Here is a 55983-nt window from a genome sequence, read left to right as displayed (position 1 = left end):
GCCCACAGGGAAACCGGCATATTCCTGGGCTTCAGGGATGCCCGACTTCTGCAGCAGGTGCAGGGCACCGCCGCCCGCGCCGATGAACACGAACTTGGCGTCGGTCTGGGTTTCAGTACCGTCTTTCAGGTTCTTGTACACCACGCGCCAGGAGCCATCTTCGTTACGCTTGATGTCTTCCACTTCGCTCGACAGCTTGAGCGAGAAGTTCGGCTGGGCTTTCAGGTGGCCGACGAACTGGCGGGTGATCTCGCCGAAGTTCATGTCGGTGCCGAGCGGCGACCAGGTGGCGGCGATCTTCTGCTTCGGATCGCGCCCTTCCATCATCAGCGGGACCCACTTCTTGATCTGCTCCGGGTCTTCGGAGTACTGCATGCCGGCGAACAGCGGGCTCGCCTGAAGCGCTTCGTAGCGTTTCTTCAGGAACTTGATGTTGTCATCGCCCCACACGAAGCTCATGTGCGGAGTGGAGTTGATGAACGAACGCGGGTTCTTCAGGACATTGTTCTTGACTTGCCACGACCAGAACTGGCGGGAAATCTGGAACGCTTCGTTGATCTCGATGGCCTTGGCGATCTCGACCTTGCCGTCCTTGTTTTCCGGGGTGTAGTTCAGTTCCGCCAGGGCAGAGTGACCGGTACCGGCGTTGTTCCAGCCGTTCGAGCTTTCTTCGGCAACGCCGTCGAGGCGCTCGACCATTTCCATCGACCAGCCCGGCTCCAGCTCATTGAGCCAGACACCCAGGGTCGAACTCATGATGCCGCCACCGATGAGCAGCACATCCACTTTCTTGGTCTCGGCGGCGTACGCGGAGCTGAGCCCCATCGTCATCGCCAAGCCCAGCAGGGCCGTGTTCACTTTTTTCAACATACAGTAGTTCCTACGATAGAACGCCATCCGCCCCCCCATTCTCGATCATCAGTCGCCCCGGCACCGCCATGGGTTCCCGCACTCAGAAGAACTGAAGGGTGGGCACACAAGGCCGACATGACACTATCGACCTCAGTTTATATGTCGCTCCTGCGCTGACTTCTTATTCGCTATTGGCTTCAGCTACTTGAGTGACACTCTTTTGTTGGGACGCCTTCGGACAGCATCGATCGACGGTCCGAAACGCCCGCTAAAACCACATTCCCACAGAGAGACTAGTCGGGTGTAACCAAAGGAGTGAGTCAACAACACCCGGTATCACGATCGGCCTGCTGCCAATGCCCCGATCACCGCCTGACAGCGGCAAGGCCACGGGTATCGCAACAGGGATCGCCCCCAAACCCTGGCAGCCCTCCTGCTGAAAACGAAATGGCCATCATGGGTGGTGGCTAACGCGCCATTGTCTACTGGACGGATAAAGCCGTCAAAAAAACTGTCAGATTTATCCTGTTTTTATGCAGAAAAGCACCTTGATGATTCAAGAACTTGCCCTGATGCGAGCAAAGTGAGCCCTCCGGACAAGGCCCGGCGAATACCCGGCACAAAAAAGCCCTGAACGGTCAGGGCTTTCTTGTGGGTGGGATCCTGCGGTTCCACGGCAGCGGGCTGTCACTTTGACAGGTCGTTCACGCAAGGCGTGAAGCGGCCTTACAGGCAATCGTGCACGGCCTTTTTCAGCACCGCGGACTTGGCCCAGGGTGTTCCCTGGTAGAGCGAGACCAGGCTGCCGTTCTTCGACTTCACCACTTCCACGACCTCATCCGATGCCAGGCTGCCAGGAGCGGTGATCCGATAACCGTTGGAGATATCGGCCTGGGTGCTCCTGGGCGTCTCACGCTGCCAGGCTGGCAGAACACACTGCGCATAGTCTTTTGGCGTTTTGCCAGTCAGCTCACTGACATTCGGCTTGCCCGGTGCCAAAGCCGTGGGTAACGAACACCCGGCCAACAATCCCATCAGCGACGCCCCTAGCCAAACTCGCATATGTCTTCCTCACCCCTAAAAAATCGAGAAATGTATCATTTGCCCGCGCCGACCGTTAGCAGCACCTGCCTCTTTCGCCGAACGGTCCCCCGCCCGGCGATCATCACCTGACAGCTGTCAAAAAACCGTTAACCCCATCACGTCCCGAACAGGCAAATGGTTCACCCGTTTTGATGCCGCCCCACACGTACCCGGGTTCCCCCTGGGGACCCTGGACAGCGATCCTCGGGTCAGCGCCAGCCGCCATGTCGTCGGGAGCAAGGCGCCCTGGTTCACCATCACCGACGACCTGGCTCAACATGACACCTATTGAGGGCGGTTGCAGCCAGGCGCGCGTGAGGTGCAGGAGAATGCGGCGAAGCATTTGAGGAACGAACCGCGACTGTTCATAGAGTTCGGATGAGCGGTGCACGCCAACGCGTCCTTTTGGGAATATCTTGAATCGCCAACACCCAAATACAGCCCAAAGGACGCGGCGATGAACAGCATCAAGACTTTCGAAATCCGCTACTGTTTCGCAGGTTCGCAAAGGACCTTCACCTACCAGGGCGCGCGATTGAGCGACAGCGATACCTGGTATCTTGCCTTTCTGCATTCAGGGTGCCTGATTACCCTCGACACCCCCTGCGGCGGGACCTACCGCACCATGCAGACATTCGCCGAGCGCAGTGGCGTCACGCTGGCGAACTGGAGAGAGCTGTCTGAAAAGAACTAGCCCCGCCTCCCCGCAACCGTTCAGACGTCACCTGCCACATTCGCGCAAGGAAGCGCGCTCGACCTGCCCAATGCTCAACGTGTTCAATCACTAGAAACCGCCGGCAAATGCCCGACGCCCCGCCCTGATTTCAGTCCGCAACTCACCGACAAAATTGGCCGCCGCGCGGACACTGGTGAGATGCTCGGTCGATACCCTGGTAATGAACAGGTCGATCCGTCCGCTTTGCGGCTCGAAAACCTTGATCGCCAGGGAGCCGTCGGGGTTGACGGTGCAGGTGCAGGAAAGCGGCAGAAAACCGGACTCCAGGATCTGGCAAAGCTCGTCCATCGAGAGCATGAGAAATTCCTCCTTGGCGACGCCACTTGGAGAGAGTGCCTGTTGAGAATAGGTCACAAGAACGGGGCTCATACCAAGGCATTCAGTGGAAAGTGTTATCCAACACGCATTTTTGCCAAGCCAATCCGCTCAGTGGCATGGCGCGGACATGGCTTCGACCGTCCGTCGCGGCAGCTCCGCCCGGGAGCATTTTGACGCTGGACCGGCCAGGCGTTATGGTCGCTGGGCTTTCGCACAGCCCCAAGCCGAAACGACTTCCTCCAACCCCATCCAGGATCACCGATGGCCGCCCCCGAACACCCGCATGAAGTGGCCCAGCAGAAGTTTCTCGCGGCGCGCCCGGAGCTTCGTGAAGCACTCGATCACCTCAACCCTCTGGCCGCCCAGGCCAGGGGCGAAACCCAGGAACAATACCGCGCCGAGCGACTGCACGAAGCCTTCGAGGCCGAGGCGGAACGTCAGGGCCTGTTTGCCTGGGAACTGAGCCTGCAACTGACCGCACAGAGCGCGGAGGAATTTGCCGTGCGGCGGCTCGAAGTGCACCGGGAAGTGGCGGAAATGGCCAGCATGCCCTGGAGCGAGTATTGCGAGCTACATGGCCTGCCGCGCGATTGAGCGCCGCTCGGGCCTTCGATAAAGGATCACTGTCACCATGAGTCAACGCTGATGCTGCCCTCTTCCACCAGTCTTCGTAGTAACCCGGAGCTGCTGCGGCGCCAGAAATGGCGCGGCCGCATAGGCCTGTGCCTGGTCGCCAGCCTGTCGGTCCTGGCCGGCATGACCGACGCCATCGGCTTCATGGCCACCGGCGATTTCGTCTCCTTCATGAGCGGCAACACCACGCGCCTGGCCGTCGCCATCAGCGATGCCGACCTGGCCCTGACCCTGCACCTGGTGCTGCTGGTCGCCACCTTCATCGCAGGCAACGCCCTGGGCATAGTCGTCAGCCGCTTTGGCGGGCGCCGCGCCCTGCCGCTGCTGCTGTGCATTGCCACGCTGCTGTGCGCGGCAGCCGCCTGGCCGTTTGAACAACGGCTACCGGCCGTGCTGGCCGCGATCATCTCCATGGGCATGCTCAATGCCGCCGTCGAGGAAGTGAACGGGCTTCCCGTGGGCCTGACCTATGTCACCGGCGCCCTGTCGCGCTTTGGCCGCGGCCTGGGCCGCTGGATGCTCGGCGAGCGGCGCAATGGCTGGCGCGTGCAGCTGGTGCCCTGGAGCGGCATGTTCGCCGGCGCCGTGCTGGGCGCCGTTCTGGAACAGCATCTCGGCCTCGCGGCCCTGTTCGTCAGCGGCCTGCTGTCGGCGCTGCTGGGGCTGTTGTCGCTGAAGATCCCCCATCGCTGGCAACTGGGCTATATGCCGCGCTAAAGCCACTTCGCCGGGCCCGGCATAAAGCTTTATCATGGCCCCAGGTTTGCAGACAGAGTTCTTCATGAAGTTCGCCATTGCCCTTTTCTCCGCCGCTCACGCGCCCTCCTCGCGCCGCGCCCTGGCATTCGCCCAGGCAGCGCTGGCCGGTGGCCACGAGATCGTGCGGCTGTTTTTCTATCAGGATGGCGTGCACAGCGCATCGGACAACATCGTCACCCCGCAGGACGAGCTGGACCTGCCCGCGCAATGGCGGACCTTCGTCAGCGAGCACCAGCTCGATGGCGTGGTGTGCATTGCCGCGGCCCTGCGCCGCGGGGTGTTGAACCAGGAGGAAGCCGCACGCTACCAGCGCCCGGCCGTCAACCTGAGCGCGCCCTGGGAGCTTTCCGGGCTCGGCCAGTTGCACGACGCCGTACAGGCGGCCGACCGCCTGATCTGTTTTGGAGGGCCATGAAACATGGCGCAATCCCTGTTGATTATCAGCCGCCAGGCGCCCTGGTCCGGCCCCGGCGCCCGCGAGGCACTGGATATCGTGCTGGCCGGCGGCGCCTTCGACTTGCCGATCGGCCTGCTGTTTCTCGACGACGGCGTGTTTCAGCTCGCCCCCGGGCAACAAGCCGCCGCCGTGCAGCAAAAGGATCTCAGCGCCAATCTGCAGGCCCTGTCGTTGTTTGGTGTGGAGCAGGTGTTCGCCTGTGGCGCCAGCGTGGCGGAACGTGGCCTCGACCCGGCCGCGCTGAACCTGGACGAGGTGCAGGTCCTGGCCCCGGCCGAACTCGGCGCACTTATTGACCGTTTTGACCAGGTGATCACCCTCTGATGTCGACCTTGCACGTGCTGTCCCACTCGCCCTTCACCGACTCCCGGCTGACCAGTTGCTTGCGCCTGCTTGGCGCGCAGGATGCCATTCTCCTGTGTGGCGACGCGGTGTACGCCCTGCAGCCTGGCAGCGCACCGCTGGCGGCCTTGCAGGCACGCGGGGAAGCGCTGGCGCTCTACGTCCTGGCGGAAGACCACCAGGCCCGAGGCCTGGACGTTCCGGCCTGGGCCACCAGCGTCGATTACCCGGGGTTCGTCGCGCTGTCGATCCACTACGACAAGGTCAACAGCTGGTTATGAATGCACTGACTGTCGGCGAACGCGCCATCGCCCTGGACAAGGACGGCTACCTGGTGGAACTGGACGACTGGTCCAGCGAGGTGGCCGATGCCCTGGCCGCGGCGGAACAGATCGAGCTGACGCCCGAGCACTGGGAAATCCTCGAGCTGCTGCGCGGCTTCTATCAAGAGTTCCAGCTGTCGCCCGCGACCCGCCCGCTGATCAAATACACCGCCTTGAAGCTGGGCCCGGACAAGGGCAACAGCCTGCACCTCAACCGACTGTTCAAAGGCACTCCCGCCAAACTTGCCGCCAAGCTGGCGGGCCTGCCCAAGCCGACCAATTGCCTATGACCGATTTCACCTCGCTGACCACCGAAACGCCCGCCGAGCATCCTTTCGCGCAGTTCGTGCGCATTCTCGGCAAAGGCAAACGCGGCGCCCGCAGCCTCACCCGTGAAGAAGCCCGCGAAGCCATGGGCATGCTGCTCGACGACAAGGTCGAGGACACCCAGCTCGGCGCCTTCCTGATGCTGTTGCGGCACAAGGAAGAAAGCCCCGAGGAACTGGCCGGCTTTACCGAGGCCCTGCGCGAGCGACTGCAGGCGCCACCGATCAAGGTCGACCTGGACTGGCCCAGCTACGCCGGCAAAAAGCGCCACCTGCCCTGGTTCCTGCTGGCCGCCAAGTGCCTGGCACAGAACGGCGTGCGCATCCTGCTGCACGGTGGTGGCGCCCACACCGCCGGCCGGCTGTACACCGAGCAATTGCTGGAACAATTGCACATCCCGTTGTGCCGCGACTGGCAGGCGGTAGGCAAGGCGCTGGACCAGGGCAACCTGGCCTTTATCCCCCTGGGCGACTGGGCGCCCCAGTTGCAGCGCATGATCGACCTGCGCAACACCCTGGGCCTGCGCTCGCCGATCCACTCCCTGGCGCGCATCCTCAACCCGCTGGGCGCGCGCTGCGGCCTGCAAAGCATCTTCCACCCCGGCTATCAGGGCGTGCACCGCGATGCCAGCGGGCTGCTGGGGGACAACGTCATTGTGATCAAGGGCGACGGCGGCGAAATCGAGATCAACCCGGACAGCGCCAGCCATCTGTACGGCACTACTGGCGGTGTCAGCTGGGATGAGGAATGGCCGGCGCTGTCCGAGCAGCGCCATGTCAAACCGGCAGCCCTCGATCCCGAGCACCTGAAAGCCGTCTGGCGCGGCGATGTGCAGGACAGCTACCCGCAACTGGCGCTGATCGCCACCATGGCCCTCGCCCTGCGCGGGCTCGGCGTGCCGCGGGAGCAGGCGTTCGAGCAGGCTCGGCAATACTGGGACGCTCGCAACAGATCGATTTAACCGATCATAACCGCCCGACTTTTGCGTAATTCGTTCGAACTCCTCGGATTAAACTGCACGCCAATGCACACTGACCGAGGAGCTTTTTCATGGGCCTGCTGATTGAAGGACGCTGGCACGACCAGTGGTACGAAAGCAGCAAAGACGGCGCCTTCCAGCGCGAACAGGCGCAACGCCGCAACTGGGTGACCACCGACGGCAAACCCGGCCCTAGTGGCGAAGGCGGCTTTCGCGCGGAAGCCGGCCGTTATCATCTGTATGTCTCTCTGGCCTGCCCCTGGGCGCACCGCACGCTGATCCTGCGCAAGCTCAAGGGCCTGGAAAGCCTGATCGATGTGTCAGTGGTTAGCTGGCTGATGCTGGAACAAGGCTGGACTTTCGACCGGACCCTGGGCTCCAGCGGCGACAAGCTGGACCACCTGGATTTCCTGCATCAGCGCTACACCGCCGATACCCGCGACTACACCGGCCGGGTCACCGTGCCCGTACTCTGGGACACCCAGCAGAAACGCATCGTCAGCAACGAATCGGCGGAAATCATCCGCATGTTCAACAGTGCTTTCGATGACTTGAGCGGCAACGGCCTGGATTTCTATCCGGAACCGCTACGCCGTGAAATCGACGAACTGAACGCGCGCATCTATCCGGCGGTGAACAACGGCGTCTATCGCGCCGGCTTCGCTACTTCGCAGCAAGCCTACGAAGCGGCCTTCGACGATCTGTTCGCCGAACTCGACTGGCTGGAACAGCGCTTGGCCGGCCAACGCTACCTGGCCGGCGAATACCTGACGGAAGCGGACATCCGCCTGTTCACCACGCTGATTCGCTTCGACGCGGTGTATTACGGTCACTTCAAGTGCAACCTGCGGCGGATCGCCGACTATCCGAACCTGTCGAACTGGCTGCGAGAGCTGTACCAGTGGCCGGGGATCGCCGAAACCGTGGACTTCACCCATATCAAGGGGCACTACTATGCCAGCCACCGCACCATCAACCCGACCGGCATCGTGCCGAAAGGGCCGGTGCAGGACTTCGATGCAGCGCATGATCGCGAGCGTTTGAGCGGGCGTGGGGTTTGGCAAGGCAACAAGCAATAACTCAGGAGAGCGATCGTTCTTGAGATCGCTATCGCGGGCAAGCCTCGCTCCTACAGAAGAGATGTTCTGTGCAGGAGTGAGATTGCCCGCGATGCTGTTCAGACCTGCGACTGCGCGCCTTCGAACCAGGCGAGCTTCTCGCGAAGCTGCACCACTTCGCCGACGATCACCAGGGTCGGCGCATGCACTTCATGCTCCGCCACCAGCTTCGGCAGGTCCGCCAGGGTGCCGGTGAACACCCGCTGGTTGGAGGTCGTGCCCTGCTGGATCAAGGCGGCCGGCGTGTCCGCCGAACGGCCATGCTGGATCAGTTGTTCGCAGATCACCGGCAAGCCCACCAGGCCCATGTAGAACACCAGGGTCTGTGCAGGCGCGACCAGGTCGGCCCAGGGCAGATCGGTGGTGCCATCCTTCAGGTGCCCGGTGACGAAACGCACGGACTGCGCATAGTCACGATGGGTCAGCGGAATCCCGGCATAGGCCGCACAGCCGCTGGCCGCGGTAATCCCTGGCACCACCTGGAACGGAATGCCCTGGGCCGCCAGCTCTTCGATCTCTTCGCCGCCACGGCCGAAGATGAACGGATCGCCCCCTTTCAGACGCAGCACGCGCTTGCCCTGCTTGGCCAGGTCCACCAGTTGCTGGTTGATCTGCTCCTGGGGCAAGGCGTGATCGGCGCGGCGCTTGCCGACATACACCCGCTCGGCATCGCGACGGCACAGTTCGAGAATCGCCGGTGCTACCAGGCGGTCGTAGAGCACCACGTCGGCTTGCTGCATCAGGCGCAAGGCGCGGAAGGTCAGCAGGTCCGGATCGCCCGGCCCCGCCCCCACCAGATACACCTCGCCCGGCGCATGGGGCGCTTCGCCGGCAATCTTGGCCTGCAGCAAGCGCTCGGCCTCCTCGCCCTGCCCGGCCAGCTGCCGGTCGGCGATCGGTCCCTGGAACACGTCTTCCCAGAAGGCACGACGCTGCTGCACGTCCGGAAACAGGCCTTTGACCTGATTGCGAAAACGCGCAGCCAGGCCGGCCAGTTGACCGTAGGTCGAGGGAATCCAGGTTTCCAGCTTGGCCCGGATCAGGCGCGCCAGCACCGGCGCATCGCCGCCACTGGAGACGGCAATGACCAGCGGCGAACGGTCGACGATCGCCGGGAAGATCACACTGCACAGGGCCGGCGCGTCCACCACATTGACCGGCACACAACGCCGATGAGCATCGGCGGAGACCTGGGCATTGAGCGGTTCGTCGTCGGTGGCGGCGATGATCAGCACGCAGCCGTCCAGGTCCGCATCGAGATAACCGCGCAACCGGCATTCGCCGCCGCTGGCCGTGACCAGCTCGCGCAATTGGGGTTCCACTTCAGGTGCAACTACCCGCAGCAGCGCACCGGCGTCGGCCAGCAGGCGGGATTTGCGCAAGGCAATCTCCCCGCCGCCGACCACCAACACACGACTGCCGCGCAGGTTATGAAACAGCGGCAGAAATTCCATTTAGCCGATGACCTCGAGGCCGCCCATATAAGGCTTGAGCACCTCAGGCACCCGGATCGAACCGTCGGCCTGCTGGTAGTTCTCCAGCACCGCCACCAGGGTACGACCGACCGCCAGGCCGGAACCGTTCAGGGTGTGCACCAGTTCCGGCTTGCCAGTTTCCGGGTTGCGGAAGCGCGCCTGCATGCGACGGGCCTGGAAGTCGCCGCAGTTGGAGCACGACGAAATCTCGCGGTACTTGTCCTGGCTCGGGATCCACACTTCCAGGTCGAAGGTCTTGACCGCGCTGAAGCCCATGTCGCCGGTGCACAGCGCCAGGGTGCGGTAAGGCAGCTCCAGCAGTTGCAGGACTTTCTCGGCGTTGGCAGTCAGGCCTTCCAGGGCTTCCATGGAAGTCGATGGCTCGACGATCTGGACCATCTCGACCTTGTCGAACTGGTGCTGGCGGATCATGCCGCGGGTGTCGCGGCCCGACGAACCGGCTTCGCTGCGGAAGCACGGGGTGTGGGCGACGAACTTGATCGGCAGTTGCTTCGAATCGAGGATCTCGCCGGCCACGATATTGGTCAGCGACACTTCGGCGGTCGGGATCAGGTACAGATCGGCTTCGTTTTCACGGCTGATCTTGAACAGGTCTTCTTCGAACTTCGGCAACTGGCCGGTACCCACCAACGCCGGCGCCTGCACCAGGTAAGGGGTGTAGGCCTCTTCGTAACCGTGCTCGCTGGTGTGCAGGTTGATCATGAACTGCGCCAGGGCGCGGTGCAGACGGGCGATCGGCCCGCGCAGCAGGGCAAAACGCGCGCCCGACAGCTTGGCCGCGGTCTCGAAGTCCAGCCAGCCGTGTTTTTCACCCAGGGCGACGTGGTCGAGGATCGGGAAGTCGAACGCCGTCGGCGTGCCCCAACGGCGTACTTCGACGTTACCGTCTTCGTCGTCGCCAACCGGCACCGATTCGTGAGGCAGGTTCGGGATGCCCTGCAGGATCGCATCCAGCTCGGTTTGAATGGCGTCCAGCTCGACCTTGCCGGCCGCCAACTCGCCCGCCATGCGCTCGACATCAGCCATCAGCGGCGCGATGTCTTCGCCGCGCTGCTTGGCCTGACCGATGGACTTGGAGCGCGCGTTACGTTCGGCCTGCAGTTGCTCGGTGCGGGTCTGGACGGTCTTGCGCTGTTCTTCCAGCGCTTCGATGCGTGCTACATCCAGGGCAAAGCCACGGGATGCCAGGCGGTCCGCTACGTCCTGAAGGTTGCTACGTAACAGTTTGGAATCGAGCATGTCGGTCTCTCGTTTATCAAAGTTTGGTCAGGGACAGGCCGGCCCAGGTCGCGAGCAGCCCGCCGAATACGCTGATGGCCGCATAGCCCAGGGCCAGCGGTATCTGTCCGCTTTCCAGCAGACGCACCGTATCCAGTGAAAAGGATGAAAAAGTCGTCAGGCCGCCAAGGAAGCCCACCATCAACCCGGCACGCACCTCGATGGGCACCTCCGGGCGTATCAGAAACAGGCCGTACAGCACGCCGATCAGCAGGCAGCCCACGATATTAACGGCCAGCGTCGCGGTATAGAAGTGCCGCGGCCAATTGGCGCTGATCCAGTTGCCGGTGGCAAAGCGCAACAGGGTGCCGGCAACACCGCCCACCGAGACGGCAACGATCAATGGGATCACGGCTTTCTCCGCTGCTTGGGGCTGGCCTGGTCAAGCTCCGCCAGATGCTTGAGCTTCTCGCCGATCTTCAGTTCCAGGCCACGGGGCACGGGCTGATAGAACGGCTGCGGCTCCAGCGCCTCGGGAAAGTAGTCTTCACCGGCCGCGTAGGCATCCGGCTCATCATGGGCATAACGATATTCGTCGCCGTAGCCCAGCTGCTTCATCAGTTTGGTCGGCGCATTGCGCAGGTGCAGCGGCACTTCCAGCGAACCATGTTCGGCGGCGCTGCGCATGGCGGCCTTGAAGCCCATGTACACGGCGTTGCTTTTCGGCGCGCAGGCCAGGTAGGTGATGGCCTGGGCCACCGCCAGCTCGCCTTCGGGGCTGCCCAGGCGCTCCTGCACATCCCAGGCGGCCAGGCACAGGCTCAGCGCCCGTGGGTCGGCGTTGCCGATGTCTTCGCTGGCCATGCGCACCACGCGGCGCGCCAGGTACAGCGGGTCGCAACCACCGTCGAGCATCCGCGCGAACCAGTACAGGGCGCCGTCCGGGTTGGAACCACGGACCGACTTGTGCAGCGCCGAAATCTGGTCGTAAAAGGCTTCGCCGCCCTTGTCAAAACGCCGACGGGTATCGCCCAGCAGGCTTTGCAGCAGCTCGACACCGATTTCCGTGCCGTCTTCGGCGAGATCGGAGGCGTTCTCCAGCAGGTTGAGCAGCCGCCGGCCATCGCCGTCCGCCGCCGCCAGGAGCATCTGGAAGCCTTCGTCACTGAGGCTCAGCTGGCGTTTGCCCAGCCCGCGCTCTTCGCTCAACGCGCGCTGTACCAGCTTGTGCAGCGCCGCCTCGTCGAGACTCTTGAGCACATACACCCGGGCCCGGGACAACAGTGCGTTGTTCAGCTCGAAGGACGGGTTCTCGGTGGTCGCGCCGATGAAAATCAGGGTGCCGTCTTCAACGTAAGGCAGGAAGGCATCCTGCTGGGACTTGTTGAAACGGTGCACTTCGTCGACGAACAGGATGGTCCGGCGCCCGTACTGGGCCGCCTGCTGCTTGGCGATTTCCACCGCCTGGCGGATCTCCTTGACCCCGGCCAACACCGCCGAGACCGTTTCGAAGTGCGCATCCGAGACTTTCGCCAGGAGCCGCGCCAGGGTGGTCTTGCCCACCCCCGGCGGCCCCCAGAAGATCATCGAGTGCAGGGCCCCCTGCTCCAGCGCTTCACGCAGAGGCTTGCCGCGGGCGAGCACATGCTCCTGACCGACGTACTCGTCCAGGTTGGCCGGGCGCAAGCGCGCGGCCAGGGGTTGGGCGATCGGGTCACTGCGAAACAGATCCATGGCGGACGATTGAAACCTCTTGGCGTCGACTTATTCTTGAATCACGTCGGCACCCTTGGGGATGTCGAACTTGAACTTGGAAGCAGCGATCGGCTCGTTGGCCTTGACCCCGGTGAACAGGATATTGGTGCGCTGGCCAACGCTGTCAATCAGCTGCATGTCATTCACCAGGCCGTTGCGGAACGACAGGCGCAGGCTGTCGAACAGAGTGTCCTTGGTTTTCGGCTTGAGGATGAAGTCGACCACGCCACCGGCTTCCTTGGCGCTGATATCGAAGCTTTCGCTGATTTTCGACACATCGCCCGACAGCAACAGGGCCGGAGTCTGGGTCAGGCGCTGGTCCAGGGTCTTGATGGTGACCTGTTCCAGGTCCGGGTCCCACAGGGAAACCTTCTTGCCGTCGGAGACCATCAGTTGCTCCTGCGGTGCATCGGTGTGCCAGTAGAACAGGCCCGGGCGCTTGAGTGCCATGTCACCAGCGGTTTCCTGCAGCTGGGTGCCGCTGCCGTCGAGGGTCAGCTGCGAGAAACGCGCGGTCAGGGTCTGGGACTTTTCGAGCAACTGGGTCAGGCGCGCCACGTCTTTCTGATCGGCATGGGCCGACAGTGTCGTTAAAGCCAGTACCGGTACCAGCAACATGCGGATAAGACGCATGGGAGTCCTCATTAGATTCGTGGAAAAAACCGGCGGCGCAGGGTCGCGCCGCCTGTATCGGGTCATTGTCAGTCGCGCATCGGACCCGGCGCTATCACTTCGCGGGAGCCGTTGGTATTCATGGCGGTCACCACACCGGCCATTTCCATGGCTTCGATCATGCGGGCCGCGCGGTTGTAGCCGATCTTGAGCTTGCGCTGAACCGCGGAAATCGACGCCCGGCGGCTCTCGAGGACGAACTGCACCGCTTCGTCGTACAGCGCGTCGGTCTCGGCGTCGTCACCGTCGCCACCGCCGCCGCCACCGTCGAAGCCGCTACCGGCCTCTTCGACACCGTTGAGGATGTCGTCGTTGTACTCCGGCGCGCCACGCAACTTCCAGGCTTCGACCACCCGGTGCACTTCATCGTCGGAGACGAAGGCCCCATGGACACGGATCGGCAGGCTGGTGCCCGGCGGCATGTAGAGCATGTCACCGTGACCCAGCAGCTGTTCGGCACCACCCTGGTCGATGATGGTCCGCGAGTCGATCTTGCTCGATACCTGGAACGCCATGCGGGTCGGGATGTTGGCCTTGATCAGGCCGGTGATCACGTCTACCGACGGCCGCTGGGTCGCCAGGATCAGGTGGATCCCCGCGGCACGGGCTTTCTGGGCGATCCGCGCAATCAGTTCTTCGACCTTCTTGCCGACGATCATCATCATGTCGGCGAATTCGTCGACCACCACGACGATGGTCGGCAGCTTGGTCAGCAGCGGCGCTTCGTCGTGGATGCTTTCGCGGTTGTACAGCGGGTCGGTCAGCGGCGTACCGGCTTCGATCGCTTCTTTAACCTTGGCGTTGAAGCCCGACAGGTTACGCACGCCCATCTTCGCCATCAGCTTGTAGCGCCGCTCCATCTCGGCCACGCTCCAGCGCAGGGCGTTGGCGGCGTCCTTCATGTCGGTCACCACCGGGCACAGCAGGTGCGGGATGCCTTCGTAGATCGACAGCTCGAGCATTTTCGGGTCGATCATGATCAGCTTGGCGTCTTCCGGGCCGGACTTGAACAGGATCGACAGGATCATCGCGTTCACACCCACCGACTTACCGGAACCGGTGGTACCGGCCACCAGCAGGTGAGGCATCTTCGCCAGGTCGGTGATGATCGGCTTGCCGCCGATATCGTGGCCCAGGGCCAGGGTGACCGGGGATTTGAAGTTGTCGTATTCCGGGGTCGACAGCACTTCGGAGAAGCGCACGATCTGCCGGTCTTCGTTGGGGATCTCGATACCCACGGTGGTCTTGCCGGGAATCACTTCCACCACCCGCACGCTGGTCACCGCCAGCGAACGCGCCAGGTCCTTGGCCAGGTTGGCGATACGGCTGACTTTCACCCCGGCGGCCGGCTGGATTTCGTAACGGGTAATCACCGGGCCCGGGTGGATGGAGTCCACCGACACTTCGACCCCGAACTCCTTGAGCTTGATTTCCAGCAAATGGCCGACGGCGGCCAGCGACTCGGGGGAATAGTTGAGCTGTTTCTTTTCCGCCGGATCGAGAATCGAGATAGGCGGCAAGGTGCCTTCGACCGCGCTGTCGATGAACAGCGGGACCTGTTTCTCTTTCTGCACGCGCTTGCTTGGCTCGGGCGCTTTTACCGGGGCCGGGGCGATCACCGGCGGGACCTGCTTCTCACGATCGGACATGTGCTTGCTCAGGGCCTGCTCGCGCTCGATCAGGCGCTCCTTGACCTTGGCCTGCTCACGTTTGTCGGTGACGGTCGGAGCGACCACTTCGTCGACCCGGGCATCCACTTCACGCAACTGGGCGACCAGTTGCTTGCGCTCGGTACGGGCTGCCCACCAGCGGTTGGCGGCGCCCTGGAACAGTTCGAACAGGTCCAGGGTGATCTTGCCGGTCACATCCATGACCTTGAACCAGGAAAGATCGGTAAACACGGTCAGGCCAAACAGGAACAACGCAATAAACATCAGGGTACTGCCCTGGATGTTCAGTGCGTTCTTGGCCAGGTCGCCCAGGCTTTCGCCCAGCGCCCCGCCCGCGCCGGCCGGCAGGCCAGTCGCCGCATGGAAATGGATATGCGCCAACGCGGCACCGGACAGCACCAGGAACACCAGGCCGATCAGGCGCCAGGAAAACAGCCAACCGCTCCACTGCCACGGCTCATGGCGTTGACGGAAGATCTGATAAGTCTTGATCGCCAATAACAACGGGAAGATATAGGCAAAGTAACCCAACACCATAAACAGGATATCGGCGCTGTAAGAACCGGCAGGACCACCGAAGTTCTGCACATCTTCGATCTTGCTGTTATGGCTCCAGCCCGGATCGTCTTTGCCATATGTCAGCAATGCCATCATCAGGAACAGGCACAAGGCCCCAATGGCGATCAACGCACCTTCCTTGAGGCGGTAGTGCAATTGCTGGCGCCAGAGTGGGACTACTGTTTTAGGTGCTGCGGTGGATTTCTTCAAAACGCGTCTTTTCCTGCGCCATGGGCGCGTCCAACTGTTGATCGACTAAAAAATACTGCCCAATCCGAGCAGGTAAAAAAGTTGACGAGCGTAACTGGGGCTACTTTTAACATTCTGCCCACGCATTGCGAAACTGTAAGAGCTGCTGCGTGTGCAATGCCGATGTATTCCATATAGGCGTGCAAACCCGCATTGTACGGGTTTGTAAGCGCCGTGCCACGCTGCTCAATACTGGGTGTAGCATAAGTCAGGAACACTTTACGCAGTATTCAATTTGAGCACGCATTCTCTTTTGTGACAAAGGCTTATGAGGTGTTTTTATGACCGAAGCGAAGCATTCACGCCTGATCATTCTGGGCTCCGGCCCTGCCGGTTACAGCGCTGCCGTTTATGCCGCCCGCGCCAACCTCAAACCGACCGTCATCACCGGCCTGCAAGCAGGCGGCCAGTTGACCACCACCGTGGAGGTCGACAACTGGCCTGGCGATGTCGAGGGCCTGACCGGCCCGGTGCTGATGGAACGCATGCAAAAACACGCTGAACGCTTCGACACCGAGATCGTCTACGACCACATCCATACCGCGGAGTTGCAGCAGCGCCCCTTTGTCCTCAAGGGCGACAGCGGCGTCTACAGCTGCGATGCACTGATCATCGCCACCGGCGCATCGGCCCAGTACCTGGGCCTGCCCTCCGAAGAAACCTTCGCCGGCAAGGGTGTCTCGGCCTGCGCTACCTGCGACGGCTTTTTCTATCGCAATCAAGTAGTTGCCGTGATCGGCGGCGGTAACACCGCCGTGGAGGAAGCCCTGTACCTCTCCAACATCGCCAAAGAGGTGCACCTGGTGCACCGGCGCGACAAGCTGCGCGCGGAGAAAATCCTCCAGGACAAGCTGTTCGACAAAGCCGCCAAGGGCAATATCCGCCTGCACTGGAACCAGAATCTCGACGAAGTGTTGGGCGATGCCAGCGGCGTCACCGGCGCCCGCCTGCGCGATAGCCTCAGCGGAGAAACCCGGGAATTGGCGCTGACCGGCGTCTTCATCGCCATCGGCCACAAGCCCAATACGGACCTGTTCAAGGGCCAGCTGGAAATGCGCGACGGCTATCTGCTGGTCAAGGGCGGCAGCGAAGGCGACGCCACGGCCACCGGCATCCCGGGCGTGTTCGCCGCGGGCGATGTGGCCGACCATGTGTATCGCCAGGCCGTCACTTCCGCGGGCGCGGGCTGCATGTCGGCCCTGGATGCGGAGAAATTCCTCGACGACAACTGACCTCCCGACCTACGCTTGCGGCGGGCCTTGCAGGCCCGCCACCGCCCTCCCCTTCCGCAAGTCTGAATGCCATGCTGACCTGGTTACAACGCAACAACTTCGACTTTCCCCCACTGGAAAAGGCCCTGCGCGACCCCAACGGCCTGTTGGCCGCCGGCGGCGACCTGTCGGCCGACCGGCTGATCCAGGCCTATCGCCACGGCTGTTTCCCCTGGTTTTCCGAAGGCCAGCCCATCCTCTGGTGGTCACCCGACCCGCGCACCGTGTTATTTCCAGACGAACTGCATGTATCCCGCAGCCTGGGCAAACTACTGCGCCAGCAACGCTATCAGGTCACCTTCGATCAGGATTTTGCCGCGGTCATCAGCGCCTGCGCGGCGCCACGCCCTTATGCCGACGGCACCTGGATCACCGAATCAATGCAGAATGCCTACCTCGAGTTGCACAGGCGCGGCCATGCCCATTCGGTCGAAGTCTGGGATCAGGGGGCACTGGTAGGTGGACTGTATGGACTGGCAATGGGCCAGCTGTTTTTCGGTGAGTCGATGTTCAGCCGGGCCGACAATGCGTCGAAATTCGGTTTCGTCACGCTGGTCCAACATTTACAGGCATGGGGCTTTGCCCTGATCGACTGCCAGATGCCCACCGACCACCTGCACAGCCTGGGCGCCCGCGCCATTCCACGCCAGGAGTTCGCCGGCTATCTGCAGCGCCATCTGGACCAGCCCAGCCGCGCCATATGGGTTTCCTAGGCGGGTTTTGCCGGTGTGGCTTACACTTAATTCAAAGCTAATCCCGAGGGTTGATTCATGACCGAGTTGGCGCGTTTGAAGTTTTATGCCACTCAACCCCACTCTTGCAGCTACCTGCCCGAAGAACAGGCGACCACGCTGTTCCTCGATCCTAGTCAGCCCATGGATGTGCATGTCTACGCAGACCTGTCGGAAATGGGCTTTCGTCGCAGTGGCGACCATCTGTACCGGCCGCATTGCCAGAACTGCAATGCCTGTGTTCCTGCCCGCATTCCTGCCGCGCAGTTTGTACCCAATCGTCAGCAAAAACGCATTCTCAAACGCAATGCCGACCTGAAGGTCCAGCCTGTCAAACCGGGGTTCAGCGAAGAGTATTTCGACCTTTACCAGCGTTATATCGAACAACGCCACGCCGATGGCGACATGTACCCGCCCAGCCGCGATCAGTTCTCGACTTTTCTGGTTCGCGACCTGCCCTTCTCCAGGTTCTACGAGTTTCGCCTCGATGGGCGCCTGCTCGCCGTGGCCGTCACCGACCTGCTGCCCAATGGCCTTTCCGCGGTCTACACCTTCTATGAACCCGATGAAGAGCGTCGCAGCCTCGGTCGCTACGCCATTCTGTGGCAAATCGGCGAGGCCTTGCGCCTGGGCCTGGACGCGGTCTACCTCGGATACTGGATCAAGAACTGCAAAAAGATGAACTACAAGACCCAATATCGGCCCATTGAGCTGCTGATCAACCAGAGATGGGTCATCCTGAACTAGAAGCCCTTGGCTTGAACCCCACTTTTCGGGCACAATGCACGCCGCTTTTGCCTGGCGCAGTTGCACCGGGCCATTCACTGGACACCGAGGGCTTTACTGCATGTCGAAAGAAGACAGCTTCGAAATGGAAGGCACTGTCGTCGACACCCTGCCCAACACCATGTTTCGTGTGGAGTTGGAAAATGGGCACGTCGTAACCGCGCATATCTCCGGCAAGATGCGCAAGAACTACATTCGTATTCTTACCGGTGACAAAGTGCGCGTCGAACTGACGCCCTATGACTTGAGCAAAGGGCGCATCACTTACCGCGCTCGCTAAGCAAGTCAATACAAGACGCCCGGCTCATGCCGGGCGTTTTTGTTTGCCTGCGATTTGCCCTGCATGCCGACAGAACAGATATAAAGACAGAACAGATATAAAAAAGGCGCCTTGCGGCGCCTTTTTCATTGTGGCCGGTCAGGCCATTTCTGCGGTGGTCTCGAACTCGAAGGTCAGCTCGCCATCCTTGATATCGATGTGCACCACACCGCCATGTTCGGCCAGTTCGCCAAAGAGTATCTCTTCCGCCAGCGGACGCTTGATCTTGTCCTGGATCAGGCGCGCCATAGGACGAGCGCCCATGGTCACATCGTAACCACCTGCCGCCAGCCAGCTGCGGGCCGCATCGGTGACTTCCAGCTGAACGCGCTTGTCCTCCAACTGCGCCTGCAGCTCGGTAAGGAACTTGTCCACCACGCTCTTGATGACCTCATGACTGAGGCGACCAAACTGGATAATGGTGTCCAGACGGTTACGGAATTCCGGCGTGAAGCTCTTCTTGATCACTTCCATGGCATCGGAAGAGTGATCCTGATGAGTGAACCCGATGGAAGCCCGAGCCGCCGTTTCGGCGCCTGCGTTAGTGGTCATGATCACGATCACGTTGCGGAAATCCGCCTTGCGCCCGTTGTTATCGGTCAAGGTACCGTGGTCCATCACCTGCAGCAGCAGGTTGAAGACTTCCGGGTGTGCCTTTTCGATTTCATCGAGCAGCAATACGCAGTGAGGCTGCTTGGTAATCGCTTCGGTCAGCAAACCGCCCTGGTCGAAACCGACATAACCTGGAGGCGCACCGATCAGACGCGATACGGTGTGGCGCTCCATGTACTCGGACATGTCGAAACGCACCAGCTCGATGCCCAGCGCCTTGGCCAACTGCCGCGCGGCCTCGGTCTTACCGACACCGGTAGGCCCGGCGAACAGGAACGAACCGACAGGCTTGTCTGGCGATTTCAGGCCGGCACGGGACAGCTTGATCGCGGTCGACAGCGAGTCGATCGCTGCATCCTGGCCGAATACTGTCAGCTTCAGGTCGCGCTCGAGGTTACGCAGCAGCTCCTTGTCGGAACTGGTGACGTGTTTCGGCGGAATTCGCGCAATTTTCGCCACGATATCCTCGACCTGAGCCACCTCGATGCGCTTGACGCGCTTGTCGGACGGCTGCAGACGCTGATAGGCGCCCGCCTCGTCGATCACATCGATCGCTTTGTCGGGCATATGCCGGTCATTGATATAGCGCGACGCCAGTTCGGCGGCGGCACGCAATGCCTCATCGCTGTACTCGATGCCGTGGTGCAGCTCGAAACGCCCCTTGAGGCCACGCAGAATACCAATGGTGTCTTCTACCGAAGGCTCGGATACATCGACCTTCTGGAAGCGGCGAGCCAAGGCCCGGTCCTTCTCGAAAATTCCACGAAATTCCTGGAAGGTGGTCGAACCGATGCAACGGATGTCGCCCGAAGAAAGCAGCGGCTTGAGCAGGTTCGAGGCGTCCATCACCCCACCGGACGCCGCACCGGCGCCAATGATGGTGTGAATCTCGTCGATGAACAGGATCGCCTGCGGACGTTTCTTCAACTCGCCCAGCAACGCCTTGAAGCGTTTCTCGAAATCGCCGCGGTATTTGGTACCCGCCAGCAATGCACCGAGATCCAGGGAGTACACCACGCTGCTGGCCAGCAGATCAGGCACCTGGCTATCGACGATGCGTTTGGCCAGACCTTCGGCGATCGCGGTTTTACCTACACCGGCCTCGCCTACCAGCAGCGGGTTGTTCTTGCGCCGGCGCGCAAGAATCTGCGCCACACGCTCGACTTCCTGCTCACGCCCCACCAACGGGTCGATACGCCCCTGGCGCGCCAGTTCATTGAGGTTGCTGGCATAAGCATCCAGCGGATTACCTGAAGAGGAAGACTCACCGCCTTCATCGTCCTGCATATCCTGTTCACCTTCAGAATGATCGCCATGCCCGGGCACCTTGGAGATGCCATGGGCGATGTAATTGACGACATCGATACGGGCAACGCTCTGCTGTTTCAGCAGGAACACCGCCTGACTCTCTTGCTCACTGAAGATCGCAACCAGCACATTGGCGCCAGTCACTTCGCGCTTGCCCGAGCTCTGCACATGGAAGACAGCACGCTGCAGTACACGCTGGAAGCCCAGGGTTGGCTGGGTTTCGCGATCCTCGTCATGCACGGGAATCAGCGGCGTGGTGGAGTCGATGAACTCCTGCAGGTCATGCTTGAGTTTGTCGAGGTTTGCTCCGCAGGCACGCAAAACGGTGGCGGCGGCCTCATTATCCAAAAGAGCCAACAAGAGGTGCTCGACGGTCATGAACTCATGACGCTTCGAACGAGCCTCTTTGAAGGCGAGATTGAGGGTGACTTCGAGCTCGCGGTTTAACATAGCTTCACCTCATACCCAAGTGGTCGGCGTTAACCGTCCTTCTCGATTTCACAGAGTAGCGGATGCTGGCTTTCCCTGGCGTACTGGTTGACCTGCATGGCCTTGGTCTCGGCGATGTCGCGGGTAAACAATCCACATACTGCCCGTCCTTCTGTATGAACGGCCAGCATTACCTTGGTCGCCAGCTCGCGATTCAGGTTAAAAAACACCTCGAGCACTTCGACGACGAAATCCATCGGTGTGTAGTCATCATTGAACAAAACCACCTTGTACATCGGCGGAGCCTGCAACGTCGGCTTAGCTTCCTGTACAGCCAAGCCAGCGGAATCGTCGTCTTGGAAATCCGGGCGATCCTGATTGAATGTTAGTCGAATCTGGCTGATTGCATGCATGGAAAGAAAGGTTCGTTAGTTGAGCAAATACAGTGGTGGGGGCGCTCTGGGGGGATTTCAACTCCGACCGCCGGGTCACCTTGACTATCGGCAAAACGGTGTTACAACCAATAGAGCCCACATTGGGTAATAAAGGTCCGTACAGTCAATCCTATATTGCGGATTTCGGTACGGATTAACAGGATGATACTCCAGTGATGGAGTCTGTTGCAGAGGGATATGAGCATGGCAAGCGGCAAGGTCAAGTGGTTCAACAACGCCAAGGGTTATGGCTTCATTAATGAGGAGGGCAAGAGCGACGACCTTTTCGCCCATTACTCGGCCATCGAGATGGAAGGCTACAAAACCTTGAAAGCCGGACAGGCCGTGAGTTTTGAGATCACCCAAGGGCCCAAGGGCCTGCACGCGGTGAAGATCAACTCCATCAAGACCCAGAATGCCTCCGCCGCAGCCTCCCCCCAGCAGGAAACGGTCCTGAGCTGAAACACCTGTATCCAGATCCAACCCTAAAAAACAGTCATAAAAAAACGGCCGGTTCAATCATTTGAACCGGCCGCTTCGTTTTGATGCGTACTGCTTACATGTGCGAGATCAGCGCATCGCCGAATGCCGACGACGACAACAGCGTGGCGCCTTCCATCAAGCGCTCGAAGTCGTAGGTCACGGTCTTGGCACCAATGGCACCGTTGGTGCCCTTGATGATCAGGTCAGCCGCTTCGGTCCAGCCCATGTGACGCAGCATCATTTCGGCGGAGAGGATCAGCGAACCCGGGTTCACCTGGTCCTTGCCCGCGTACTTTGGCGCCGTACCGTGGGTCGCCTCGAACATGGCCACGGTGTCGGACAGGTTGGCGCCCGGAGCGATACCGATCCCGCCTACTTCGGCAGCCAGTGCGTCGGACAGATAATCGCCGTTCAGGTTGAGGGTCGCGATCACGTCATATTCGGCCGGACGCAGCAGGATCTGCTGGAGCATCGCATCGGCGATGGCGTCCTTGACGATCACGTTCTTGCCGGTTTTCGGGTTCTTGAACTGCATCCACGGGCCGCCATCGAGCAGCGTCGCGCCAAACTCTTCCGCCGCCACTTCATAGGCCCACTCTTTGAAGGCACCTTCGGTGAACTTCATGATGTTGCCTTTATGCACGATGGTCAGCGAATCGCGATCGTTGTCGACCACATATTGCAGCGCCTTGCGCGCCAGGCGCTTGGTGCCCTGCAGGGAAACCGGCTTGACGCCGATACCGCAGTTTTCGTCGAAACGGATCTTGGTGACGCCCATTTCTTCTTTGAGGAACTTGATGACCTTGGTGGCTTCGGCGGAGCCGGCCTTCCATTCGATACCGGCGTAAATGTCTTCCGAGTTCTCACGGAAAATGGTCATGTCGACATCGCCAGGCTTCTTCACCGGGCTCGGCACGCCTTCGAACCAGCGCACCGGGCGCAGGCACACATACAGGTCAAGCTGCTGACGCAGGGCCACGTTCAGGGAACGGATACCGCCACCTACCGGAGTGGTCAGCGGGCCCTTGATGGAAACTACGTAATCCTTGACTGCGTCCAGGGTTTCCTGAGGGAGCCAGGTGTCCTGGTCGTACACTTGAGTTGCTTTCTCGCCGGCATAGACTTCCATCCAGGAGATTTTGCGCTCGCCGCCGTAGGCCTTCTTAACAGCAGCATCGACAACCTTGATCATGACCGGGCTGATATCAACGCCAATACCATCACCTTCGATGAAAGGGATGATCGGGTTGTTAGGAACATTGAGAGAATGGTCTGCGTTGACGGTGATTTTGTCGCCGACTGCCGGAACCTGAATCTTCTTGTATCCCATGCTGAACTCCGTTGTGTGGATTGAACATCTGGCTGCGTTCGAGCGTACCCCAGTTGAATCTGGACGGGAACCTCATGTTCCACTCATCTACCGTGAAGGCGGCGCAGTTCGTGGCCTACAAGCCTGAAAGCAAAGGGAAAAGCGCCAAACTCGAGCACTGCGCAGGACTCTACGCCGCCGCCCCGCCTGCGACCTTTAGACCAATGGACGAGAGCGGTTGCATATGAACCGTCGGCGTTTTGCCAGCTACCTATGTATAATGCCGCCGCTGACCACAGAGTCACGACGGCTGAGCGCTCTGCTACTGGAAAAAAGGAGCCGAGACTTTCCGCCCAAAGCCGGGCTGTTATCGCAGCCCACCCGCTTGACGCTCGACTGATGCACCCAACATCACCGCGAAGAAACCTCGATATTCGGTTCATGGATGACTTTGAACGAACGCGCTTACCCGGCGCCCCTCGAGTTTCTGCGCACGCTTTAGCAAAGAAGAGAGTTAATCCGAATATGCCCACCCGCTCGAAGATCATCTATACCTTCACCGACGAAGCCCCCGCCCTCGCCACCTACTCGCTGCTACCTATCGTCGAAGCCTTCACCGCTTCCGCTGATATTGCCGTGGAAACCCGCGACATCTCTCTCGCAGGGCGTATTCTTGCCAGCTTCCCGGAGCTGCTGGGCGACAAAGCCGTACCGGACCACCTGGCCGAGCTGGGCGACCTGGCTGTAACCCCTGAAGCCAACATCATCAAGCTGCCGAACATCAGTGCCTCGGCACCGCAGCTTCAGGCCGCGATCAAAGAGCTGCAAGCCAAGGGCTACGCCCTGCCGGACTACCCGGAAACCGTGACCAGCGACGCCGACAAAGACGCCAAGGCGCGCTACGACAAGGTCAAGGGCAGCGCCGTGAACCCGGTCCTGCGTGAAGGCAACTCCGACCGCCGCGCTCCACTGTCGGTCAAGAACTACGCGCGCAAGCACCCGCACAAAATGGGCGCCTGGGCCAAAGACTCCAAGTCCCACGTGGCTCACATGAGCCAAGGCGATTTCTACGGCAGCGAAAAAGCCGCCCTGATCGACGCCCAGGACACCGTAAAGATCGAGCTGATCGCTCAAGACGGTAGCGCTACCGTCCTGAAGGAAAAAACCGCCGTACAAGCCGGCGAGATCCTCGATTGCGCAGTCTTGAGCAAGAAAGCCCTGCGTGCTTTCGTTGCCGCCGAGATCGAAGACGCCAAGAAACAAGGCGTACTGCTGTCGGTACACCTGAAAGCCACCATGATGAAGGTTTCCGACCCGATCATGTTCGGCCAGATCGTTGCCGAGTTCTATCAGGACGCCCTGAGCAAGCACGCCGACGTGCTGAGCCAGATCGGCTTCAACCTGAACAACGGCATTGGCGACCTGTACGCCCGCATCAAGGCCCTGCCTGCAGAGCAGCAAGCTGCGATCGAAGCCGACATCCAGGCCGTCTACGCCGTGCGCCCTGCCCTGGCCATGGTCAACTCCGATAAAGGCATCACCAACCTGCACGTGCCGAGCGACGTGATCGTCGACGCCTCGATGCCGGCCATGATCCGTGACTCCGGCAAGATGTGGGGCACCGACGGCCAGTTGCACGATACCAAAGCGCTGATCCCGGATCGCTGCTACGCCACCATCTACCAGGCCGTGATCGAAGACTGCAAGGCCAACGGCGCCTTCGACCCGACCACCATGGGCAGCGTGCCGAACGTTGGCCTGATGGCGAAGAAAGCCGAAGAGTACGGTTCCCACGACAAGACCTTCCAGATCAAGGCTGACGGCGTCGTACGCGTCACCGACAGCAAGGGCAACCTGCTGCTGGAACAGGCCGTCGAAGCCGGCGATATCTTCCGCATGTGCCAGACCAAGGACGCGCCGATCCAGGATTGGGTCAAACTGGCCGTCAACCGCGCTCGCGCAAGCAGCACTCCAGCGATTTTCTGGCTGGACCCGATGCGCGCCCACGACGGCGTGATGATCGAGAAGGTACAGGCGTACCTGAAGGATCACGACACCGCCGGCCTGGACATCCGCGTGATGTCGCCAGTCGACGCCATGAAGTTCACCCTGGCCCGCACCCGCGAAGGCAAGGACACCATCTCCGTCACCGGCAACGTGCTGCGCGACTACCTGACCGACCTGTTCCCGATCATGGAACTGGGCACCAGCGCCAAGATGCTGTCGATCGTGCCGCTGATGAACGGCGGTGGCCTGTTCGAAACCGGCGCCGGCGGTTCGGCTCCGAAGCACGTCCAGCAGCTACTGGAAGAAAACTTCCTGCGCTGGGACTCCCTGGGTGAGTTCCTGGCCCTGGCCGCTTCCCTGGAGCACCTGGGCAACACCTACAACAACCCGAAAGCGCTGGTATTGGCCAAGACTCTCGACCAGGCAACCGGTCAGTTCCTGGACAACAACAAGTCGCCATCGCGAAAAGTCGGCAACATCGACAACCGCGGCAGCCACTTCTATCTGGCGCTGTACTGGGCCCAGGCCCTGGCCGCCCAGACCGAAGATGCCGCCCTGCAAGCGCAGTTCAGCACCCTGGCCAAGACCCTGACCGAGAACGAAGCGACCATCGTCGCCGAGCTCAACGGCGTTCAAGGCAAGCCAGTGGACATCGGCGGCTACTACAGCGCCAACCCTGAGCTGGTGAGCAAGGCCATGCGCCCAAGCGCCACCCTCAACGCAGCTATCGCTGCGCTGGTTTAAGCTACACCGCTGTAATACAAACCCCGGCCAGGTGCCGGGGTTTGTGCTTTTTTGGACAACACCTTCCCTGTAGGAGCGAAGCTTGCTCGCGATAGTGGCGCTGCGGTGAGTCAGGCGAAACGCGCTGCTTTCATCGCGAGCCAGCTTCGCTCCTACAGGACTGGCGTTCGCCTTATGATGACCACCCACTCAAGACAGAGCTTTATATATGGAATGGCAACCCCACATCACCGTCGCCACCATCATTGAGAACCAGGGACGCTTTCTGTTCGTCGAGGAGTTCCAGGGCGACCAGGCGGTGTTCAACCAGCCCGCAGGGCACCTGGATCCGGACGAAAGCCTGCTCCAGGCCGCCATTCGCGAAACCCTGGAAGAAACCGGCTGGGACATCGAGCTGACCGGCGTGGTCGGCATCTATCTGTACACCGCCCCCAGCAATGGCGTGACCTACCAGCGCGTCTGCTTTGCCGGCAAACCGCTCAGGCACCACCCCGATTACCCACTGGACGACGGCATCATCGGCCCGCGCTGGCTGAGCCGCGACGAACTGCTGGCCTTGCGCCCGCAATGGCGCAGCGAGTTGATCATCCGTTGCATCGACGACTATCTGGCCGGGCAACTGCACAGCCTCGAGCTGATCCGTCCGTCGCTTTAACCGCAGTTTTAGCCTTGCAGGCCTCAGCCTGTTAGAATCGCGTCCTTTTTCAAGACACCCGTTGAATTCCTATGCGTGATCCAGCCCCTTCTGACACCCAAAAGAAGCGCGTCATCGTCGGCATGTCCGGCGGCGTGGACTCTTCCGTTTCCGCCCTCCTGCTGATGGAGCAGGGTTACCAGGTGGAAGGCCTGTTCATGAAGAACTGGGAGGAAGACGACGGAACCGAGTACTGCACCGCCATGGACGACCTCGCGGACGCCCAGGCCGTGTGCGACAAGATTGGCATCAAGCTGCACACCGCCAACTTCGCCGCCGAGTACTGGGACAATGTGTTCGAGCACTTCCTGGCCGAATACAAGGCCGGCCGCACGCCGAACCCGGACATCCTGTGCAACCGTGAAATCAAGTTCAAGGCGTTCCTCGACTACGCCATGATGCTCGGCGCCGACCTGATCGCCACCGGCCACTATGTGCGCCGCCGCGACATCGACGGGCGCACCGAACTGCTCAAGGGCCTGGACCCGAACAAGGACCAGAGCTACTTCCTGCACGCCGTCGGCGGCGAGCAGATCGCCAAGACCCTGTTCCCGGTCGGCGAGCTGGAAAAGCCCGAAGTCCGCGCGATCGCCGAGAAACACGACCTGGCCACTGCCAAGAAGAAGGACTCCACCGGTATCTGCTTTATTGGTGAGCGACGCTTCAGCGACTTCCTCAAGCAATACCTGCCGGCCCAGCCCGGCGAGATCAAGACCACCGAAGGTGAAGTGATCGGCCGTCACCACGGCCTGATGTACCACACCATCGGCCAGCGCCAGGGCCTGGGTATCGGCGGCCTCAAGGACGCCGGCGATGAGCCGTGGTACGTGCTGATCAAGGACCTGGAACACAACGAGCTGATCGTTGGCCAGGGCAACGATCACCCGTGGCTGTTCTCCCGCGCCCTGCTCGCCTCCGACATCTATTGGGTCAACCCGATCGACCTGAGCGAACCGCGCCGCCTCACCGCGAAAGTGCGCTACCGCCAGAGCGACCAGCCTTGCACCCTGGAAAAGACCGCCAACGGCTATCGCGCCACCTTCGATGACCCGCAACGCGCGGTCACCCCTGGCCAATCCGTAGTCTTCTATGACGGCGACATCTGTCTGGGCGGCGGTGTGATCGAAGTCGCAGAGCCCTGGAGCAGCAAGGCATGAGCCCGACCCAGGAACAACTGACGGCACTGGGTGGCGTGTTTCTCGCCGCCGTCCTGGTGGACAAGATCGCCAAGACCGGCCAGGCCACCGAAGCGGCCTTGAGCTGCATGCTCGGCAGCCTGCTGATCCGCGACCCGAAAGACACCCTGGAAGTCTACGGTGGCGACGACATCAACCTGCGTGAGGGTTATCGCGCCCTGATCGGTGCCCTGGAACGCGACCCCAGCACCCTGCAGCGCGAGCCATTGCGCTACGCCTTGTCGATGCTCGGTCTCGAGCGCCAGCTGGCCAAGCGCGACGACCTGCTGGAAATCATCGGCAAGCGCCTGCCGCAGATTCAGTCCCAGGTCGAACATTTCGGCCCGGCCCACGAAAACGTGATTGCCGCCTGCGGCTCGCTGTATCAGGACACCCTGAGCACCCTGCGCCAGCGGATCCAGGTGCATGGCGACATGCGCAACCTGCAGCAGCCGAGCAACGCCTCGAAGATCCGCGCGCTGCTGTTGGCCGGCATCCGTTCGGCGCGCCTGTGGCGCCAGTTGGGTGGCCACCGCTGGCAGCTGGTGATCAGCCGCCGCAAATTGCTCAAAGAGCTTTATCCGCTGATGCGCAGCAGCTGAACTGCGCCCGCAAGACCTTTTGTAGTCAGTAACGCGTAAGACGCTGGTCAGTTGGCAACGGACCGGCGGATATTTTCATGTATGATACGCGCCCCATTTCGTTGCCCGACTGTCCGAGAACACCCCATGCAGCTCTCTTCGCTCACTGCGGTTTCCCCTGTTGACGGCCGCTACGCCGGCAAAACCCAGGCCCTGCGCCCCATTTTCAGCGAATACGGCCTGATCCGTGCTCGCGTCCTGGTCGAAGTGCGCTGGCTCCAGCGCCTGGCCGCCCATTCCGCCATCAGTGAAGTACCGGCGTTCTCCGCCGAAGCCAACGCCGTGCTGAACACCCTGGCGGAAAACTTCTCTCTGGAACACGCCGAGCGCGTCAAAGAGATCGAACGCACCACCAACCACGACGTCAAGGCGATCGAGTACTTGCTCAAGGAACAGGCCGCCAAGCTGCCTGAACTGGCCAACGTCAGCGAATTCATCCACTTCGCCTGCACCAGCGAGGACATCAACAACCTGTCCCACGCCCTGATGCTGCGCGAAGGCCGTGACGAGGTGATGCTGCCGCTGATGCGCCAGACCGCCGGGGCCATCCGCGAACTGGCCCTGCGCTTCGCCGACGTGCCAATGCTGTCGCGCACCCACGGCCAGCCGGCCTCGCCGACCACCCTGGGCAAAGAACTGGCGAACGTGGTGTACCGCCTGGAGCGCCAGATCGCTCAGGTCGCCGCCGTGCCGCTGCTGGGCAAGATCAACGGCGCCGTGGGCAACTACAACGCGCACCTGTCGGCCTACCCGGAAATCGACTGGGAAGCCAACGCCCGCGCCTTCATCGAAGACGAGCTGGGCCTGAGCTTCAACCCGTACACCACGCAGATCGAGCCGCACGACTACATCGCCGAGCTGTTCGACGCCATCGCCCGCTTCAACACCATCCTGATCGACTTCGATCGCGATATCTGGGGCTACATCTCCCTGGGCTACTTCAAGCAGCGCACCATCGCCGGCGAAATCGGCTCCTCGACCATGCCGCACAAGGTCAACCCGATCGACTTCGAAAACTCCGAAGGCAACCTGGGCATCGCCAACGCGCTGTTCCAGCACCTGGCGAGCAAACTGCCGATCTCCCGCTGGCAGCGCGACCTGACCGACTCCACCGTCCTGCGTAACCTCGGTGTCGGTTTCGCCCACAGCGTGATCGCTTACGAAGCCAGCCTCAAAGGCATCAGCAAGCTGGAGCTCAACGCCCAGAAGATCGCCGAAGACCTGGACGCCTGCTGGGAAGTCCTGGCCGAGCCGATCCAGACCGTGATGCGCCGCTACAACATCGAAAACCCGTACGAAAAACTCAAGGAACTGACTCGCGGCAAGGGCATCAGCCCTGAAGCGCTGCAGACCTTCATCGACGCATTGGAAATGCCTGAAGCCGCCAAGGCCGAGCTGAAAAAGCTCACCCCGGCCAGCTACATCGGCAATGCCGCGGCCCAAGCCAAACGCATCTGATCGAAAGCAAGACCTTTGACGCCCGGCAGCGCCGGGCGTTTTTATTCCCGTATGAAAAGTGCATTTTTTCAATAGGTTACACATGAATCCTGACATTCCTCTTCAACTTCTGGGCGGCATCAGCGCACGGGAATTCCTGCGTGACTACTGGCAGAAAAAGCCCCTGCTGATCCGTCAGGCCCTGCCCGACTTCGAAAGCCCGATCGACGCCGACGAACTGGCCGGCCTGGCGCTGGAAGAAGAGGTCGAGTCGCGCCTGGTCATCGAGCACGGCGAACGCCCTTGGGAACTGCGCCGCGGCCCATTCGCCGAAGATGAGTTCAGCAAGCTGCCGGAGCGTGACTGGACCCTGCTGGTCCAGGCTGTCGACCAGTTCGTGCCGGAAGTCGCCGAACTGCTGGAACATTTCCGCTTCCTGCCGAGCTGGCGCATCGACGACGTGATGATCAGCTTCGCCGCTCCCGGCGGTAACGTCGGTCCGCACTTCGATAACTACGATGTGTTCCTGCTGCAAGGCCACGGCAAGCGCAACTGGAAGATCGGCCAGATGTGCGACGCCGAGAGCCCACTGCTGCAGCACGCGGACCTGCGTATCCTCGCCGAGTTCGAAGAAACCGAGAGCTGGGTCCTGGAACCCGGCGACATGCTCTACCTGCCACCGCGCCTGGCCCACTATGGCGTCGCGGTGAACGACTGCATGACCTACTCGGTGGGCTTCCGCGCCCCGAGCGCCGCCGAAGTGCTGACCCACTTCACCGACTTCCTCAGCCAGTACCTGCCGGACGAAGACCGCTATACCGACGCCGACGTGCAACCTGTCAGCGACCCGCACCAGATCCAGCACGACGCCCTCGACCGCCTCAAGGGCCTGCTGGCCGAGCACATGAGCGACGAGCGCATGCTGCTGACCTGGTTCGGCCAGTTCATGACCGAGCCGCGCTACCCGGAACTGGTGGTCGGCCCCGAGCTGGAAGAAGAAGACCTGCTCGGCAGCCTCGAACAGGGCGCCATACTGATCCGCAACCCGAGCGCGCGCCTGGCCTGGTCCGAAGTCGACGACGACCTGCTGCTGTTCGCCAGCGGCCAGAGCCGTTATCTGCCGGGCAAGCTGCGTGAACTGCTGAAGATGATTTGCGCCGCCGACGCGCTGCACCTCGACAACCTCGGCCCATGGCTGGCGGACGACGATGGACGCGGCCTGCTGTGCGAACTGGTCAAGCAAGGAAGCCTGGGATTTGCCGATGAATAAGATTCGCGTACGTGTCGCAGACTGGCAAAAGGATAACGCCGAGATCCGGCGCATTCGTGAAGCGGTGTTCATCATCGAGCAATCCGTCCCGCCCGAACTGGAGTGGGACGCCGACGACGACAGCGCGGCGCATTTCCTCGCGCTCGAAGGCGACTTTCCGATCGGCACCGCCCGCCTGCTGCCCGACGGGCAGGTTGGCCGGGTATCGGTCCTCAAGGACTGGCGCGGCCTGAAGGTCGGCGATGCGCTGATGCAGGCAGTGATCGGCGAAGCCGAGAAACGTGGCCTCAAGCAGCTGATGCTCAGCGCCCAGGTTCAGGCTACCGCCTTCTATGAGCGCCTGGGCTTCAGCATCGTCAGCGAGGAATTCCTGGAAGCAGGCATCCCTCACGTCGACATGGTCCGCGGCAACGCCTGAGCAAACCCTGCGCAGCAGCGAGCCTGCTGGCGATATCCTGCCAGCCGTCACAAAACGCCCCGCCCTCCCCGGATCCAGCAAGCTAAGCTGGCTCCCTGGAGGCCGGGGCGTTTTGCCATCGGCGATTCAACTTGCCCCACCGCGAGCCGACAAACTGTCAAACTCAAGGCTTCCACCCCTAGCGGAGATAACGGACATGTCCCTACGCACCCTGCTCACGACGCTGCTGCTGACTGCGAGCTTTTCAGTCACGGCCGCGACCGAGATCGTGCCCCTGAACAACCGCACCAGCGCCGACCTGCTGCCCGTCGCGCAGAACTTCCTTGGCAAGGAAGGCCGGGTCAGCGCCTACGGCAACCAGCTGATCGTCAACGCTGAACCGGAGAAGATCGAAGAACTGCGCGCCTTCATCGCGCAACTGGATACTGCCGCCAAACGCCTGCTGATCACGGTCGACACCAACGAAAACAACACCCAGAACAATCAGGGTTATTCGGTCAACGGTGCTCCGCAAACCCGCATCATCACCCGCAGCACCGTCAGCCGCGATGGCGGCATACAGCAGATCCAGGCCAGCGAAGGCATACCGGCCCTGATCCAGGTTGGCCAGAGCGTGCCGCTGACCACCACCCAGACCGATCCTTACGGCCGCCTGCAGAACCAGACCCAGTATCGCAATGTCACCCAGGGCTTCTACGTCACGGCCAGCGTCACCGGCGAAACCGTTCACCTGAGCATCAGTACCAACCGTGACCGCATGAGCCAGGAACGTCCCGATGTAGTGAATGTGCAAAGTACCGACACAACTGTCAGCGGCCGTCTTGGCGAGTGGATCACCCTGGCCGGCGTCAATCGCCAGAACCAGGCCGACAAACAAGCTGAAACCCGCAGCTACTCGACTCAGGGCCGGGATGACATGACCTTGCGAGTGAAAGTCGACGCCCTGGACTAAAGCACCGAAAACTGACTGATTAGTCGTATTAGACCAAAGATGTAGTGTTAGAAAAAAAGCACTACAAAACGTTTGACGAGGCAAAAAACCGAAGGCATGATGGCCTCGCTCCCGCTAATCAGGGGCCCTGGCAAGGGCCTTCGGATCGCCGCTCTAACCTACCCACCTGAGCCGATTCGTGTCTGTACCGCCCACAAGGTGTGTTTGACGAGATTGCGACTGGAACGAGGTTGTCCCGAGGGACGGAAGCTAATTAGGTAGATCGGCAACACACTGATGGTTCGTATGAAGGCCCACGACGCCCGAATGCGCCCGACAGCTGGCCCTCACCTGCTCACTTTCCCCTTGAGCCCATCGTTCACCCGTCGCCATCTGCGCCATAGCCGACTTGACCGCCTAGACTTCTGGTCAGCGAGCAGCCAATTACGCACCTTTGATCCTGCGTATCTGGTGGAGCAAGAATTTTCCACCCCAGACCTATGCGACGAGGTTTATCTCCATGGCACTGACACGCGAACAGCAAATTGCAGCCCTTGAAAAAGACTGGGCTGAAAACCCGCGCTGGAAAGGCGTGACTCGCACTTATTCCGCTGCCGACGTTGTCCGTCTGCGTGGCTCGGTTCAACCTGAGCACACCCTGGCACGCATGGGCGCCGAGAAGCTCTGGAACCTGGTGACCCAGGGTGCCAAACCGTCCTTCCGCCCTGAGAAAGATTTCGTCAACTGCATGGGCGCCCTGACCGGCGGCCAGGCGGTACAGCAAGTCAAAGCAGGCATCCAGGCTATCTACCTGTCGGGCTGGCAGGTTGCCGCGGACAACAACTCCGCCGAATCGATGTACCCGGACCAGTCGCTGTACCCGGTGGACTCCGTGCCGACCGTGGTCAAGCGCATCAACAACTCGTTCCGCCGTGCCGACCAGATCCAGTGGAAATCCGGCAAGAACCCGGGCGACGAAGGCTACATCGACTACTTCGCGCCAATCGTGGCTGACGCCGAAGCCGGTTTCGGCGGCGTGCTGAACGCCTACGAGCTGATGAAGAGCATGATCGAAGCAGGCGCTGCCGGCGTTCACTTCGAAGACCAGCTGGCTTCCGTGAAAAAATGCGGCCACATGGGCGGCAAGGTACTGGTTCCAACCCAGGAAGCCGTACAGAAGCTGACCGCTGCCCGTCTGGCGGCCGACGTTGCCGGCGTACCGACCATCATCCTGGCCCGTACCGACGCCAACGCTGCCGACCTGCTGACTTCCGACTGCGACCCGTACGACCAGCCGTTCGTGACTGGCACCCGCACCCAGGAAGGCTTCTATAAAGTGCGCGCCGGCCTCGACCAGGCCATCGCTCGCGGCCTGGCCTACGCGCCGTACGCCGACCTGATCTGGTGCGAAACCGCCAAGCCGGACCTGGACGAAGCCCGTCGCTTCGCCGAAGCGATCAAGAAGGAATACCCGGACCAGATCCTGTCGTACAACTGCTCGCCTTCCTTCAACTGGAAGAAGAACCTGGACGACGCGACCATCGCCAAGTTCCAGCGCGAACTGTCCGCCATGGGCTACAAGCACCAGTTCATCACCCTGGCCGGCATTCACAACATGTGGCACAGCATGTTCAACCTGGCGCACGACTACGCCCGCAACGACATGACCGCCTACGTGAAGCTGCAGGAGCAGGAATTCGCTGACGCCGCCAAGGGCTACACCTTCGTGGCTCACCAGCAGGAAGTGGGCACCGGCTACTTCGACGACATGACCACCGTGATCCAGGGTGGCTCGTCTTCGGTCACCGCACTGACCGGCTCCACTGAAGAAGAACAGTTCCACTGATTCGACTTCACGCTGAAAAACGGCCATTGCAGACCCGGTAAAAGCTAACTGCAGTGCCGCACATCTGACGCCCCGACTGGTTCGGGGCGTTTTTTTGCCTGCGACTTTTGCAGCGTCACCGACCAACCCCAAGCTCCAGGAGGAACGAACCAACTCGCGATGACCTCGCCCGAGCCTCCTGCCAATCAGGCAAAACATTGATCCAGAGCGGTATGTGTGGAGGAAAAAGCGGGTAAAAGGGGCCGCTCGCAACTTGCAGTAACGAGCATATAAAAGACAACTTAGCGGCTCTTCATGGGAATCATTGTTTAAAAGCAGCGCCAAATAATATTGATTATCATTTAGAGATGGCGATATTCGTTACAGCGAGGACAAAACATAATTAACAAAACACCCGCTAATGCCCACAGGCCGTGGCTTACGGGGCTTGCAAGAGGAGCCATGTCCTTATTCCGCTAAATAATTTCGCCATGAAAATTTACTTGCCCGGTGTTTAGCCATAAAATCACGGCGATTGATTGCACTGCGACATATCGTCACTGCTTTATTTCTTTATCAAGCTCAGAGACCTTTGCTCTCTGTTAAGGATTACCAGCATGCCCGAAGCGACAGGACTCATGGCCCACAACTGGGGCTTTGCCATTTTCCTTCTGGGTGTAGGCGGCCTCTGCGCCTTCATGCTCGGCGTCTCCAGCCTCCTCGGGTCAAAAGCCTGGGGCCGCAGCAAAAACGAACCGTTCGAGTCCGGCATGCTACCTACCGGTGGCGCCCGCTTGCGGCTCTCAGCCAAATTCTATCTGGTCGCGATGCTCTTCGTGATCTTCGATATCGAAGCCCTCTTTCTCTTTGCCTGGTCTGTGTCCGTCCGCGAAAGCGGCTGGACCGGATTCGTCGAAGCTCTCGTTTTCATAGCAATTCTGTTGGCAGGTCTTGTCTACCTTTGGCGGGTGGGGGCTCTTGATTGGGCTCCGGAAGGTCGCCGTAAGCGGCAGGCGAAGCTAAAACAATGAGGCTTTGGCGATGCAATACAATCTCACCAGGATCGACCCCGATGCTCCTAACGAGCAGTATCCGATCGGCGAACGGGAAACCGTTTCCGATCCGTTAGAAGATCAAGTCCACAAAAACATCTTCATGGGCAAGCTGGAAGACGTGCTGAGCGGCGCGGTCAACTGGGGGCGCAAGAACTCCCTGTGGCCGTACAACTTCGGCTTGTCCTGCTGCTACGTGGAAATGACCACCGCCTTCACGGCGCCCCACGACATCGCGCGCTTCGGCGCCGAAGTTATCCGGGCATCACCGCGCCAGGCGGATTTCATGGTTATTGCCGGAACCTGCTTCATCAAGATGGCGCCGATCATTCAGCGTCTCTACGAGCAAATGCTCGAACCGAAGTGGGTCATCTCCATGGGTTCGTGCGCCAACTCCGGTGGCATGTACGACATCTATTCCGTCGTTCAAGGGGTGGACAAGTTCCTGCCCGTGGACGTCTACGTGCCTGGCTGCCCGCCCCGCCCTGAAGCTTTTCTGCAAGGCCTGATGCTCTTGCAGGAGTCGATTGGCCAGGAGCGTCGCCCACTTTCCTGGGTCGTCGGTGACCAAGGCGTGTATCGCGCCGAAATGCCGTCGCAAAAGGAACAGCGCCGCGAACAGCGTATTCAGGTAACCAACCTGCGCAGCCCCGACGAAGTCTGATTCCAGAGCGCTTCTTACAAAGAACGAAAAACTGGCTTCATTCTTTACGTTGACCGAAAGCGATAAAAAACCATGACTACAGGCAGTGCTCTGTACATCCCGCCTTATAAGGCAGACGACCAGGATGTGGTCGTCGAACTCAATAACCGTTTTGGCCCTGAGGCGTTCACCGCCCAGGCCACCCGCACCGGCATGCCGGTGCTGTGGGTTACCCGCGCCAAACTCGTCGAAGTCCTGACCTTCCTGCGCAACCTGCCCAAGCCGTACGTCATGCTCTATGACCTGCACGGCGTGGACGAGCGTCTGCGCACCAAGCGCCAAGGGCTGCCAGGCGCCGACTTCAGCGTGTTCTACCACCTGCTGTCGATCGAACGTAATAGTGACGTAATGATCAAGGTCGCCTTGTCCGAGAGCGACCTCAGCTTGCCGACCGTGACCGGTATCTGGCCGAACGCCAACTGGTACGAGCGTGAAGTCTGGGACATGTTCGGCATCGACTTCGCCGGCCACCCTCACCTGTCGCGCATCATGATGCCGCCGACCTGGGAAGGTCACCCGCTGCGCAAGGACTTCCCGGCGCGCGCCACCGAATTCGATCCGTTCAGCCTGACCCTGGCCAAGCAACAACTGGAAGAAGAAGCCGCGCGCTTCAAGCCGGAAGACTGGGGCATGAAGCGTTCCGGCGCCAACGAGGACTACATGTTCCTCAACCTGGGCCCGAACCACCCTTCGGCTCACGGTGCCTTCCGCATCATCCTGCAGCTGGACGGCGAAGAGATCGTCGACTGCGTACCGGACATCGGCTACCACCACCGTGGTGCCGAGAAAATGGCCGAGCGTCAGTCCTGGCACAGCTTCATTCCGTACACCGACCGTATCGACTACCTCGGCGGCGTGATGAACAACCTGCCGTACGTGCTCTCGGTCGAGAAGCTGGCCGGGATCAAGGTGCCGGAGAAGGTCGACGTCATCCGCATCATGCTGGCCGAGTTCTTCCGGATCACCAGCCACCTGCTGTTCCTGGGTACCTACATCCAGGACGTCGGCGCCATGACCCCGGTGTTCTTCACCTTCACCGACCGTCAGCGCGCCTACACCGTGATCGAAGCCATCACCGGCTTCCGCCTGCACCCGGCCTGGTACCGCATCGGCGGCGTCGCCCACGACCTGCCACGCGGCTGGGAAAAGCTGGTGAAAGACTTCGTCGACTGGCTGCCCAAGCGCCTCGACGAATACACCAAGGCCGCCCTGCAGAACAGCATCCTCAAGGGTCGTACCATCGGCGTCGCCGCCTACAACACCAAGCAAGCCCTGGAATGGGGTGTCACCGGTGCCGGCCTGCGTTCCACCGGTTGCGATTTCGACCTGCGTAAAGCGCGCCCCTACTCCGGCTACGAGAACTTCGAGTTCGAAGTCCCGCTGGCGGCCAATGGCGATGCCTACGACCGCTGCATGGTCCGCGTCGAAGAGATGCGCCAGAGCATCAAGATCATCGACCAGTGCCTGCGCAACATGCCGGAAGGCCCGTACAAGGCGGACCACCCGCTGACCACGCCGCCGCCGAAAGAGCGCACGCTGCAGCACATCGAGACCCTGATCACGCACTTCCTGCAGGTTTCGTGGGGCCCGGTCATGCCGGCCAACGAGTCCTTCCAGATGATCGAAGCGACCAAGGGCATCAACAGTTATTACCTGACGAGCGATGGCGGCACCATGAGCTACCGCACCCGGATCCGCACCCCGAGCTTCGCCCACCTGCAGCAGATCCCTTCGGTGATCCGCGGCAGCATGGTCGCGGACTTGATCGCGTACCTGGGTAGTATCGACTTCGTTATGGCCGACGTGGACCGCTAAGCATGAACAGCCCGCTTATCCAGACAGACCGTTTCGCCCTCAGCGAAACCGAGCGCTCGGCCATCGAGCACGAGCTGCATCACTACGAAGACCCGCGCGCGGCGTCTATCGAAGCCCTGAAGATCGTCCAGAAGGAACGTGGCTGGGTGCCCGATGGCGCCCTCTACGCCATCGGCGAAATCCTCGGCATCCCGGCCAGCGACGTAGAAGGCGTGGCGACGTTCTATAGCCAGATCTTCCGCCAGCCGGTCGGCCGTCACATCATCCGTGTCTGCGACAGCATGGTCTGCTACATCGGCGGCCACGAGTCCGTGGTCAGCCAGATCCAGAGCCAGCTGGGCATCGGCCTCGGCCAGACCACCGCCGACGGCCGCTTCACCCTGCTGCCGGTATGCTGCCTGGGCAACTGCGACAAGGCCCCGGCGCTGATGATCGACGACGACACTTTCGGCGACGTGCAGCCTGCTGGCGTGGCCAAACTGTTGGAGGGCTACGTATGACCCTGACATCCTTCGGCCCTGCCAACCGCATCCAGCGCAGCCCCGAAACCCATCCGCTGACCTGGCGCCTGCGCGACGACGGCGAGCCGGTATGGCTCGACGAGTACCAGGCCAAGAACGGCTACGCCGCTGCGCGCAAGGCTTTCGCCGACCTGTCCCAGGACGACATCGTCCAGACCGTCAAGGACGCCGGCCTCAAGGGCCGCGGCGGCGCGGGCTTCCCCACTGGCGTGAAGTGGGGCCTGATGCCCAAAGACGAATCCATGAACATCCGCTACCTGCTGTGCAACGCGGACGAAATGGAACCCAACACCTGGAAAGACCGCATGCTGATGGAGCAACTGCCCCATCTGCTGATCGAAGGCATGCTGATCAGCGCCCGCGCGCTGAAAACCTACCGCGGCTACATCTTCCTGCGGGGCGAGTACACCACCGCCGCCAAGCACCTCAACCGTGCTGTGGAAGAGGCCAAGGCCGCGGGCCTGCTGGGCAAGAACATCCTGGGCAGCGGCTTCGACTTCGAGCTGTTCGTCCACACCGGCGCCGGGCGTTACATCTGCGGTGAAGAAACCGCGCTGATCAACTCCCTCGAAGGCCGTCGCGCCAACCCGCGCTCCAAGCCGCCCTTCCCTGCCGCCGTCGGCGTGTGGGGCAAGCCGACCTGCGTGAACAACGTCGAGACCCTGTGCAACGTGCCAGCGATCATCGGCGACGGCGTGGAATGGTACAAATCCCTCGCTCGCGAAGGCAGTGAAGACCATGGCACCAAGCTGATGGGCTTCTCCGGCAAAGTGAAGAACCCTGGCCTGTGGGAACTGCCGTTCGGCGTGACCGCGCGCGAGCTGTTCGAAGACTACGCTGGCGGCATGCGCGACGGCTTCAAGCTCAAGTGCTGGCAGCCAGGCGGCGCCGGTACCGGCTTCCTGTTGCCCGAACACCTGGATGCACAGATGTACGCCGGCGGCATCGCCAAGGTAGGCACCCGCATGGGTACCGGCCTGGCCATGGCGGTCGACGACAGCATCAACATGGTGTCGCTGCTGCGCAACATGGAAGAGTTTTTTGCCCGCGAATCCTGCGGCTTCTGCACCCCTTGCCGCGATGGCCTGCCGTGGAGCGTCAAGCTGCTGCGCGCCCTCGAGAAAGGCGAAGGGCAAGCCGGCGATATCGAGACCCTGCTGGGTCTGGTCGGTTTCCTCGGCCCAGGCAAGACCTTCTGTGCCCACGCACCGGGCGCCGTGGAGCCATTGGGCAGTGCCATCAAGTATTTCCGCCCAGAGTTCGAGGCCGGCATCGCAGCCACCAGTGCTGCCGTCGTCCCGCCCCTGGCCCGGCCGATCGTAGTCGGCGCGTAAACGTATCAAACGAGGGGGTCCGTGCCGCCCTCGTATCGCCTGAAGACGCCGCGACGCGCCAGGCGAGCACCAAGATTCCATTAGCCACGCCCGCTGACACCGGGCCAACGAAGAACTTTGAACCATGGCCACTATCCACGTAGACGGCAAAGCGCTCGAAGTCGATGGGGCGGACAACCTGTTACAGGCATGTCTGTCACTAGGCCTCGACATCCCTTATTTCTGCTGGCACCCCGCTCTCGGTAGCGTCGGTGCCTGTCGCCAGTGCGCGGTCAAGCAATACACCGACGAGAACGACACCCGTGGTCGCATCGTCATGTCCTGCATGACGCCCGCCACCGACAACACCTGGATCTCCATCGACGATGAAGAATCCAAGGCCTTCCGCGCCAGTGTCGTCGAATGGCTGATGACCAACCACCCGCACGACTGTCCGGTCTGCGAGGAAGGCGGTCACTGCCACCTGCAAGACATGACCGTGATGACCGGCCACAACGAGCGCCGTTATCGCTTCACCAAGCGTACCCACCAGAACCAGGAACTCGGCCCGTTCATCGCTCACGAGATGAACCGCTGCATCGCCTGCTACCGTTGCGTGCGTTTCTACAAGGACTATGCCGGCGGCACCGACCTCGGCGTGTTCGGTGCCCACGACAACGTGTACTTCGGTCGCGTTGAAGACGGCACCCTGGAAAGCGAGTTCTCCGGCAACCTCACCGAGGTCTGCCCGACCGGTGTGTTCACCGACAAGACTCACTCCGAGCGCTACAACCGCAAATGGGACATGCAGTTCTCGCCGAGCATCTGCCATGGCTGCTCCAGCGGTTGCAACATCTCCCCGGGCGAGCGCTACGGCGAACTGCGCCGCATCGAGAACCGCTACAACGGTTCGGTGAACCAGTACTTCCTGTGCGACCGTGGCCGTTTCGGCTATGGCTACGTCAACCGCACAGACCGTCCACGCCAGCCGCTGCTGAACGACGGCACCAAGCTGAGCCTGGACCAGGCGCTGGACAAGGCCGCCGACCTGCTGCGCGGCCGCAATATCGTCGGTATCGGTTCGCCTCGTGCCAGCCTGGAAAGCAACTACGCCCTGCGTGAACTGGTAGGCGCCGAGCACTTCTACAGTGGTATCGAAGCCGCCGAGCTGGAGCGTATCCGCCTGGTCCTGCAAGTGCTGAAAAACAGCCCGCTGCCCGTGCCGACCATGCGCGACATCGAAGACCACGATGCAGTGTTCGTCCTCGGCGAAGACCTGACCCAGACCGCCGCCCGCATGGCCCTGGCCCTGCGCCAGTCGGTCAAGGGCAAGGCCGAAGAAATGGCCGACGCCATGCGCGTCCAGCCATGGCTCGACGCCGCGGTGAAAAACATCGGCCAGCACGCGCTGAACCCGCTGTTCATCGCCAGCCTGGCTGAAACCAAGCTCGACGACGTTGCCGAGGAGTGTGTACACGCCGCTCCCGACGACCTGGCGCGCATCGGTTTCGCCGTGGCCCACGCCCTGGACGCCAGTGCCCCGACCGTCGAAGGCCTGGACGCCGAAGCCCAGGAACTGGCCAAGCGTATCGCCGACGCCCTCCTCGCCGCCAAGCGCCCACTGATCATCGCCGGCACCTCCCTGGGTTCCAAGGCGCTGATCGAAGCCGCGGCGAACATCGCCAAGGCCCTGAAGCTGCGCGAGAAGAACGGCTCCATCAGCCTGATCGTGCCTGAGGCCAACAGCCTCGGCCTGGCCATGCTCGGTGGCGAATCGGTGGACGCCGCGCTGCAAGCGGTGATCGACGGTAAGGCCGACGCCCTGGTCGTGCTGGAAAACGATCTGTACACCCGCACCGACGCCGCCAAGGTCGATGCCGCGCTGAACGCCGCGAAAGTGGTGATCGTCGCCGACCACCAGAAGACCGCCACCAGCGATCGCGCGCACCTGGTCCTGCCAGCGGCCAGCTTCGCCGAAGGCGACGGCACCCTGGTCAGCCAGGAGGGCCGTGCCCAGCGCTTCTTCCAGGTGTTCGATCCGACCTATATGGATGCCAGCATCCTGGTTCACGAAGGCTGGCGCTGGCTGCATGCCCTGCGCTCTACCCTGCTGAACAAGCCGGTGGACTGGACCCAACTGGACCACGTGACCGCCGCCTGCGCCCAGAGCAACCCGCAACTCGCGCGCATCGTCGATGCCGCGCCATCGGCGTCGTTCCGCATCAAGGGCCTGAAGCTGGCCCGCGAACCGCTGCGTTACAGCGGCCGTACCGCCATGCGCGCCGACATCAGCGTGCACGAGCCACGTACCCCGCAGGACCAGGACACCGCGTTCTCCTTCTCCATGGAAGGTTACTCGGGCTCCGTGGAGCCACGCTCCCAGGTGCCGTTCGCCTGGTCGCCGGGCTGGAACTCGCCGCAAGCCTGGAACAAGTTCCAGGACGAAGTCGGTGGCCACCTGCGTGCCGGTGATCCGGGCACCCGCCTGATCGAAAGCCAGGGCGACAGCCTCGGCTGGTTCGCCAGCGTGCCGCGCGCCTTCTCCCCTGCCCAGGGCACCTGGCAGGCGGTGCCGTTCTACCACCTGTTCGGCAGCGAAGAGAACTCTTCGAAAGCCGCTCCGGTCCAGGAACGCATCCCGGCCGCCTACGTTTCCCTGGCCAAGTCCGAAGCCGATCGCCTGGGTGTCAACGATGGCGCGCTGCTCGCCGTGAACGTGGCGGGCCAGACCCTGCGTCTGCCGCTGCGCATCAACGACGAGCTGGGCGCTGGCCTGGTGGCCCTGCCGGCCGGCCTGGCGGGTATTCCTCCGGCGTTCTTTGGCAAATCCGTTGACGGTCTGCAGGAGGCAGCGCAATGACCTGGTTCACCCCTGAAGTGATCGACGTGATCCTGGCGGTCGTCAAAGCCCTGGTCATCATGCTGGCCGTGGTGGTCGCCGGTGCCCTGCTCAGCTTTGTCGAGCGTCGCCTGCTGGGCTGGTGGCAGGACCGTTACGGTCCGAACCGCGTTGGCCCGTTCGGCATGTTCCAGATCGCCGCCGACATGCTGAAGATGTTCTTCAAGGAAGACTGGACCCCGCCGTTTGCCGACAAGGTGATCTTCACCCTGGCGCCGGTCGTGGCCATGAGCGCCTTGCTGATCGCGTTCGCGATCATCCCGATCACCCCGACCTGGGGTGTGGCGGACCTGAACATCGGCCTGCTGTTCTTCTTTGCCATGGCCGGCCTGTCGGTCTACGCGGTGCTGTTCGCCGGCTGGTCGAGCAACAACAAGTTCGCCCTGCTCGGCAGCCTGCGGGCCTCGGCCCAGACCGTGTCCTATGAAGTGTTCATGGGCCTGGCGCTGATGGGCATCGTGGCCCAGGTCGGTTCGTTCAACATGCGCGACATCGTCGACTACCAGGCGCAGAACCTGTGGTTCATCATTCCGCAGTTCTTCGGCTTCTGTACCTTCTTCATCGCTGGCGTGGCCGTGACTCACCGTCACCCGTTCGACCAGCCGGAAGCGGAACAGGAACTGGCCGACGGTTACCACATTGAATACGCCGGCATGAAATGGGGCATGTTCTTCGTTGGCGAGTACATCGGCATCATCCTGATCTCGGCACTGCTGGTCACCCTGTTCTTCGGTGGCTGGCACGGTCCGTTCGGCATCCTGCCGCAACTGTCCTTCGTCTGGTTCGCCCTGAAGACCGCGTTCTTCATCATGCTGTTCATCCTGCTGCGGGCTTCCATCCCGCGTCCGCGTTATGACCAGGTGATGGACTTCAGCTGGAAATTCTGCCTGCCGCTGACCCTGATCAATTTGCTGGTGACTGCTGCGCTTGTGTTGTTGAACACGCCAGCGGGCGCGGTTCAGTGAGGATTTGACCCATGTTCAAATATATTGGCGACATCGTTAAGGGTACTGGTACCCAACTGCGCAGCCTGGTGATGGTCTTCGGCCATGGCTTTCGCAAGCGCGACACCCTGCAATACCCGGAAGAGCCGGTCTACCTGCCGCCCCGCTACCGTGGCCGCATCGTACTGACCCGCGACCCCGATGGCGAAGAGCGTTGCGTAGCCTGCAACCTGTGCGCCGTGGCGTGCCCGGTGGGTTGCATCTCGCTGCAGAAAGCTGAAACCGAAGACGGTCGCTGGTACCCGGACTTCTTCCGCATCAACTTCTCGCGTTGCATCTTCTGCGGCCTCTGCGAGGAAGCCTGCCCGACCACCGCGATCCAGCTGACCCCGGATTTCGAGATGGCCGAGTTCAAACGTCAGGACCTGGTTTACGAGAAAGAAGATCTGCTGATCTCCGGTCCCGGAAAGAACCCTGATTACAACTTCTATCGTGTTGCAGGTATGGCCATTGCCGGTAAGCCAAAGGGCTCCGCGCAAAACGAAGCCGAGCCGATCAACGTGAAGAGCTTGCTGCCTTAAGGAAGAAAGATGGAATTCGCTTTCTATTTCGCGTCAGGTGTCGCCGTTGTCTCCACGCTACGTGTGGTGACCAACACCAACCCTGTGCACGCCCTGCTCTACCTGATCATTTCGCTGATCGCCGTGGCGATGACGTTCTTCAGCCTCGGCGCACCGTTCGCCGGCGTGCTGGAAGTGATCGCCTATGCCGGCGCCATCATGGTGCTGTTCGTGTTCGTGGTGATGATGCTGAACCTGGGCCCCGCCTCGGTTCAGCAGGAACGCATCTGGCTCAAGCCGGGGATCTGGCTCGGGCCGGTGGTGCTCGCCGCCCTGCTGCTGGTGGAACTGCTGTACGTGCTGTTCAGCCACCAGAGCGGTACCGGTATCGGCCACACCACCGTAGACGCCAAGGCCGTGGGCATCAGCCTGTTCGGTCCTTATCTGCTGGTGGTCGAACTCGCCTCGATGCTGCTGCTCGCCGCAGCCGTCACGGCGTTCCACCTGGGCCGCAACGAGGCGAAGGAGTAAGACCATGCCTACTATCGGAACTATCCCTCTGGAGCATGGCATGGCCGTTGCCGGCATCCTGTTCTGCCTCGGCCTGGTCGGCCTGATGGTGCGACGCAACATTCTCTTCGTGCTGATGAGCCTGGAGGTGATGATGAACGCCTCCGCCCTGGCCTTCATCGTCGCCGGTAGCCGCTGGGCGCAGCCGGATGGACAGGTCATGTTCATCCTGGTGATCAGCCTGGCAGCCGCCGAGGCCAGTATTGGCCTGGCGATCCTGTTGCAGCTGTATCGCCGCTTCCACACTCTCGATATCGACGCTGCCAGCGAGATGCGCGGATGAACCTTCTCTATCTGACTTTCCTGTTCCCCCTGATCGGTTTTCTGCTGCTGTCGTTCTCCCGTGGACGCCTCTCGGAAAACCTCGCCGCCCTGATCGGTGTCGGCTCCGTTGGCCTGTCGGCGATTGTCGCGGCTTATGTGATCTGGCAATTCAACGTCGCCCCGCCGGAAGGTGGCCACTACACCCAGGTGCTGTGGCAGTGGATGACCGTTGGCGACTTCAAGCCAACCTTCGCCCTGTACCTGGACGGCCTGTCCGTGACCATGCTCGGCGTGGTGGTGGGCGTGGGTTTCCTGATCCACCTGTTCGCGTCCTGGTACATGCGCGGTGAAGACGGTTACTCGCGCTTCTTCGCCTACACCAACCTGTTCATCGCCAGCATGCTGTTCCTGGTGCTCGGCGACGACCTGTTGTTCCTGTACTTCGGCTGGGAAGGCGTGGGCCTGTGTTCGTACCTGCTGATCGGTTTCTACTACAGCAACCGCAACAACGGTAACGCGGCACTCAAGGCCTTCATCGTCACCCGCATCGGCGACGTGTTCATGGCCATCGGCCTGTTCATCCTGTTCCAGCAGCTGGGTACGCTGAACATCCAGCAACTGCTGGTCGCGGCGCCTGCGAAGTTCCAGGCCGGCGACTTCTGGATCGTCCTGGCGACCCTGATGCTGCTGGGTGGCGCGGTCGGTAAATCCGCCCAGCTGCCGCTGCAGACCTGGCTGGCGGATGCGATGGCCGGTCCTACCCCGGTTTCGGCACTGATCCACGCCGCAACCATGGTGACCGCCGGTGTCTACCTGATCGCCCGTACCCACGGCCTGTTCGCCCTGGCGCCGGACATCCTGCACCTGGTGGGCGTCGTCGGTGGCGTGACCCTGGTGCTGGCCGGCTTCGCCGCGCTGGTACAGACCGACATCAAGCGGATCCTCGCCTACTCGACCATGAGCCAGATCGGCTACATGTTCCTGGCCCTGGGCGTTGGCGCCTGGGACGGCGCGATCTTCCACCTGATGACCCACGCCTTCTTCAAGGCCCTGCTGTTCCTTGCCTCCGGTGCGGTGATCGTTGCCTGCCACCACGAGCAGAACATCTTCAAGATGGGCGGCCTGTGGAAGAAACTGCCGCTGGCCTACGCCAGCTTCATCGTCGGCGGCGCGGCCCTGGCGGCTCTGCCACTGGTCACCGCCGGTTTCTACTCCAAGGACGAGATCCTCTGGGAAGCCTTCGCCAGCGGTAACCATGGCCTGCTGTATGCCGGTCTGGTGGGGGCCTTCATGACCTCGCTGTACACCTTCCGCCTGATCTTCATCACCTTCCACGGTGAAGCCAAGACCGAAGCCCACGCCGGCCACGGCATCAGCCACTGGCTGCCGCTGTCGGTGCTGATCGTTCTGTCGACCGCCGTCGGCGCCATGATCACCCCACCGCTGCACGGTGTGCTGCCACTCAGCGTCGGCCATGCCGGCGGCGAAGCCAAGCACAGCCTGGAACTCGCGTCCGGCGCCATCGCCATCGCCGGTATCCTGCTGGCCGCGCTGCTGTTCCTCGGCAAGCGTCGCTTCGTTACCGCCATCGCCAACAGCGGCATCGGCCGCCTCCTCTCGGCCTGGTGGTTCGCTGCCTGGGGCTTCGACTGGATCTACGACAAACTGTTCGTCAAGCCATATCTGGCGATCAGCCATGTACTGCGCAAAGACCCGCTCGACCAGACCATCGGTCTGATCCCGCGCCTGGCCAAAGGGGGCCACAACTCCCTGAGCCGTACGGAAACCGGTCAACTGCGTTGGTACGCCGCCTCGATGGCTGCTGGTGCCGTGCTGGTTATCGGCGCCGTCGTGCTGGTAGCGGTCTGATATGAACCTTGCGAACTTGCGAAAGGAATTGAGCCCGTCATGATTCTGCCTTGGCTAATCCTGATCCCCTTCATCGGCGGCCTGCTGTGCTGGATGGGTGAGCGCTTCGGCGCCACCCTCCCCCGCTGGATTGCGCTGATCACCATGTCCCTGTTGCTCAGCCTCGGCCTCTGGCTGTGGGCCCACGGCGACTATTCACTCGCTCCGGCGCCTGGCGCCGATCCGACCTGGACCCTGGAGTTCAAGCACGTCTGGATCGAGCGCTTCGGCATCAACGTGCACCTGGCCCTCGACGGCCTGTCGCTGTTGATGATCCTGCTGACCGGCCTCCTGGGCGTGCTTTCCGTCCTCTGTTCCTGGAAAGAGATCCAGCGTCACGTGGGCTTCTTCCACCTGAACCTGATGTGGATCCTGGGCGGTGTCGTCGGCGTGTTCCTCGCCCTCGACCTGTTCATGTTCTTCTTCTTCTGGGAAATGATGCTGGTGCCGATGTACTTCCTCATCGCGCTCTGGGGTCACAGTTCTTCGGACGGCAAGAAAACCCGGATCTACGCCGCGACCAAGTTCTTCATCTTCACTCAGGCTTCCGGCCTGATCATGCTGGTGGCGATCCTCGGTCTGGTGCTGGTCAACTTCAACGACACCGGCGTGATTACCTTCAACTACGCCGACCTGTTGAAGACCAAGATGTCGACCACCACCGAGTACGTGCTGATGCTCGGCTTCTTCATCGCCTTCGCAGTGAAGCTGCCAGTGGTGCCGTTCCACTCCTGGCTGCCCGATGCCCACGCCCAGGCACCGACAGCGGGTTCCGTGGACCTGGCGGGGATCCTGCTGAAGACTGCGGCCTACGGCCTGCTGCGCTTCGCCCTGCCGCTGTTCCCGAATGCCTCGGCCGAGTTCGCGCCGATCGCCATGACCCTGGGTCTGATCGGCATCTTCTACGGTGCCTTCCTGGCTTTCGCCCAGACCGACATCAAGCGCCTGGTGGCATTCTCCAGCGTTTCGCACATGGGCTTCGTGCTGATCGGTATCTACTCCGGCAGCCAGCTGGCCCTGCAGGGCGCGGTGATCCAGATGCTGGCTCACGGTCTGTCGGCGGCAGCACTCTTTATCCTGTGCGGCCAGTTGTACGAACGCACCCACACCCGCGACATGCGTGAAATGGGTGGCCTGTGGTCGAAGATCGCCTACCTGCCAGCCATCAGCCTGTTCTTCGCAGCAGCCTCGCTGGGCTTGCCGGCGACCGGTAACTTCGTCGGCGAATTCCTGATCCTGATCGGTACCTTCGCCAGCGCGCCATGGGTCACCGTGCTCGCGACTTCCGGCCTGGTGTTCGGTTCGGTCTATTCGCTGATCATGATTCACCGCGCCTACTTCGGCCCGGCCAAGTCGGACGCGGTCCTGCACGGCATGGACGCTCGCGAACTGATCATGGTGGTCGGCCTGGCGGCGCTGCTGATCTACATCGGCATCTACCCGCAACCGTTCCTCGATACCTCTGCCGCCACGATGAGTGGCGTGCAGCAATGGCTCGGCACCGCCTTCACTCAACTCGCTTCGGCCCGGTAAGAGCGCTATGGACTTTACGATTCAACACTTTATCGCGCTTGCGCCGCTGTTGATCACCAGCCTCACCATCATTGTGGTGATGCTGGCTATCGCCTGGCGTCGCAACCATTCGCAAACCTTCCTGCTGTCGGTCGCCGGTCTGAACCTGGCGTTGCTGTCGATCCTGCCGGCCCTGAAAGTCACCCCTCTGGCGGTGACTCCATTGCTGCAGATCGACCAGTTCGCCTGCCTGTACATGGCGCTGATCCTGGTGGCCACCCTGGCCTGCGTCACCCTCGCCCACGCCTACCTGGGCGACGGCGGCACCGGTTACCCGGGCAACCGCGAAGAGCTGTACCTGCTGATCCTGATGGCCGCCGCCGGCGGCCTGGTCCTGGTCAGCGCGCAACACCTGGCCGGCTTGTTCATCGGCCTGGAACTGCTCTCGGTACCGGTCTACGGCCTGGTGGCTTATGCCTTCTTCAACAAGCGTTCGCTGGAAGCCGGCATCAAGTACATGGTGCTGTCGGCCGCCGGTTCCGCGTTCCTGCTGTTCGGCATGGCCCTGCTCTACGCCGAAGCCGGCAGCCTGAGCTTCAACGGCATCGGTCAGGCCCTGGCCGCGACCGGCCTGCCTAGCCCGATGGCCCAACTGGGCCTGGGCATGATGCTGATCGGCCTGGCGTTCAAGCTGTCGCTGGTACCCTTCCACCTGTGGACCCCGGACGTCTACGAAGGGGCTCCAGCGCCTGTGGCGGCCTTCCTGGCCACCGCGAGCAAGGTGGCGGTATTCGCGGTGATGGTGCGTCTGTTCCAGATCTCGCCGGTAGCCAGCAGCGGTGTCCTGAACACCGTGCTGACCCTGATCGCGATTGCCTCGATCCTGTTCGGCAACCTGCTGGCGCTGACCCAGAGCAACCTCAAGCGTCTGCTGGGTTACTCGTCCATCGCCCACTTCGGTTACCTGCTGATCGCCCTGGTGGCGAGCAAGGGCCTGGCGATGGAGGCCATCGGCGTCTACCTGGTCACCTACGTGATCACCAGCCTCGGCGCCTTCGGCGTGATCACCCTGATGTCCTCGCCTTACAAGGGTCGCGATGCGGATGCCCTGTACGAGTACCGCGGCCTGTTCTGGCGTCGTCCGTACCTGACCGCCGTACTGACCGTGATGATGCTGTCCCTGGCCGGTATCCCGCTGACCGCGGGCTTCATCGGCAAGTTCTACATCATTGCCACCGGTGTCGAAGCGCACCAATGGTGGCTGGTCGGTTCCCTGGTCCTGGGCAGCGCCATCGGTGTGTTCTACTACCTGCGCGTCATGGTCACCCTGTACCTGATCGAGCCGAACCTGCGCCGCGTCGACGCCCAGCTGCACTGGGAACAGAAAGCCGGCGGCGTGATGCTGCTGGCCATCGCGGTCCTGGCGTTCTTCCTCGGCGTCTACCCACAACCGCTGCTGATCCTGGTCCAGCAATCCGGTCTGGCGGGCTGATCGCTCAAGAACGATCCGCAGCAAAACAAGACGGCGCCTTCGGGCGCCGTTTTGTTTTCCAAAGAAAAACCACCCTGCCCTTCCTCCTGCCATCTGAAAGGAATTGCCTTTCAGGCTTTAAAGACGCGTCCTACGTCTCATCCTGATTGCCAAGTCTAAGGTCATTAAAAGGCGACGAGCGCCATGCGCAACGCCTTGACCTCTCGACCCATTCAACCAAAAATATACGCAGATTACGTACAGATCATGGACGCACTTTTTATTGAGCTGCCCCCGTTCCAACGCCATCGACAGGACTACCTGGACGACGAGCTTTTTCGTAGCTTGCAGCTTGAGTTGCTGAAAGCCCCCGAAGCCGGAGATCTCATCGAGGGAACCGGTGGCTTGCGCAAGATCCGCTTTGTCGATGAGCGACGGCACAAGGGCAAACGCGGCGGGATCCGGGTGATTTATTACTGGTGGTCCGGAGGCGCCCAATTCTGGCTCTTCACCCTTTACGCAAAGAACGAGCAGAACGACCTGACACCCCATCAGAAAAAACTGCTCAAGCAACTGCTGAACAGAGAAGTCGAGGCGAGAACCCATCATGAAACGTGACATCTTTTCCGAACTGGTCGAAGGTTTCGACGCCCTGGCCAAAGAGCGCCAAGGCAAGCTCACGCTGCGCACCCACAAGGTCAAGCTGAACGCACTGCTACCGATCACCGCCGAAGAAGTGCTGGCCGTGCGCGAACAGCTGAACCTGTCCAGATCGGTATTTGCCATGTACCTGCGCACCAATACTCGGACCCTGGAGAACTGGGAGCAAGGACGGGCAAAACCCAACGCTCAGGCCACTACCCTGATCCGCCTGGTACAGCGTTTTCCCGATACGGTGGAGCGGCTGGCAGCATTGGCCTGAAGGTCTGCACTGGTTCGAAGGACATCATCGCGGGCAAGCCTCGCTCCGACGGATCACCCTCTTCTGTAGGAGCGAGGCTTGCCCGCGACAACAATGGTCCGGGCACTACAGCTCCCAAAAACAGAACGGCACCCGAAGGTGCCGTTGCGCATTACCGATCCACAACCTTACTTGCGCGCCGCCTCCCACGACTTGAGCAGTTCGTTGTAGCTCACGGTCTCGCCCTGGGGTTTCTCGTTGGCCAGTTTCGGTTTCGGCGCGCCCGGTTGGTCGAACCAGTATTGCGCGTCGCGCTCGGGGTTCATTTTCGGGGCGCAGGTGGCCTGGGCTTTCGAGCGCTCGAGCCGGGTCATGATTGCGTCCTGATCCTTGGCCAGGCCATCGAGTGCCTGTTGCGGGGTTTTCTCGCCGCTGGCCGCTTCGGCGATATGGCTCCACCACAGCTGTGCCAGGCGTGGATAGTCCGGCACGTTGGTGCCGGTCGGCGTCCACTGCACGCGGGCCGGACTGCGATAGAACTCCACCAGGCCACCGAGTTTCGGCGCCAGGTCGGTCATCGCCTGGGAGTTGATGTCCGACTCGCGGATCGGTGTCAGGCCGACGATGGTTTTCTTCAGCGACACGGTTTTCGAGGTCACGAACTGGGCATAGAGCCAGGCCGCGAGTTTCTGTTTCTCCGGGGTGGACTTGAGGAAGGTCCAGGAGCCGGCGTCCTGATACCCCAGCTTCATGCCCTCCTCCCAGTACGGCCCCTTGGGCGACGGCGCCATGCGCCATTTCGGCGTTCCGTCGGCGTTCATTACCGGCAGGCCCGGCTTGGTCATGTCGGCGGTGAAGGCGGTGTACCAGAAGATCTGCTGGGCGATATTGCCCTGGGACGGCACCGGCCCGGATTCGGAGAAAGTCATGCCCGCCGCTTCCGGTGGCGCGTACTTTTTCATCCAGTCGACGTACTTGGTGGTGGCGAACACCGCCGCCGGGCCGTTGGTGTCGCCGCCGCGGGTCACGCTGGAGCCCACCGGATGGCAATCCTCGACGCGGATCCCCCACTCGTCCACCGGCAAACCGTTGGGCAAGCCCTTGTCGCCGCCGCCGGCCATGGAGAACCAGGCATCGGTGAAGCGCCAACCCAGGGACGGGTCCTTCTTGCCGTAGTCCATATGCCCGTAGACCCGCTTGCCGTCGATCTCCTTGACGTCCTCGCTGAAGAACTTGGCGATGTCCTCATAGGCCGACCAGTTCACCGGCACACCCAGCTCGTAGCCGTATTTCTCCTTGAACTTGGCTTTCAGGTCGGCCCGCTCGAACCAGTCGGCGCGGAACCAGTACAGGTTGGCGAACTGCTGGTCGGGCAACTGGTAGATCTTGCCGTCCGGCGCGGTGGTGAAGGAGATGCCGATGAAGTCCTTGATGTCCAGGGTCGGCGAGGTGTAGTCCTTGCCCTCGTTGGCCATCAGGTCGGTGATGGATTCGGTCTTGCCATAACGGAAGTGCGTGCCGATCAGGTCGGAGTCGTTGACCCAGCCGTCATAGATATTCTTGTCCGACTGCATCTGGGTCTGCAGCTTCTCCACCACGTCGCCTTCCTGCAGCAGGTCGTGGGTCAGCTTGATCCCGGTGATTTCACTGAAGGCCTTGGCCAGCACCTTGGACTCGTATTCATGGGTGGCGATGGTCTCAGAGACCACGTTGATCTTCATCCCGCGAAACGGCTCGGACGCCTTGATAAACCACTTCAGCTCTTCCAGCTGTTGTTCCGCGGTCAGGGTGGATGGCTTGAACTCGCTGCCGATCCATTTTTTCGCGGCGTCCTCATAGGCGTCGGCCCAGGCCGTCGCGCTCAAGCCGCTCAGAGCCAGCATGGCCGCCAATGAAACGCTATGTCGCAGCTTATTGTTTTTGTCGAACATAGAGACCTCCCGGTTAAGTTCAAAGAGGACCGATACCAATACCTCCCTGTAGGAGCGAGCTTGCTCGCGAAGGTCGCTAACGATGACGCGTAGAACCAGCCTGTACGCGGCGCGCTGGAATTCTTCGCGAGCAAGCTCGCTCCTACAGGAATGGGTATCAGCATTAGCCCCAACGCATCACAGCCAACAGCCACACCAGGGACAGCACGAACGCCACCCAGATGCTCCAGTCGGTGACGCCGATTACCAGCAGATGCAGGTAGGCGCTGCCGAGAAGACCGATAAACAGGCGATCGCCACGGGTGGTGGCAATCGGCAGGAAGCCGCGCCGAGGGATGCTCGGCGAACGTAATTCCCACGTGGTCATGCCCAGCAGGATCAAGGCAATGACACCGAAGAATGCCGCCGTCGGGGCGGTCCAGTTCATCCATTCCATCAACGGATCCTCATACCCGGCCCAGGGCGAAGCCCTTGGCCACATGGTTGCGAACAAACCAGATCACCAGCATGCCCGGCAGGATGGTCAGCACCCCGGCCGCCGCCAGCACACCCCAGTCGATACCGGAGGCGGACACGGTGCGGGTCATCACCGCGGCGATCGGCTTGGCGTTCACCGAGGTCAGGGTCCGCGCCAGCAGCAGCTCGACCCAGGAAAACATGAAGCAGAAGAACGCCGTCACGCCGATCCCCGAGCCGATCAGCGGGACGAAGATCTTCACGAAGAACTTGGGAAAGCTGTAGCCGTCGATGTAGGCGGTCTCGTCGATTTCCTTCGGCACCCCGGACATGAAGCCTTCGAGAATCCACACCGCCAGCGGCACGTTGAACAGGCAGTGGGCCAGGGCCACGGCAATGTGCGTATCGAACAGGCCTATGGACGAATACAGCTGGAAGAACGGCAGCAGGAACACCGCCGGCGGCGCCATGCGGTTGGTCAGCAGCCAGAAGAACAGGTGCTTGTCGCCGAGGAAGCGGTAGCGCGAGAACGCATAGGCCGCCGGCAGCGCCACGCTCAGGGAAATCACCGTGTTCAGGCTGACGTAATACAGCGAGTTGAGATAGCCGGTGTACCAGCTGGGGTCGGTGAAGATCACCTTGTAGTTGTGCCAGGTGAAGTCCTGGGGCCACAGGGTCAGGCTGCCGAGGATCTCGTTGTTGCTCTTGAACGACATGTTCAGCAACCAGTAGATCGGCACCAGCAGGAACAGGATGTAGATCAGCAGCGGTATCAGCTTGCGCTTGGTCATGGCGGCCGTCCTCAGCGATTGGCGTCGGAGTGGGTCATGGCGGTGTAGAACAGCCAGGACACCAGCAGGATGATCAGGAAATACACCAGGGAAAACGCCGCGGCCGGGCCCAGGTCGAACTGACCGATCGCCATCTGGGTCAGGGTCTGGCTGAGGAAGGTGGTGGCGTTGCCCGGCCCGCCGCCGGTGAGCACGAACGGCTCGGTGTAGATCATGAAGCTGTCCATGAAGCGCAGCATCACCGCGATCAGCAGCACGCTTTTCATCTTCGGCAACTGGATATGCCGGAACACTGCCCAGTTCGACGCCCGGTCAATGCGCGCCGCCTGGTAGTACACGTCCGGGATCGCCCGCAGCCCCGAGTAGCACAGCAGCGCCACCAGCGAGGTCCAGTGCCACACGTCCATCACCAGCACCGTGACCCAGGCATCCATGGTGTTGGCCGCATAGTTGTAATTGATGCCCAGGGCATTCAGCGCCGAGCCCATCAGGCCGATGTCGGCGCGGCCGAAGATCTGCCAGATGGTGCCCACCACGTTCCACGGGATCAGCAACGGAATGGCGAGGATGATCAGCACCACCGACGACCAGCGCCCCTTGCTCGGCATGGTCAGGGCGATGGCTATTCCCAAGGGAATCTCGATCAGCAGCACACAGGCCGAATAGATGAACTGGCGCAGCAACGAGTCGTGCAGGCGCGGGTCGAGCAGCACCTGGCGGTACCAGTCGGCGCCGACGAAATAGCGGCTGGACTGGTCGAAGATGTCCTGCACCGAGTAGTTGACCACGGTCATCATCGGGATCACCGCACTGAAGGCCACCAGCAGGAACACCGGCAATACCAGCCACCAGGCCTTGTTGTTCTGCACTTTGTTCATGGCTGAACCTCGTTCGTGGCGTGGGCCTCCAGCAGGTATTCGTCGGCGTAGACCATCAGCCACTGCGCGGGGAAGCTGATGCAGGCCCTGCCCTGCGGCACTGGCTTGTCTTCGGCCAGGCGCACTTTTAACACCGCGCCGTCGAGGTTCAGGGTCATGATCTTGTAGGTGCCCAGGTCCTCGATGTGGACCACGTCGGCCTGCAGCGCCTCCTCGTAAGGCTCGTCCCAGACATGGATGAATTCCGGGCGGATGCCGACTTTCAGGCTCTGGTAATCGCTCTCGGCGATCCGCTGCTGCAAGGCCTCGGGCAGTGCCAGATGGGTGCCGGCGAACCTGACACCGCCGGCCTCTGCCCGGACCTCGATCAGGTTCATCCCCGGGCTGCCGATGAAGTAGCCGACGAAGGTGTGGCTCGGTCGCTCGAACAGCTCCCGCGGGGTGCCGAACTGGACGATCTGCCCGCCGTACATCACCGCGATCTTGTCGGCGAAGGTCGAGGCTTCGAGCTGGTCGTGGGTGACGTAGACCATAGTGATGTTGAACTGCTCGTGGATCTGCTTGAGCTTGCGCCGCAGCTTCCACTTCAGGTGCGGGTCGATCACTGTCAGCGGCTCGTCGAACAGGATCGCCGACACGTCGTCGCGCACCAGGCCGCGGCCCATCGAGACCTTCTGCTTTTCGTCGGCACTGAGGTTGCGCGCCTTCTTGCTCAACAGCGCCTGCAGGTCGAGGACCTCGGCGATCTCCTGCACCTTGCTGTGCACCTTGGCTTCGGCCATGCCCTGGTTGCGCAGCGGGAAGGCCAGGTTGTCGAACACCGTCATGGTGTCGTAGACCACCGGGAACTGGAAAACCTGGGCGATATTGCGCTTCTCGGGAGTCAGCTCGTTGACCACCCGGGTGTCGAACAGCACCTGCCCCTGGGACGGGCTGAGCAGCCCGGAAATGATATTGAGCAAGGTCGACTTGCCGCAGCCGGACGGCCCGAGCAAGGCATAGGCGCCGCCCTGCTCCCAGATGTGGTTCATCTCGCGGATCGCATAGTCCTCGGGACCAGCCGGAGTGCTGGTGTAACTGTGGGCGAGGTTGTGCAAACGGATCTCGGCCATCAGGCAACCCTCG

At 61.6% G+C, this 55983-nt stretch carries 56 protein-coding genes (2 of these 56 cut by a window edge); 38 read left to right on the top strand and 18 right to left on the bottom strand.

Annotation, left to right across the window (positions count from 1 at the left end; all coding sequences use genetic code 11):
• Window positions 1–870, bottom strand: the 5' portion of a protein-coding gene (gene mqo / locus PVZ78_RS10915) for a malate dehydrogenase (quinone) (RefSeq protein ID WP_038633613.1). It extends 777 nt beyond the left edge of the window; only the first 870 of its 1647 coding nucleotides appear in the window; it begins with the start codon at window positions 868–870; its stop codon lies off the left edge, out of view.
• Between the two features lie 708 nt (window positions 871–1578).
• The gene (locus PVZ78_RS10910; protein ID WP_016701875.1) at window positions 1579–1914 is read right to left on the bottom strand and encodes a hypothetical protein; all 336 of its coding nucleotides are present in this window, start codon (window positions 1912–1914) and stop codon (window positions 1579–1581) included.
• 478 nt (window positions 1915–2392) lie between these two features.
• Here PVZ78_RS10910 and PVZ78_RS10905 point away from each other — a divergent pair, with 478 nt between their 5' ends.
• The gene (locus PVZ78_RS10905; protein WP_009049757.1) at window positions 2393–2629 is read left to right on the top strand and encodes a DUF6555 family protein; all 237 of its coding nucleotides are present in this window, start codon (window positions 2393–2395) and stop codon (window positions 2627–2629) included.
• Window positions 2630–2719: 90 nt separating this feature from the next.
• Here PVZ78_RS10905 and PVZ78_RS10900 read toward each other — a convergent pair whose 3' ends face one another.
• Window positions 2720–2968 (bottom strand): DUF1652 domain-containing protein, encoded by a 249-nt coding sequence (locus PVZ78_RS10900; RefSeq protein WP_009049758.1) that lies wholly within the window; start codon window positions 2966–2968, stop codon window positions 2720–2722.
• Between the two features lie 282 nt (window positions 2969–3250).
• Between PVZ78_RS10900 and PVZ78_RS10895 the strand changes: the two genes are divergently transcribed.
• From PVZ78_RS10895 to PVZ78_RS10860, 8 genes are all read left to right on the top strand, one after another.
• On the top strand, window positions 3251–3583 hold the full coding sequence (locus PVZ78_RS10895; protein WP_273828669.1) for a DUF6388 family protein: 333 nt from the start codon (window positions 3251–3253) through the stop codon (window positions 3581–3583).
• 51 nt (window positions 3584–3634) lie between these two features.
• Window positions 3635–4339 (top strand): YoaK family protein, encoded by a 705-nt coding sequence (locus PVZ78_RS10890; protein WP_009049760.1) that lies wholly within the window; start codon window positions 3635–3637, stop codon window positions 4337–4339.
• 64 nt (window positions 4340–4403) lie between these two features.
• Entirely contained in the window at window positions 4404–4796 is a 393-nt protein-coding gene (gene tusD / locus PVZ78_RS10885; RefSeq protein ID WP_009049761.1) for a sulfurtransferase complex subunit TusD, read from the top strand.
• A gap of 3 nt (window positions 4797–4799) precedes the next feature.
• Complete coding sequence (gene tusC / locus PVZ78_RS10880) at window positions 4800–5162, top strand: sulfurtransferase complex subunit TusC (protein WP_009049762.1); 363 nt, start codon at window positions 4800–4802, stop codon at window positions 5160–5162.
• On the top strand, window positions 5162–5461 hold the full coding sequence (gene tusB / locus PVZ78_RS10875) for a sulfurtransferase complex subunit TusB (protein WP_273828668.1): 300 nt from the start codon (window positions 5162–5164) through the stop codon (window positions 5459–5461). Before tusC ends, tusB begins: the two co-directional genes overlap by 1 nt.
• Window positions 5458–5793 carry a TusE/DsrC/DsvC family sulfur relay protein gene (locus tag PVZ78_RS10870; RefSeq protein WP_016701877.1) on the top strand — a complete coding sequence of 112 codons (336 nt, stop codon included), beginning with the start codon at window positions 5458–5460 and terminating at the stop codon, window positions 5791–5793. Before tusB ends, PVZ78_RS10870 begins: the two co-directional genes overlap by 4 nt.
• A complete protein-coding gene (locus PVZ78_RS10865; protein WP_016701878.1) occupies window positions 5790–6791 on the top strand; it encodes a glycosyl transferase family protein in 1002 nt (333 codons plus the stop codon). The genes PVZ78_RS10870 and PVZ78_RS10865 overlap by 4 nt, the downstream gene beginning before the upstream one ends.
• 89 nt (window positions 6792–6880) lie before the next feature.
• Window positions 6881–7888 (top strand): glutathione S-transferase family protein, encoded by a 1008-nt coding sequence (locus PVZ78_RS10860; protein ID WP_016701879.1) that lies wholly within the window; start codon window positions 6881–6883, stop codon window positions 7886–7888.
• Window positions 7889–7986: 98 nt separating this feature from the next.
• On the opposite strand, the gene cysG is transcribed toward PVZ78_RS10860, so the two are convergent.
• From cysG to ftsK, 6 genes are all read right to left on the bottom strand, one after another.
• Entirely contained in the window at window positions 7987–9381 is a 1395-nt protein-coding gene (cysG, locus tag PVZ78_RS10855) for a siroheme synthase CysG (RefSeq protein WP_016701880.1), read from the bottom strand.
• On the bottom strand, window positions 9382–10662 hold the full coding sequence (serS, locus tag PVZ78_RS10850; RefSeq protein WP_273828667.1) for a serine--tRNA ligase: 1281 nt from the start codon (window positions 10660–10662) through the stop codon (window positions 9382–9384).
• Window positions 10663–10678: 16 nt separating this feature from the next.
• Window positions 10679–11053 (bottom strand): fluoride efflux transporter CrcB, encoded by a 375-nt coding sequence (crcB, locus tag PVZ78_RS10845; RefSeq protein WP_016701881.1) that lies wholly within the window; start codon window positions 11051–11053, stop codon window positions 10679–10681.
• Window positions 11050–12375 carry a replication-associated recombination protein A gene (locus PVZ78_RS10840; protein WP_038633628.1) on the bottom strand — a complete coding sequence of 442 codons (1326 nt, stop codon included), beginning with the start codon at window positions 12373–12375 and terminating at the stop codon, window positions 11050–11052. The genes crcB and PVZ78_RS10840 overlap by 4 nt, the downstream gene beginning before the upstream one ends.
• 30 nt (window positions 12376–12405) lie before the next feature.
• Window positions 12406–13029, bottom strand: a complete 624-nt coding sequence (lolA, locus tag PVZ78_RS10835) for an outer membrane lipoprotein chaperone LolA (protein ID WP_007929220.1) — start codon at window positions 13027–13029, stop codon at window positions 12406–12408.
• Between the two features lie 68 nt (window positions 13030–13097).
• Window positions 13098–15506 (bottom strand): DNA translocase FtsK, encoded by a 2409-nt coding sequence (gene ftsK, locus PVZ78_RS10830; RefSeq protein ID WP_009049771.1) that lies wholly within the window; start codon window positions 15504–15506, stop codon window positions 13098–13100.
• A 320-nt stretch (window positions 15507–15826) separates the two neighbouring features.
• Between ftsK and trxB the strand changes: the two genes are divergently transcribed.
• The 4 genes from trxB to infA all read left to right on the top strand — a co-directional run bounded on the left by trxB (window position 15827) and on the right by infA (window position 18613).
• On the top strand, window positions 15827–16777 hold the full coding sequence (trxB, locus tag PVZ78_RS10825; protein WP_273828666.1) for a thioredoxin-disulfide reductase: 951 nt from the start codon (window positions 15827–15829) through the stop codon (window positions 16775–16777).
• A gap of 71 nt (window positions 16778–16848) precedes the next feature.
• The gene (aat, locus tag PVZ78_RS10820) at window positions 16849–17529 is read left to right on the top strand and encodes a leucyl/phenylalanyl-tRNA--protein transferase (RefSeq protein WP_041986226.1); all 681 of its coding nucleotides are present in this window, start codon (window positions 16849–16851) and stop codon (window positions 17527–17529) included.
• Window positions 17530–17586: 57 nt separating this feature from the next.
• Window positions 17587–18294, top strand: a complete 708-nt coding sequence (locus PVZ78_RS10815) for an arginyltransferase (RefSeq protein WP_007929216.1) — start codon at window positions 17587–17589, stop codon at window positions 18292–18294.
• Window positions 18295–18394: 100 nt separating this feature from the next.
• The gene (infA, locus tag PVZ78_RS10810; RefSeq protein WP_002553999.1) at window positions 18395–18613 is read left to right on the top strand and encodes a translation initiation factor IF-1; all 219 of its coding nucleotides are present in this window, start codon (window positions 18395–18397) and stop codon (window positions 18611–18613) included.
• Window positions 18614–18751: 138 nt separating this feature from the next.
• On the opposite strand, the gene clpA is transcribed toward infA, so the two are convergent.
• Together clpA and clpS are read right to left on the bottom strand one after the other, a co-directional pair.
• A complete protein-coding gene (gene clpA, locus PVZ78_RS10805; protein ID WP_009049774.1) occupies window positions 18752–21022 on the bottom strand; it encodes an ATP-dependent Clp protease ATP-binding subunit ClpA in 2271 nt (756 codons plus the stop codon).
• Window positions 21023–21051: 29 nt separating this feature from the next.
• On the bottom strand, window positions 21052–21414 hold the full coding sequence (clpS, locus tag PVZ78_RS10800; protein WP_009044582.1) for an ATP-dependent Clp protease adapter ClpS: 363 nt from the start codon (window positions 21412–21414) through the stop codon (window positions 21052–21054).
• Window positions 21415–21639: 225 nt separating this feature from the next.
• Here clpS and cspD point away from each other — a divergent pair, with 225 nt between their 5' ends.
• Entirely contained in the window at window positions 21640–21897 is a 258-nt protein-coding gene (cspD, locus tag PVZ78_RS10795) for a cold shock domain-containing protein CspD (RefSeq protein WP_009049775.1), read from the top strand.
• A gap of 94 nt (window positions 21898–21991) precedes the next feature.
• On the opposite strand, the gene icd is transcribed toward cspD, so the two are convergent.
• A complete protein-coding gene (gene icd / locus PVZ78_RS10790) occupies window positions 21992–23248 on the bottom strand; it encodes an NADP-dependent isocitrate dehydrogenase (protein ID WP_007929208.1) in 1257 nt (418 codons plus the stop codon).
• A gap of 504 nt (window positions 23249–23752) precedes the next feature.
• Here icd and PVZ78_RS10785 point away from each other — a divergent pair.
• The 24 genes from PVZ78_RS10785 to PVZ78_RS10670 all read left to right on the top strand — a co-directional run bounded on the left by PVZ78_RS10785 (window position 23753) and on the right by PVZ78_RS10670 (window position 50823).
• On the top strand, window positions 23753–25978 hold the full coding sequence (locus PVZ78_RS10785) for an NADP-dependent isocitrate dehydrogenase (protein ID WP_009049776.1): 2226 nt from the start codon (window positions 23753–23755) through the stop codon (window positions 25976–25978).
• A 208-nt stretch (window positions 25979–26186) separates the two neighbouring features.
• The gene (locus PVZ78_RS10780; RefSeq protein WP_009049777.1) at window positions 26187–26633 is read left to right on the top strand and encodes an NUDIX hydrolase; all 447 of its coding nucleotides are present in this window, start codon (window positions 26187–26189) and stop codon (window positions 26631–26633) included.
• Between the two features lie 71 nt (window positions 26634–26704).
• Window positions 26705–27829 carry a tRNA 2-thiouridine(34) synthase MnmA gene (gene mnmA / locus PVZ78_RS10775; protein WP_029526006.1) on the top strand — a complete coding sequence of 375 codons (1125 nt, stop codon included), beginning with the start codon at window positions 26705–26707 and terminating at the stop codon, window positions 27827–27829.
• A complete protein-coding gene (hflD, locus tag PVZ78_RS10770; RefSeq protein WP_273828665.1) occupies window positions 27826–28449 on the top strand; it encodes a high frequency lysogenization protein HflD in 624 nt (207 codons plus the stop codon). Before mnmA ends, hflD begins: the two co-directional genes overlap by 4 nt.
• Before the next feature lie 126 nt (window positions 28450–28575).
• Window positions 28576–29946 carry an adenylosuccinate lyase gene (gene purB, locus PVZ78_RS10765; protein WP_007929192.1) on the top strand — a complete coding sequence of 457 codons (1371 nt, stop codon included), beginning with the start codon at window positions 28576–28578 and terminating at the stop codon, window positions 29944–29946.
• Window positions 29947–30028: 82 nt separating this feature from the next.
• Window positions 30029–31195, top strand: coding sequence for a ribosomal protein uL16 3-hydroxylase (locus tag PVZ78_RS10760; protein WP_016701891.1), 1167 nt, complete (start codon window positions 30029–30031; stop codon window positions 31193–31195).
• Window positions 31188–31613, top strand: a complete 426-nt coding sequence (locus PVZ78_RS10755; RefSeq protein ID WP_028682818.1) for a GNAT family N-acetyltransferase — start codon at window positions 31188–31190, stop codon at window positions 31611–31613. Before PVZ78_RS10760 ends, PVZ78_RS10755 begins: the two co-directional genes overlap by 8 nt.
• 196 nt (window positions 31614–31809) lie before the next feature.
• The gene (locus PVZ78_RS10750) at window positions 31810–32565 is read left to right on the top strand and encodes a secretin N-terminal domain-containing protein (protein ID WP_025804702.1); all 756 of its coding nucleotides are present in this window, start codon (window positions 31810–31812) and stop codon (window positions 32563–32565) included.
• A 499-nt stretch (window positions 32566–33064) separates the two neighbouring features.
• Window positions 33065–34390: an isocitrate lyase gene (aceA, locus tag PVZ78_RS10745; protein WP_007929188.1), complete on the top strand. Its 1326-nt coding sequence runs from the start codon at window positions 33065–33067 to the stop codon at window positions 34388–34390.
• 596 nt (window positions 34391–34986) lie between these two features.
• Complete coding sequence (locus tag PVZ78_RS10740; RefSeq protein ID WP_007929187.1) at window positions 34987–35400, top strand: NADH-quinone oxidoreductase subunit A; 414 nt, start codon at window positions 34987–34989, stop codon at window positions 35398–35400.
• 10 nt (window positions 35401–35410) lie between these two features.
• Window positions 35411–36085, top strand: a complete 675-nt coding sequence (locus PVZ78_RS10735) for a NuoB/complex I 20 kDa subunit family protein (RefSeq protein ID WP_007929186.1) — start codon at window positions 35411–35413, stop codon at window positions 36083–36085.
• Between the two features lie 72 nt (window positions 36086–36157).
• Window positions 36158–37939, top strand: coding sequence for an NADH-quinone oxidoreductase subunit C/D (gene nuoC / locus PVZ78_RS10730; protein ID WP_009049783.1), 1782 nt, complete (start codon window positions 36158–36160; stop codon window positions 37937–37939).
• Window positions 37940–37941: 2 nt separating this feature from the next.
• The gene (gene nuoE / locus PVZ78_RS10725) at window positions 37942–38439 is read left to right on the top strand and encodes an NADH-quinone oxidoreductase subunit NuoE (RefSeq protein WP_110175641.1); all 498 of its coding nucleotides are present in this window, start codon (window positions 37942–37944) and stop codon (window positions 38437–38439) included.
• Window positions 38436–39794, top strand: coding sequence for an NADH-quinone oxidoreductase subunit NuoF (gene nuoF / locus PVZ78_RS10720; RefSeq protein ID WP_009049785.1), 1359 nt, complete (start codon window positions 38436–38438; stop codon window positions 39792–39794). The genes nuoE and nuoF overlap by 4 nt, the downstream gene beginning before the upstream one ends.
• A 124-nt stretch (window positions 39795–39918) precedes the next feature.
• Entirely contained in the window at window positions 39919–42633 is a 2715-nt protein-coding gene (gene nuoG / locus PVZ78_RS10715; protein WP_124345111.1) for an NADH-quinone oxidoreductase subunit NuoG, read from the top strand.
• A complete protein-coding gene (nuoH, locus tag PVZ78_RS10710) occupies window positions 42630–43637 on the top strand; it encodes an NADH-quinone oxidoreductase subunit NuoH (protein ID WP_007929607.1) in 1008 nt (335 codons plus the stop codon). The genes nuoG and nuoH overlap by 4 nt, the downstream gene beginning before the upstream one ends.
• A gap of 11 nt (window positions 43638–43648) precedes the next feature.
• Complete coding sequence (nuoI, locus tag PVZ78_RS10705) at window positions 43649–44197, top strand: NADH-quinone oxidoreductase subunit NuoI (protein WP_003223795.1); 549 nt, start codon at window positions 43649–43651, stop codon at window positions 44195–44197.
• 9 nt (window positions 44198–44206) lie between these two features.
• Window positions 44207–44707, top strand: coding sequence for an NADH-quinone oxidoreductase subunit J (gene nuoJ / locus PVZ78_RS10700; protein ID WP_009049787.1), 501 nt, complete (start codon window positions 44207–44209; stop codon window positions 44705–44707).
• Window positions 44708–44720: 13 nt separating this feature from the next.
• Entirely contained in the window at window positions 44721–45029 is a 309-nt protein-coding gene (gene nuoK, locus PVZ78_RS10695; protein WP_023964387.1) for an NADH-quinone oxidoreductase subunit NuoK, read from the top strand.
• A complete protein-coding gene (gene nuoL, locus PVZ78_RS10690) occupies window positions 45026–46879 on the top strand; it encodes an NADH-quinone oxidoreductase subunit L (RefSeq protein ID WP_009049789.1) in 1854 nt (617 codons plus the stop codon). The genes nuoK and nuoL overlap by 4 nt, the downstream gene beginning before the upstream one ends.
• A 39-nt stretch (window positions 46880–46918) precedes the next feature.
• Window positions 46919–48451, top strand: coding sequence for an NADH-quinone oxidoreductase subunit M (gene nuoM, locus PVZ78_RS10685; protein ID WP_009049790.1), 1533 nt, complete (start codon window positions 46919–46921; stop codon window positions 48449–48451).
• A gap of 7 nt (window positions 48452–48458) precedes the next feature.
• On the top strand, window positions 48459–49922 hold the full coding sequence (gene nuoN, locus PVZ78_RS10680; protein ID WP_009049791.1) for an NADH-quinone oxidoreductase subunit NuoN: 1464 nt from the start codon (window positions 48459–48461) through the stop codon (window positions 49920–49922).
• Between the two features lie 246 nt (window positions 49923–50168).
• Window positions 50169–50519: a toxin gene (locus PVZ78_RS10675; RefSeq protein WP_096376050.1), complete on the top strand. Its 351-nt coding sequence runs from the start codon at window positions 50169–50171 to the stop codon at window positions 50517–50519.
• On the top strand, window positions 50509–50823 hold the full coding sequence (locus PVZ78_RS10670) for a helix-turn-helix domain-containing protein (RefSeq protein WP_025804712.1): 315 nt from the start codon (window positions 50509–50511) through the stop codon (window positions 50821–50823). The genes PVZ78_RS10675 and PVZ78_RS10670 overlap by 11 nt, the downstream gene beginning before the upstream one ends.
• A 167-nt stretch (window positions 50824–50990) precedes the next feature.
• Here PVZ78_RS10670 and PVZ78_RS10665 read toward each other — a convergent pair whose 3' ends face one another.
• The 6 genes from PVZ78_RS10665 to PVZ78_RS10640 all read right to left on the bottom strand — a co-directional run.
• Window positions 50991–52733, bottom strand: a complete 1743-nt coding sequence (locus PVZ78_RS10665) for an ABC transporter substrate-binding protein (RefSeq protein WP_023964376.1) — start codon at window positions 52731–52733, stop codon at window positions 50991–50993.
• Between the two features lie 163 nt (window positions 52734–52896).
• The gene (locus PVZ78_RS10660) at window positions 52897–53169 is read right to left on the bottom strand and encodes a DUF2160 domain-containing protein (protein WP_009049795.1); all 273 of its coding nucleotides are present in this window, start codon (window positions 53167–53169) and stop codon (window positions 52897–52899) included.
• 10 nt (window positions 53170–53179) lie between these two features.
• Window positions 53180–53980, bottom strand: coding sequence for a carbohydrate ABC transporter permease (locus tag PVZ78_RS10655; protein ID WP_007929618.1), 801 nt, complete (start codon window positions 53978–53980; stop codon window positions 53180–53182).
• An 11-nt stretch (window positions 53981–53991) separates the two neighbouring features.
• Entirely contained in the window at window positions 53992–54858 is an 867-nt protein-coding gene (locus PVZ78_RS10650; RefSeq protein ID WP_009049796.1) for a carbohydrate ABC transporter permease, read from the bottom strand.
• Window positions 54855–55970 carry an ABC transporter ATP-binding protein gene (locus tag PVZ78_RS10645; protein WP_016701904.1) on the bottom strand — a complete coding sequence of 372 codons (1116 nt, stop codon included), beginning with the start codon at window positions 55968–55970 and terminating at the stop codon, window positions 54855–54857. Before PVZ78_RS10645 ends, PVZ78_RS10650 begins: the two co-directional genes overlap by 4 nt.
• Window positions 55970–55983, bottom strand: the 3' end of a protein-coding gene (locus PVZ78_RS10640; RefSeq protein ID WP_009049798.1) for an ABC transporter ATP-binding protein. It continues 1081 nt past the right edge of the window; only the last 14 of its 1095 coding nucleotides appear in the window; the start codon falls outside the window, past its right edge; it ends in the stop codon at window positions 55970–55972. Before PVZ78_RS10640 ends, PVZ78_RS10645 begins: the two co-directional genes overlap by 1 nt.

This window comes from Pseudomonas sp. SBT1-2, from assembly GCF_028640875.1.
In the GTDB taxonomy this organism is placed as follows: domain Bacteria; phylum Pseudomonadota; class Gammaproteobacteria; order Pseudomonadales; family Pseudomonadaceae; genus Aquipseudomonas; species Aquipseudomonas chlororaphis_I.
Note: the sequence above shows the minus strand (reverse complement) of the source record. Positions and strands in the feature narration are given on the sequence as shown.

What these genes read in the sequence shown, in the direction of transcription:
- PVZ78_RS10910 (WP_016701875.1), bottom strand. Translation starts at nt 1,914, where the DNA reads ATGCGAGTTTGGCTAGGGGCGTCGCTGATGGGATTGTTGGCCGGGTGT.
- PVZ78_RS10905 (WP_009049757.1), top strand. Translation starts at nt 2,393, where the DNA reads ATGAACAGCATCAAGACTTTCGAAATCCGCTACTGTTTCGCAGGTTCG.
- PVZ78_RS10900 (WP_009049758.1), bottom strand. Translation starts at nt 2,968, where the DNA reads ATGCTCTCGATGGACGAGCTTTGCCAGATCCTGGAGTCCGGTTTTCTG.
- PVZ78_RS10895 (WP_273828669.1), top strand. Translation starts at nt 3,251, where the DNA reads ATGGCCGCCCCCGAACACCCGCATGAAGTGGCCCAGCAGAAGTTTCTC.
- PVZ78_RS10890 (WP_009049760.1), top strand. Translation starts at nt 3,635, where the DNA reads ATGCTGCCCTCTTCCACCAGTCTTCGTAGTAACCCGGAGCTGCTGCGG.
- tusD (WP_009049761.1), top strand. Translation starts at nt 4,404, where the DNA reads ATGAAGTTCGCCATTGCCCTTTTCTCCGCCGCTCACGCGCCCTCCTCG.
- tusC (WP_009049762.1), top strand. Translation starts at nt 4,800, where the DNA reads ATGGCGCAATCCCTGTTGATTATCAGCCGCCAGGCGCCCTGGTCCGGC.
- tusB (WP_273828668.1), top strand. Translation starts at nt 5,162, where the DNA reads ATGTCGACCTTGCACGTGCTGTCCCACTCGCCCTTCACCGACTCCCGG.
- PVZ78_RS10870 (WP_016701877.1), top strand. Translation starts at nt 5,458, where the DNA reads ATGAATGCACTGACTGTCGGCGAACGCGCCATCGCCCTGGACAAGGAC.
- PVZ78_RS10865 (WP_016701878.1), top strand. Translation starts at nt 5,790, where the DNA reads ATGACCGATTTCACCTCGCTGACCACCGAAACGCCCGCCGAGCATCCT.
- PVZ78_RS10860 (WP_016701879.1), top strand. Translation starts at nt 6,881, where the DNA reads ATGGGCCTGCTGATTGAAGGACGCTGGCACGACCAGTGGTACGAAAGC.
- cysG (WP_016701880.1), bottom strand. Translation starts at nt 9,381, where the DNA reads ATGGAATTTCTGCCGCTGTTTCATAACCTGCGCGGCAGTCGTGTGTTG.
- serS (WP_273828667.1), bottom strand. Translation starts at nt 10,662, where the DNA reads ATGCTCGATTCCAAACTGTTACGTAGCAACCTTCAGGACGTAGCGGAC.
- PVZ78_RS10840 (WP_038633628.1), bottom strand. Translation starts at nt 12,375, where the DNA reads ATGGATCTGTTTCGCAGTGACCCGATCGCCCAACCCCTGGCCGCGCGC.
- lolA (WP_007929220.1), bottom strand. Translation starts at nt 13,029, where the DNA reads ATGCGTCTTATCCGCATGTTGCTGGTACCGGTACTGGCTTTAACGACA.
- trxB (WP_273828666.1), top strand. Translation starts at nt 15,827, where the DNA reads ATGACCGAAGCGAAGCATTCACGCCTGATCATTCTGGGCTCCGGCCCT.
- aat (WP_041986226.1), top strand. Translation starts at nt 16,849, where the DNA reads ATGCTGACCTGGTTACAACGCAACAACTTCGACTTTCCCCCACTGGAA.
- PVZ78_RS10815 (WP_007929216.1), top strand. Translation starts at nt 17,587, where the DNA reads ATGACCGAGTTGGCGCGTTTGAAGTTTTATGCCACTCAACCCCACTCT.
- infA (WP_002553999.1), top strand. Translation starts at nt 18,395, where the DNA reads ATGTCGAAAGAAGACAGCTTCGAAATGGAAGGCACTGTCGTCGACACC.
- clpA (WP_009049774.1), bottom strand. Translation starts at nt 21,022, where the DNA reads ATGTTAAACCGCGAGCTCGAAGTCACCCTCAATCTCGCCTTCAAAGAG.
- clpS (WP_009044582.1), bottom strand. Translation starts at nt 21,414, where the DNA reads ATGCATGCAATCAGCCAGATTCGACTAACATTCAATCAGGATCGCCCG.
- cspD (WP_009049775.1), top strand. Translation starts at nt 21,640, where the DNA reads ATGGCAAGCGGCAAGGTCAAGTGGTTCAACAACGCCAAGGGTTATGGC.
- icd (WP_007929208.1), bottom strand. Translation starts at nt 23,248, where the DNA reads ATGGGATACAAGAAGATTCAGGTTCCGGCAGTCGGCGACAAAATCACC.
- PVZ78_RS10785 (WP_009049776.1), top strand. Translation starts at nt 23,753, where the DNA reads ATGCCCACCCGCTCGAAGATCATCTATACCTTCACCGACGAAGCCCCC.
- PVZ78_RS10780 (WP_009049777.1), top strand. Translation starts at nt 26,187, where the DNA reads ATGGAATGGCAACCCCACATCACCGTCGCCACCATCATTGAGAACCAG.
- mnmA (WP_029526006.1), top strand. Translation starts at nt 26,705, where the DNA reads ATGCGTGATCCAGCCCCTTCTGACACCCAAAAGAAGCGCGTCATCGTC.
- hflD (WP_273828665.1), top strand. Translation starts at nt 27,826, where the DNA reads ATGAGCCCGACCCAGGAACAACTGACGGCACTGGGTGGCGTGTTTCTC.
- purB (WP_007929192.1), top strand. Translation starts at nt 28,576, where the DNA reads ATGCAGCTCTCTTCGCTCACTGCGGTTTCCCCTGTTGACGGCCGCTAC.
- PVZ78_RS10760 (WP_016701891.1), top strand. Translation starts at nt 30,029, where the DNA reads ATGAATCCTGACATTCCTCTTCAACTTCTGGGCGGCATCAGCGCACGG.
- PVZ78_RS10755 (WP_028682818.1), top strand. Translation starts at nt 31,188, where the DNA reads ATGAATAAGATTCGCGTACGTGTCGCAGACTGGCAAAAGGATAACGCC.
- PVZ78_RS10750 (WP_025804702.1), top strand. Translation starts at nt 31,810, where the DNA reads ATGTCCCTACGCACCCTGCTCACGACGCTGCTGCTGACTGCGAGCTTT.
- aceA (WP_007929188.1), top strand. Translation starts at nt 33,065, where the DNA reads ATGGCACTGACACGCGAACAGCAAATTGCAGCCCTTGAAAAAGACTGG.
- PVZ78_RS10740 (WP_007929187.1), top strand. Translation starts at nt 34,987, where the DNA reads ATGCCCGAAGCGACAGGACTCATGGCCCACAACTGGGGCTTTGCCATT.
- PVZ78_RS10735 (WP_007929186.1), top strand. Translation starts at nt 35,411, where the DNA reads ATGCAATACAATCTCACCAGGATCGACCCCGATGCTCCTAACGAGCAG.
- nuoC (WP_009049783.1), top strand. Translation starts at nt 36,158, where the DNA reads ATGACTACAGGCAGTGCTCTGTACATCCCGCCTTATAAGGCAGACGAC.
- nuoE (WP_110175641.1), top strand. Translation starts at nt 37,942, where the DNA reads ATGAACAGCCCGCTTATCCAGACAGACCGTTTCGCCCTCAGCGAAACC.
- nuoF (WP_009049785.1), top strand. Translation starts at nt 38,436, where the DNA reads ATGACCCTGACATCCTTCGGCCCTGCCAACCGCATCCAGCGCAGCCCC.
- nuoG (WP_124345111.1), top strand. Translation starts at nt 39,919, where the DNA reads ATGGCCACTATCCACGTAGACGGCAAAGCGCTCGAAGTCGATGGGGCG.
- nuoH (WP_007929607.1), top strand. Translation starts at nt 42,630, where the DNA reads ATGACCTGGTTCACCCCTGAAGTGATCGACGTGATCCTGGCGGTCGTC.
- nuoI (WP_003223795.1), top strand. Translation starts at nt 43,649, where the DNA reads ATGTTCAAATATATTGGCGACATCGTTAAGGGTACTGGTACCCAACTG.
- nuoJ (WP_009049787.1), top strand. Translation starts at nt 44,207, where the DNA reads ATGGAATTCGCTTTCTATTTCGCGTCAGGTGTCGCCGTTGTCTCCACG.
- nuoL (WP_009049789.1), top strand. Translation starts at nt 45,026, where the DNA reads ATGAACCTTCTCTATCTGACTTTCCTGTTCCCCCTGATCGGTTTTCTG.
- nuoM (WP_009049790.1), top strand. Translation starts at nt 46,919, where the DNA reads ATGATTCTGCCTTGGCTAATCCTGATCCCCTTCATCGGCGGCCTGCTG.
- nuoN (WP_009049791.1), top strand. Translation starts at nt 48,459, where the DNA reads ATGGACTTTACGATTCAACACTTTATCGCGCTTGCGCCGCTGTTGATC.
- PVZ78_RS10675 (WP_096376050.1), top strand. Translation starts at nt 50,169, where the DNA reads ATGGACGCACTTTTTATTGAGCTGCCCCCGTTCCAACGCCATCGACAG.
- PVZ78_RS10670 (WP_025804712.1), top strand. Translation starts at nt 50,509, where the DNA reads ATGAAACGTGACATCTTTTCCGAACTGGTCGAAGGTTTCGACGCCCTG.
- PVZ78_RS10665 (WP_023964376.1), bottom strand. Translation starts at nt 52,733, where the DNA reads ATGTTCGACAAAAACAATAAGCTGCGACATAGCGTTTCATTGGCGGCC.
- PVZ78_RS10660 (WP_009049795.1), bottom strand. Translation starts at nt 53,169, where the DNA reads ATGGAATGGATGAACTGGACCGCCCCGACGGCGGCATTCTTCGGTGTC.
- PVZ78_RS10655 (WP_007929618.1), bottom strand. Translation starts at nt 53,980, where the DNA reads ATGACCAAGCGCAAGCTGATACCGCTGCTGATCTACATCCTGTTCCTG.
- PVZ78_RS10650 (WP_009049796.1), bottom strand. Translation starts at nt 54,858, where the DNA reads ATGAACAAAGTGCAGAACAACAAGGCCTGGTGGCTGGTATTGCCGGTG.
- PVZ78_RS10645 (WP_016701904.1), bottom strand. Translation starts at nt 55,970, where the DNA reads ATGGCCGAGATCCGTTTGCACAACCTCGCCCACAGTTACACCAGCACT.